59 protein-coding genes, 1 pseudogene and 1 riboswitch (1 of these 61 only partly in view) are annotated in these 57,671 nt (G+C 34.9%); of the genes and pseudogenes, 34 read left to right on the top strand and 26 right to left on the bottom strand.

The features are described from left to right. Positions 1–130 precede the first annotated feature (130 nt). The 3 genes from ACZLO7_RS21670 to ACZLO7_RS21660 all read right to left on the bottom strand — a co-directional run bounded on the left by ACZLO7_RS21670 (position 131) and on the right by ACZLO7_RS21660 (position 2,780). The gene (locus ACZLO7_RS21670; protein ID WP_464938501.1) at positions 131–1,588 is read right to left on the bottom strand and encodes a sensor histidine kinase; all 1,458 of its coding nucleotides are present in this window, start codon (positions 1,586–1,588) and stop codon (positions 131–133) included. Continuing rightward, positions 1,581–2,246 (bottom strand): response regulator transcription factor, encoded by a 666-nt coding sequence (locus ACZLO7_RS21665; RefSeq protein WP_464938502.1) that lies wholly within the window; start codon positions 2,244–2,246, stop codon positions 1,581–1,583. Before ACZLO7_RS21665 ends, ACZLO7_RS21670 begins: the two co-directional genes overlap by 8 nt. Positions 2,247–2,429: 183 nt before the next feature. Next, the gene (locus ACZLO7_RS21660) at positions 2,430–2,780 is read right to left on the bottom strand and encodes a YybH family protein (RefSeq protein ID WP_464938503.1); all 351 of its coding nucleotides are present in this window, start codon (positions 2,778–2,780) and stop codon (positions 2,430–2,432) included. A 228-nt stretch (positions 2,781–3,008) separates the two neighbouring features. Here ACZLO7_RS21660 and ACZLO7_RS21655 point away from each other — a divergent pair, with 228 nt between their 5' ends. The 9 genes from ACZLO7_RS21655 to ACZLO7_RS21615 all read left to right on the top strand — a co-directional run bounded on the left by ACZLO7_RS21655 (position 3,009) and on the right by ACZLO7_RS21615 (position 9,882). Further along, a complete protein-coding gene (locus ACZLO7_RS21655; protein ID WP_464938504.1) occupies positions 3,009–3,626 on the top strand; it encodes an NAD(P)-dependent oxidoreductase in 618 nt (205 codons plus the stop codon). 41 nt (positions 3,627–3,667) lie between these two features. Then, positions 3,668–4,342: an ankyrin repeat domain-containing protein gene (locus ACZLO7_RS21650; RefSeq protein WP_464938505.1), complete on the top strand. Its 675-nt coding sequence runs from the start codon at positions 3,668–3,670 to the stop codon at positions 4,340–4,342. A gap of 441 nt (positions 4,343–4,783) precedes the next feature. Further along, positions 4,784–5,164 (top strand): GntR family transcriptional regulator, encoded by a 381-nt coding sequence (locus ACZLO7_RS21645; RefSeq protein WP_464938506.1) that lies wholly within the window; start codon positions 4,784–4,786, stop codon positions 5,162–5,164. After that, a complete protein-coding gene (locus ACZLO7_RS21640; RefSeq protein ID WP_464938507.1) occupies positions 5,164–6,063 on the top strand; it encodes an ATP-binding cassette domain-containing protein in 900 nt (299 codons plus the stop codon). The genes ACZLO7_RS21645 and ACZLO7_RS21640 overlap by 1 nt, the downstream gene beginning before the upstream one ends. Then, positions 6,047–6,778 carry a hypothetical protein gene (locus ACZLO7_RS21635; RefSeq protein ID WP_464938508.1) on the top strand — a complete coding sequence of 244 codons (732 nt, stop codon included), beginning with the start codon at positions 6,047–6,049 and terminating at the stop codon, positions 6,776–6,778. The genes ACZLO7_RS21640 and ACZLO7_RS21635 overlap by 17 nt, the downstream gene beginning before the upstream one ends. Next, positions 6,778–7,500: a hypothetical protein gene (locus tag ACZLO7_RS21630; protein ID WP_464938510.1), complete on the top strand. Its 723-nt coding sequence runs from the start codon at positions 6,778–6,780 to the stop codon at positions 7,498–7,500. The genes ACZLO7_RS21635 and ACZLO7_RS21630 overlap by 1 nt, the downstream gene beginning before the upstream one ends. Positions 7,501–7,525: 25 nt before the next feature. Beyond that, a complete protein-coding gene (locus ACZLO7_RS21625) occupies positions 7,526–8,251 on the top strand; it encodes a hypothetical protein (protein WP_464938511.1) in 726 nt (241 codons plus the stop codon). Then, positions 8,248–8,982: a hypothetical protein gene (locus ACZLO7_RS21620; protein ID WP_464938512.1), complete on the top strand. Its 735-nt coding sequence runs from the start codon at positions 8,248–8,250 to the stop codon at positions 8,980–8,982. The genes ACZLO7_RS21625 and ACZLO7_RS21620 overlap by 4 nt, the downstream gene beginning before the upstream one ends. 27 nt (positions 8,983–9,009) lie before the next feature. Then, positions 9,010–9,882, top strand: a complete 873-nt coding sequence (locus ACZLO7_RS21615) for a metallophosphoesterase (protein ID WP_511261374.1) — start codon at positions 9,010–9,012, stop codon at positions 9,880–9,882. Positions 9,883–9,962: 80 nt separating this feature from the next. On the opposite strand, the gene ACZLO7_RS21610 is transcribed toward ACZLO7_RS21615, so the two are convergent. After that, positions 9,963–10,124: a hypothetical protein gene (locus ACZLO7_RS21610; protein WP_464938514.1), complete on the bottom strand. Its 162-nt coding sequence runs from the start codon at positions 10,122–10,124 to the stop codon at positions 9,963–9,965. Positions 10,125–10,397: 273 nt separating this feature from the next. Here ACZLO7_RS21610 and ACZLO7_RS21605 point away from each other — a divergent pair, with 273 nt between their 5' ends. Then, positions 10,398–11,708 carry a hypothetical protein gene (locus ACZLO7_RS21605; protein WP_464938515.1) on the top strand — a complete coding sequence of 437 codons (1,311 nt, stop codon included), beginning with the start codon at positions 10,398–10,400 and terminating at the stop codon, positions 11,706–11,708. A gap of 259 nt (positions 11,709–11,967) precedes the next feature. On the opposite strand, the pseudogene ACZLO7_RS21600 reads toward ACZLO7_RS21605, so the two are convergent. After that, positions 11,968–12,161: pseudogene (locus ACZLO7_RS21600) on the bottom strand (IS5/IS1182 family transposase); the annotation flags it as partial. Between the two features lie 340 nt (positions 12,162–12,501). Between ACZLO7_RS21600 and ACZLO7_RS21595 the strand changes: the two are divergent. Continuing rightward, positions 12,502–13,236 carry a sulfite exporter TauE/SafE family protein gene (locus ACZLO7_RS21595; RefSeq protein ID WP_464938516.1) on the top strand — a complete coding sequence of 245 codons (735 nt, stop codon included), beginning with the start codon at positions 12,502–12,504 and terminating at the stop codon, positions 13,234–13,236. A 543-nt stretch (positions 13,237–13,779) separates the two neighbouring features. Here ACZLO7_RS21595 and ACZLO7_RS21590 read toward each other — a convergent pair. Next, positions 13,780–14,553, bottom strand: a complete 774-nt coding sequence (locus ACZLO7_RS21590) for an SDR family oxidoreductase (protein WP_464938517.1) — start codon at positions 14,551–14,553, stop codon at positions 13,780–13,782. 214 nt (positions 14,554–14,767) lie between these two features. Here ACZLO7_RS21590 and ACZLO7_RS21585 point away from each other — a divergent pair, with 214 nt between their 5' ends. Together ACZLO7_RS21585 and ACZLO7_RS21580 are read left to right on the top strand one after the other, a co-directional pair. Continuing rightward, entirely contained in the window at positions 14,768–15,637 is an 870-nt protein-coding gene (locus ACZLO7_RS21585; RefSeq protein ID WP_464938518.1) for a polysaccharide deacetylase family protein, read from the top strand. Positions 15,638–16,060: 423 nt separating this feature from the next. Next, the gene (locus ACZLO7_RS21580; RefSeq protein WP_464938583.1) at positions 16,061–16,852 is read left to right on the top strand and encodes an alpha/beta fold hydrolase; all 792 of its coding nucleotides are present in this window, start codon (positions 16,061–16,063) and stop codon (positions 16,850–16,852) included. 414 nt (positions 16,853–17,266) lie between these two features. Here ACZLO7_RS21580 and ACZLO7_RS21575 read toward each other — a convergent pair whose 3' ends face one another. Next, positions 17,267–18,454: an alanyl-tRNA editing protein gene (locus tag ACZLO7_RS21575; protein WP_464938519.1), complete on the bottom strand. Its 1,188-nt coding sequence runs from the start codon at positions 18,452–18,454 to the stop codon at positions 17,267–17,269. Positions 18,455–18,572: 118 nt separating this feature from the next. On the opposite strand from ACZLO7_RS21575, the gene ACZLO7_RS21570 reads away from it, so the two are divergent. The 5 genes from ACZLO7_RS21570 (at position 18,573) to ACZLO7_RS21550 (ending at position 23,324) form a co-directional block, all read left to right on the top strand. Next, positions 18,573–18,863, top strand: a complete 291-nt coding sequence (locus ACZLO7_RS21570; RefSeq protein WP_464938520.1) for a DUF6509 family protein — start codon at positions 18,573–18,575, stop codon at positions 18,861–18,863. Positions 18,864–18,978: 115 nt separating this feature from the next. After that, positions 18,979–20,124: a VanZ family protein gene (locus ACZLO7_RS21565; RefSeq protein WP_464938521.1), complete on the top strand. Its 1,146-nt coding sequence runs from the start codon at positions 18,979–18,981 to the stop codon at positions 20,122–20,124. 170 nt (positions 20,125–20,294) lie between these two features. After that, positions 20,295–21,062: an ABC transporter ATP-binding protein gene (locus ACZLO7_RS21560; protein WP_464938522.1), complete on the top strand. Its 768-nt coding sequence runs from the start codon at positions 20,295–20,297 to the stop codon at positions 21,060–21,062. Continuing rightward, positions 21,049–22,959 (top strand): ABC transporter permease, encoded by a 1,911-nt coding sequence (locus ACZLO7_RS21555; protein WP_464938523.1) that lies wholly within the window; start codon positions 21,049–21,051, stop codon positions 22,957–22,959. The genes ACZLO7_RS21560 and ACZLO7_RS21555 overlap by 14 nt, the downstream gene beginning before the upstream one ends. Before the next feature lie 5 nt (positions 22,960–22,964). Then, positions 22,965–23,324 carry a YxeA family protein gene (locus tag ACZLO7_RS21550; protein ID WP_464938524.1) on the top strand — a complete coding sequence of 120 codons (360 nt, stop codon included), beginning with the start codon at positions 22,965–22,967 and terminating at the stop codon, positions 23,322–23,324. A 61-nt stretch (positions 23,325–23,385) separates the two neighbouring features. On the opposite strand, the gene ACZLO7_RS21545 is transcribed toward ACZLO7_RS21550, so the two are convergent. The 5 genes from ACZLO7_RS21545 to ACZLO7_RS21525 all read right to left on the bottom strand — a co-directional run bounded on the left by ACZLO7_RS21545 (position 23,386) and on the right by ACZLO7_RS21525 (position 29,152). Then, positions 23,386–24,042: an amino acid ABC transporter permease gene (locus tag ACZLO7_RS21545; protein ID WP_464938525.1), complete on the bottom strand. Its 657-nt coding sequence runs from the start codon at positions 24,040–24,042 to the stop codon at positions 23,386–23,388. Positions 24,043–24,057: 15 nt separating this feature from the next. Further along, a complete protein-coding gene (locus ACZLO7_RS21540; protein WP_464938526.1) occupies positions 24,058–24,711 on the bottom strand; it encodes an amino acid ABC transporter permease in 654 nt (217 codons plus the stop codon). Positions 24,712–24,909: 198 nt separating this feature from the next. After that, positions 24,910–25,731 carry a transporter substrate-binding domain-containing protein gene (locus ACZLO7_RS21535; protein WP_464938584.1) on the bottom strand — a complete coding sequence of 274 codons (822 nt, stop codon included), beginning with the start codon at positions 25,729–25,731 and terminating at the stop codon, positions 24,910–24,912. A gap of 22 nt (positions 25,732–25,753) precedes the next feature. Then, entirely contained in the window at positions 25,754–26,482 is a 729-nt protein-coding gene (locus ACZLO7_RS21530; protein WP_427753520.1) for an amino acid ABC transporter ATP-binding protein, read from the bottom strand. A 522-nt stretch (positions 26,483–27,004) separates the two neighbouring features. Further along, positions 27,005–29,152, bottom strand: coding sequence for a M28 family peptidase (locus tag ACZLO7_RS21525; RefSeq protein ID WP_464938527.1), 2,148 nt, complete (start codon positions 29,150–29,152; stop codon positions 27,005–27,007). A gap of 556 nt (positions 29,153–29,708) precedes the next feature. Between ACZLO7_RS21525 and ACZLO7_RS21520 the strand changes: the two genes are divergently transcribed. Then, positions 29,709–30,371, top strand: a complete 663-nt coding sequence (locus ACZLO7_RS21520; protein ID WP_464938528.1) for a DUF2306 domain-containing protein — start codon at positions 29,709–29,711, stop codon at positions 30,369–30,371. A 272-nt stretch (positions 30,372–30,643) separates the two neighbouring features. Here the strand turns inward: ACZLO7_RS21520 and ACZLO7_RS21515 are convergent, their stop codons facing one another. Both ACZLO7_RS21515 and ACZLO7_RS21510 read right to left on the bottom strand, forming a co-directional pair. Further along, positions 30,644–32,074, bottom strand: a complete 1,431-nt coding sequence (locus ACZLO7_RS21515) for a sensor histidine kinase (RefSeq protein WP_464938529.1) — start codon at positions 32,072–32,074, stop codon at positions 30,644–30,646. Positions 32,075–32,081: 7 nt separating this feature from the next. Next, positions 32,082–32,780, bottom strand: a complete 699-nt coding sequence (locus ACZLO7_RS21510) for a response regulator transcription factor (RefSeq protein WP_464938530.1) — start codon at positions 32,778–32,780, stop codon at positions 32,082–32,084. Positions 32,781–32,928: 148 nt separating this feature from the next. On the opposite strand from ACZLO7_RS21510, the gene ACZLO7_RS21505 reads away from it, so the two are divergent. The 3 genes from ACZLO7_RS21505 (at position 32,929) to ACZLO7_RS21495 (ending at position 35,617) form a co-directional block, all read left to right on the top strand. Then, positions 32,929–34,173 carry an RtcB family protein gene (locus tag ACZLO7_RS21505; protein ID WP_464938531.1) on the top strand — a complete coding sequence of 415 codons (1,245 nt, stop codon included), beginning with the start codon at positions 32,929–32,931 and terminating at the stop codon, positions 34,171–34,173. Between the two features lie 88 nt (positions 34,174–34,261). Continuing rightward, positions 34,262–34,876 (top strand): PH domain-containing protein, encoded by a 615-nt coding sequence (locus tag ACZLO7_RS21500; RefSeq protein WP_464938532.1) that lies wholly within the window; start codon positions 34,262–34,264, stop codon positions 34,874–34,876. Positions 34,877–35,074: 198 nt separating this feature from the next. After that, positions 35,075–35,617, top strand: coding sequence for an HPP family protein (locus tag ACZLO7_RS21495; protein ID WP_464938533.1), 543 nt, complete (start codon positions 35,075–35,077; stop codon positions 35,615–35,617). 353 nt (positions 35,618–35,970) lie between these two features. Here ACZLO7_RS21495 and ACZLO7_RS21490 read toward each other — a convergent pair whose 3' ends face one another. Further along, positions 35,971–36,453, bottom strand: coding sequence for a hypothetical protein (locus ACZLO7_RS21490; RefSeq protein WP_464938534.1), 483 nt, complete (start codon positions 36,451–36,453; stop codon positions 35,971–35,973). A 674-nt stretch (positions 36,454–37,127) separates the two neighbouring features. Here ACZLO7_RS21490 and ACZLO7_RS21485 point away from each other — a divergent pair. After that, positions 37,128–37,580 carry a helix-turn-helix domain-containing protein gene (locus ACZLO7_RS21485; RefSeq protein WP_464938535.1) on the top strand — a complete coding sequence of 151 codons (453 nt, stop codon included), beginning with the start codon at positions 37,128–37,130 and terminating at the stop codon, positions 37,578–37,580. A 1,034-nt stretch (positions 37,581–38,614) separates the two neighbouring features. Here the strand turns inward: ACZLO7_RS21485 and ACZLO7_RS21480 are convergent. Then, a complete protein-coding gene (locus ACZLO7_RS21480; protein WP_464938536.1) occupies positions 38,615–38,911 on the bottom strand; it encodes a hypothetical protein in 297 nt (98 codons plus the stop codon). Positions 38,912–39,120: 209 nt separating this feature from the next. Between ACZLO7_RS21480 and ACZLO7_RS21475 the strand changes: the two genes are divergently transcribed. The 4 genes from ACZLO7_RS21475 to ACZLO7_RS21460 are packed head-to-tail and all read left to right on the top strand — an operon-like array spanning position 39,121 to position 41,483. Continuing rightward, positions 39,121–39,534, top strand: coding sequence for a BlaI/MecI/CopY family transcriptional regulator (locus ACZLO7_RS21475; protein WP_464938537.1), 414 nt, complete (start codon positions 39,121–39,123; stop codon positions 39,532–39,534). A gap of 3 nt (positions 39,535–39,537) precedes the next feature. After that, complete coding sequence (locus ACZLO7_RS21470) at positions 39,538–40,386, top strand: M56 family metallopeptidase (RefSeq protein WP_464938538.1); 849 nt, start codon at positions 39,538–39,540, stop codon at positions 40,384–40,386. 52 nt (positions 40,387–40,438) lie between these two features. Next, entirely contained in the window at positions 40,439–41,089 is a 651-nt protein-coding gene (locus tag ACZLO7_RS21465) for a DsbA family protein (protein WP_464938539.1), read from the top strand. Then, positions 41,079–41,483: a disulfide oxidoreductase gene (locus tag ACZLO7_RS21460; RefSeq protein WP_464938540.1), complete on the top strand. Its 405-nt coding sequence runs from the start codon at positions 41,079–41,081 to the stop codon at positions 41,481–41,483. Before ACZLO7_RS21465 ends, ACZLO7_RS21460 begins: the two co-directional genes overlap by 11 nt. 748 nt (positions 41,484–42,231) lie before the next feature. On the opposite strand, the gene ACZLO7_RS21455 is transcribed toward ACZLO7_RS21460, so the two are convergent. From ACZLO7_RS21455 to ACZLO7_RS21435, 5 genes are all read right to left on the bottom strand, one after another. After that, complete coding sequence (locus tag ACZLO7_RS21455; protein ID WP_464938541.1) at positions 42,232–42,987, bottom strand: amino acid ABC transporter ATP-binding protein; 756 nt, start codon at positions 42,985–42,987, stop codon at positions 42,232–42,234. A 17-nt stretch (positions 42,988–43,004) separates the two neighbouring features. Then, complete coding sequence (locus ACZLO7_RS21450) at positions 43,005–43,718, bottom strand: amino acid ABC transporter permease (RefSeq protein ID WP_464938542.1); 714 nt, start codon at positions 43,716–43,718, stop codon at positions 43,005–43,007. Positions 43,719–43,730: 12 nt separating this feature from the next. Beyond that, entirely contained in the window at positions 43,731–44,438 is a 708-nt protein-coding gene (locus tag ACZLO7_RS21445; RefSeq protein WP_464938543.1) for an amino acid ABC transporter permease, read from the bottom strand. An 84-nt stretch (positions 44,439–44,522) separates the two neighbouring features. After that, the gene (locus tag ACZLO7_RS21440; protein ID WP_464938544.1) at positions 44,523–45,389 is read right to left on the bottom strand and encodes a transporter substrate-binding domain-containing protein; all 867 of its coding nucleotides are present in this window, start codon (positions 45,387–45,389) and stop codon (positions 44,523–44,525) included. 53 nt (positions 45,390–45,442) lie between these two features. Next, positions 45,443–46,600 (bottom strand): acyl-CoA dehydrogenase family protein, encoded by a 1,158-nt coding sequence (locus ACZLO7_RS21435; RefSeq protein ID WP_464938545.1) that lies wholly within the window; start codon positions 46,598–46,600, stop codon positions 45,443–45,445. A gap of 112 nt (positions 46,601–46,712) precedes the next feature. Beyond that, a riboswitch (SAM riboswitch) is annotated at positions 46,713–46,815 on the bottom strand. Positions 46,816–47,068: 253 nt separating this feature from the next. Here ACZLO7_RS21435 and ACZLO7_RS21430 point away from each other — a divergent pair. From ACZLO7_RS21430 to ACZLO7_RS21415, 4 genes are read left to right on the top strand one after another with little or no spacing between them, the layout of a single operon-like run. After that, entirely contained in the window at positions 47,069–48,223 is a 1,155-nt protein-coding gene (locus tag ACZLO7_RS21430; RefSeq protein ID WP_464938546.1) for a betaine/proline/choline family ABC transporter ATP-binding protein, read from the top strand. A gap of 60 nt (positions 48,224–48,283) precedes the next feature. Continuing rightward, positions 48,284–48,919, top strand: a complete 636-nt coding sequence (locus tag ACZLO7_RS21425) for an ABC transporter permease (RefSeq protein ID WP_464938547.1) — start codon at positions 48,284–48,286, stop codon at positions 48,917–48,919. Between the two features lie 15 nt (positions 48,920–48,934). Next, positions 48,935–49,867, top strand: a complete 933-nt coding sequence (locus ACZLO7_RS21420; protein ID WP_464938548.1) for an osmoprotectant ABC transporter substrate-binding protein — start codon at positions 48,935–48,937, stop codon at positions 49,865–49,867. Then, complete coding sequence (locus tag ACZLO7_RS21415) at positions 49,860–50,555, top strand: ABC transporter permease (protein WP_464938549.1); 696 nt, start codon at positions 49,860–49,862, stop codon at positions 50,553–50,555. The genes ACZLO7_RS21420 and ACZLO7_RS21415 overlap by 8 nt, the downstream gene beginning before the upstream one ends. Positions 50,556–50,603: 48 nt before the next feature. Here ACZLO7_RS21415 and ACZLO7_RS21410 read toward each other — a convergent pair whose 3' ends face one another. The 4 genes from ACZLO7_RS21410 to ACZLO7_RS21395 all read right to left on the bottom strand — a co-directional run bounded on the left by ACZLO7_RS21410 (position 50,604) and on the right by ACZLO7_RS21395 (position 53,728). After that, on the bottom strand, positions 50,604–51,335 hold the full coding sequence (locus ACZLO7_RS21410; protein ID WP_464938550.1) for a hypothetical protein: 732 nt from the start codon (positions 51,333–51,335) through the stop codon (positions 50,604–50,606). Beyond that, complete coding sequence (locus ACZLO7_RS21405) at positions 51,328–52,665, bottom strand: AAA family ATPase (RefSeq protein ID WP_464938551.1); 1,338 nt, start codon at positions 52,663–52,665, stop codon at positions 51,328–51,330. Before ACZLO7_RS21405 ends, ACZLO7_RS21410 begins: the two co-directional genes overlap by 8 nt. Positions 52,666–52,844: 179 nt before the next feature. After that, positions 52,845–53,360, bottom strand: coding sequence for a winged helix-turn-helix domain-containing protein (locus ACZLO7_RS21400; RefSeq protein WP_464938552.1), 516 nt, complete (start codon positions 53,358–53,360; stop codon positions 52,845–52,847). A gap of 35 nt (positions 53,361–53,395) precedes the next feature. Next, positions 53,396–53,728, bottom strand: coding sequence for a winged helix-turn-helix domain-containing protein (locus tag ACZLO7_RS21395; protein WP_464938553.1), 333 nt, complete (start codon positions 53,726–53,728; stop codon positions 53,396–53,398). Between the two features lie 205 nt (positions 53,729–53,933). Between ACZLO7_RS21395 and ACZLO7_RS21390 the strand changes: the two genes are divergently transcribed. Both ACZLO7_RS21390 and bioB read left to right on the top strand, forming a co-directional pair. Next, positions 53,934–54,530, top strand: coding sequence for a biotin transporter BioY (locus ACZLO7_RS21390; protein WP_464938554.1), 597 nt, complete (start codon positions 53,934–53,936; stop codon positions 54,528–54,530). Further along, a complete protein-coding gene (gene bioB / locus ACZLO7_RS21385) occupies positions 54,527–55,528 on the top strand; it encodes a biotin synthase BioB (protein WP_464938555.1) in 1,002 nt (333 codons plus the stop codon). Before ACZLO7_RS21390 ends, bioB begins: the two co-directional genes overlap by 4 nt. 73 nt (positions 55,529–55,601) lie before the next feature. On the opposite strand, the gene ACZLO7_RS21380 is transcribed toward bioB, so the two are convergent. After that, positions 55,602–56,687: a metallophosphoesterase gene (locus ACZLO7_RS21380; RefSeq protein WP_464938556.1), complete on the bottom strand. Its 1,086-nt coding sequence runs from the start codon at positions 56,685–56,687 to the stop codon at positions 55,602–55,604. A 369-nt stretch (positions 56,688–57,056) separates the two neighbouring features. On the opposite strand from ACZLO7_RS21380, the gene ACZLO7_RS21375 reads away from it, so the two are divergent. Next, positions 57,057–57,671 carry the 5' portion of an ABC transporter substrate-binding protein gene (locus tag ACZLO7_RS21375; protein ID WP_464938557.1) on the top strand. Its footprint extends 345 nt past the window's final position, so only the first 615 of its 960 coding nucleotides appear in the window; it begins with the start codon at positions 57,057–57,059; the stop codon falls past the right edge of the window.

Below are 57,671 nucleotides of genomic sequence, written 5' to 3'. Positions count from 1 at the left end.
ATTTTACATAGAAAAACCCATTTTGAAATCTTTTTCAAAATGGATTTTTTCTTCTTCTTAAAAATTACCTTTTGCAAAAATAAAATTATAGAAATTTCTTTCAAAACTAAAATCTAAACTATTTTGTTGTTCACTTTGTGGATAAAGGAATGGTAACTAAAAATTGCACTCCTTGTTCAGTGTTATTTAAAGAATAGGTAATAGAAAGGGTTTCAAAAACTTGCTTTACAATATATAGCCCTAAGCCACTTCCACCAGTATTTCGATTTCTTGATTTTTCGATTCTATAAAACGGTTCGAAAATCTGCTGTAAATCCTCTTCTTTAATTTTAACACCTGTATTAATGACTTTAATTTGAATGTGTTGTTGTGAGTCCGCAGTTAAAGTTATATGTACTTCCTCTCCATGAGGTGAATACATAATCGCATTATGAACAATATTTTTGCAGGCTTTTTCTAATAGAACCCGATCTGTATAAACAAGCTGGTGAGAACCAATTTGTTTTATTATTTGAATGTCTTTTTGAGAAGCAAAAAATTCAAGGTCTTTTGTGATTGTATTAATTAATTCCGAGAGATTTACTTCTTCCAATTGTAGTTTAAAAGTATGTTGCTCTAATTTTGACATGCTTAAAATCTCACGAACCAGTTGTTCCATACTTTCAATAATTTGGTGATTTTTCTTTAAGTATTGGTCACGATTTTGATACGGACCAATATTATAAATCATTCCTTCTAAGTATCCTTTCATGACGGTGAGAGGAGTTTTTAATTCATGTGCTACTATTGAGAAAAATTCCCTGCGTTTTTGTTCTATTTTTCTTTCTTTTTCAATATCGCTTTTTAACTGTTGATTTGCTTTCTTTAAATCATGCATAGTATGTTGTAAATTAACTGACATATCATTTAAGCTATTGGATAATTCCGCTAGTTCATCATTGGATCGAACCTCAATTTTTTCAGAGAAATCCAAGTTCGCCATCTTTTGTGCCCCTTGATTAATATAAATGAGAGGTTTTGTGATGAACCGTGAATACAAATAAGCACTACCTAAACCAATAACAATTACAATAATACTAATATAAGGAAGGAAAAGGGCCAACACCTGTGAAGCTTCATTAATAGGCTGAAATGTTGCGAACACCACGAGTGTTAAGTTAACGTTTAGAAATTGAATAGGTATGGTAGCATTATATGAATTGGAATGGTTATCTGAATTCTCCACTGGACCTTTAGTAGCAGGCGTTATAACTGCCATCCCTTGACTATTACTACCGGTAAAGGAAAAGGTAGGAGAATAAATAATTCTTCCTTCTTGATCTTGAAGGTAGATTATTGCGTTATTTTTTAGTGCATATTTATCAAAAAGCGGTATTGCATTTTGAAAAGTAAGATCCTTGGATTTATCAATTATTTCTTCTATTCCTGTTTGAAGTTGATCTGTTTTATACTGTTCATAAAATGTAGGTAGAAAGAAGTATAAAGTTAGATACATCACTAATGCAAAGGCTAACAAAATAAGTGAAGTAATCCAAAAGAGTTTATAAGTAATTCGATTCATCTTTGTGATTTTTAATATTTTATTCATCGATTTTGTAACCAATGCCTTTTACTGTTTTAATATAAGGTATATCTAATTTTTTTCGTATGTTTTTAATATGTGTATCGATAATGCGTGTTTCACTACAATATTCATAGCCCCAAGCCTTTTCTATAATTCTTTCTCTTGTAAGTACTTTTTTTTCATTTTGGAGCAGTAGTTGCAGAATTTCGAATTCTTTTGTCGTTAATAGTATTTCAACCTCATTTACATATACTTTATATGCATCACAATCAACATGGACTTCTTTAAATACTAAATTGTTATCTGTACTTTGATCATAGCTTCTTCTCAGTACTGCTTCGACTCGTTTAATTAGAACAAGGAAAGAAAAAGGTTTAGTAATATAATCATCGATTCCAAGATCAAAGCCTTTCATTTGATCTTGTTCTTCTTCTAATGCGGTTAGCATAATAATTGGTACATTAGACTGTTTTCGAATCATTTGCACCATTTCAAATCCTCTAAGGTTTGGCATCATCACATCCAAAAGAATTAAATCATAGGATTGCTTATTAAATTGTTTCATTCCTTCTAATCCATCTGATGCAGTTTCAACGATATAGTTTTGTGTCATTAAAATTTGTTTTATTAACTCTTGAATTTCTTTGTCATCCTCTACCACAAGAATTTGATAGTTTCTCATTATATCACCTCTTATAGCATTATAACCGTGTTATCTGGAGTTTATGTGAAGATGCATTCGGAATAATAATTAGATAAATAAAGAAAATTTATATAAAAACTATGTTTATTTCCATACTAACACCATTTCAAAGCCCGTATACGAATGTATGAAAATCTTCGTATATCATGTTGAGTATTACTTTTAAGAGCTTAAATGTTCATGAATTAGAAGCCATTTATCGGACTCTTTTACAAAAATATTTGTAGCTCTGCCTTTCCCACTAGTATATTCGCCATTAATATATCCCTCATAGAAATATGTATAAATACAAGTTGCAGAGTTCTCTTTTTTATCTAACCATACAACATCATGTGCTTCGTAATTCTCATTTTTTACTATTGACCAGGCACTTTCAAAGTATTTTTGGATTTCTTTGAGACATGTACAAGTCTGATCTGAGAAAAAATAAACAGCATTAGGATGTAACAATTTTATTACTTGATTAAAATCATGAGTATTTGTTGCTTTAATATAACTATCTAAAATTTTCATTGTATCCTCCTTTGGATTGTATACCCTTATATAGTTTTAAAATTAGTATACTAACCCTTTTAATTGTCTGTCTGATTTTCCTTAAACTAGCCAAATATAATTCCTCATTCCATAGGGCTCTCTATTATTTCCAATAAAACAAACAATGCTAAAATATATATAAGACGATAAAAAAATAAATACCTTCATAAATCACCAATAATTTAAACAATAAAGGAGCATCACCAAATGAAAATCACAATCTTCGGTGCAACCGGACGAGTAGGAAACGAAGTATTACAATATGCCTTAGCTGATGGGCACGAAATTAAGGTACTTGTACGTTCAATAGAGAAATTGCCGGAACACCCAAATCTTCAAAAGGTTAAAGGTGATGTCAAAAGTTACGAAGATGTTGTCCTAGCTATTGAGCAGGCAGATGTAGTCATAAGTGCAGTTGGTACAGATAAAACGATAACATTATCAGAAGGTGTCCCAAATATTATTAGAGCTATGAAGCAACTAAATATTAAAAGAATCGTCACAATCGGTACAGCAGGTATTTTAGATAGTCGTGCTGAAAGCGGAAAACTACGCTACGAATCATCTGAGTCTAAACGAAAGCTAACTTTTGCGGCAGAAGAACATGCGAAAGCATTTCGTGCATTAGAAGCATCAGATTTAAATTGGACGATTGCTTGTCCTACCTATTTACCTGATGGCCCAGCTATTGGGGTATATCGAACAGAAAAAAATAGGTTACCATTAGACGGTGAGAAAATTACAGTAGGTGACACCGCTCACTTCGTTTATCAGGAATTATTCCAAAATGAATTTAATCACTCACGTGTCGGTTTGGCATACTAACTTAGAAAATGTAATTTCACAAAGAGGAATGGTGAGATCATATGGGAATGCGAAATAAAGCAATCTTTGCAGCTGTATCATTAGGTGTAGCTTTTGCAGGCTATATGACAATGAAGAAAGCAGGGGTGCAGATGTCATTATTTGAAGCCGTTGAGAAGCAAAATGTCAATGCTGTGAAAAAAGCGCTGAAATCTGAACAAAGTATTAATACACAAGATAGCAAAGGCCGCACAGCGCTTATGCTGGCGACATATAATAATGACGTGAAATCGGCAAAAGTGTTAATTGAAGCAGGAGCCGATGTAAATATTCAAGATGATATGCAAAACTCGCCCTTTTTATATGCTGGAGCAGAGGGCTATTTGGATATAGTGAAGCTGACTACAAAGGCAGGAGCAGATCCAAAACTGACAAATCGCTATGGTGGCATTGCTCTAATTCCAGCATCTGAGCATGGGTATGTTGATGTTGTAAAATTTTTATTAACTGAAACAAATAGTGATGTGAATCATATTAATAATCTGGGATGGACGGCGTTATTAGAAGCCATCATTTTAGGGGATGGCGGTAAAAAGCAGCAAGAAACAGTACGTGTTTTGTTAGAGTACGGGGCTAATCCAAATCTTGCGGATAGAGACGGTGTGACACCACTTGAGCACGCAGAAAAGCTTGATTTCAAGGAGATTGAAAACCTTTTAAGAAAATCTAGATATTAATTTTGATGATAAACTTGTTTGGTGGAATAGTTTTTTTATGATGAATTCGATCTTCATTTAATTCAGCTCGAAGCCCTTTATACGCACGATATTCACACCTTTACATGTGTAGTTAATTGGAGCGAAGGTGGCGACTTCTGAGGGAAAAGCGGGACAGTCCATGACCGTGCAGGAGCATAGCGACGAAGTGGCTTTGCACCCGCCCGCGGAAAGCATCCACCGTAACGGAGATCAACGGTCTTAACTATTTATAAATTTGTTAAAATAAAAATACTGTAGATAAACCCAAATTTCTGTGAGTTTGTCTACAGTCTGAGACTCGTCATAATGACGAGTCTTTTTCTATTTATACAAAAAACTGTTTACACTACTAAAATAATCCAGTATAGTACATTACAACAGTAATGTACTAATGACCAGTAAAGAAAGGAGGGCTTCAAATTGCAATTAAATAGTGATGGTACAAAGCCGATTTATGTTCAAATTGCTGAGTGGCTTGAAAATGAAATCATTGCAGAACATTTAAAGACGGACGATAAAGTGTACTCGCAATACCAGTTGGCAGAACTATTCAACATTAATCCAGCAACGGCTGGTAAAGGCTTAACCTTACTTTTGGAAGAACAAATAGTGTACAAGAAGAGGGGGCTTGGCATGTTTGTAACAGCAGAAGCGAAGAAAATGATTTTAGAGAAACGACGTAATGATCGACTAACCTTAATGATTCAGGAAATTGTGTTAGAAGCGAAGCGCCTCATGGTATCAGAGGATGAGTTGATCACTTTAATAAAACGGGCGAGTAGTAAAGAGGAGGGGAAATAATGTCGGTTATCCAATGCGAAAATATAGAAAAGAAATTCCGTAAAAAGAAGGCCTTACAAAATATTACTTTCCAAATTGAAGGAGAGAAGATCACCGGACTAATTGGTCGCAATGGGACGGGGAAAACAACATTATTACGTATTTTAGCTGGCTTTACGAAGCAAACTTCGGGCACAGTTACAATCTTTGATAAAACACCATTCAATAACCTCTTTGTATCAGCAAATAGCATTCTCATCAATGATCAAATGCAATTCCCTGGTTCATTTAATCTACGAGACATTCTGAACTTTGCACCCGAGTTTTACGGGAAATGGGATGCAGAGTTAGCAGCACGTTTACTACAATACTTCCGTTTAAACCCACAATCCTACCATTCTGATTTATCAAAAGGGATGAAAAACACCTTCAATTTTATATTCGGTTTAGCAACACGGTGTGATGTGACGATGTTCGATGAACCTATTAATGGTATGGATGAAGCGGTACGTAAGGATGTTTATCGAGCGTTATTAAAAGATTATTTGGCATATCCAAGAACAATAATCATTTCAAGTCACTTCCTTGATGAAATGGAACATTTACTTGAAGATATTTTACTTCTTGATGAAGGGAAAGTGGCTTTGCATAAATCTTTAGATGAACTGCGTGAGTATGCAATAGGTTTGCTAGGACCAACAGATGCAATAAAGAAGTGGACAGCTGGACTTGAGGTGTTACATGAAAAGCAAGTAGCTGGTAATCAGATGTACACCGTTCTAAAAGCACAGGATTGCACGTTCAATAAACAGCAATTACTGCTAGAAGGTATTTCATTTACACCTGTATCAGCAAATGACCTTTGCCAGTATTTGACGAACACAAGAACGGGGGGCATTGACGATGTCTTTAACGAATAAAACGTTTGTAGAAACCCTACAGGTTCAAGTGAAATTTAAATTTCATGCTTATTTAGGGATGGTCGTATACTTAATCATTTTACAAATTGTTGGCATGCTGTTGTCTCTTATAGGTTCTTCCAATGGGTTGTTAGATATAGATATAGCAGTAATTAATTTTTACGATTTTAGACCAACGGGGGTCCTCGTTTTAACATGTTTCTGGGCATTTTATATAGGTATGCTCATGATGAGACATGATCAGCGTGCAGATATTATGCCATTTGTTACGAACCGAACAATGAGTAGTATAGCGGATTCGGTCGTACTAGCAATAATAGCTATTTTTGCAGGCTTCACTACAATGTTATCTAATTATGTGGTACGAATTATAGTCACACTGAGATCAAATCACAATATTATTGTCAGGGAAGATATGTTTAGTGCACCAGGAGTATTTGTAGAGAATATTGCTGCTTTTATTGTAGTCATTTTATACGTGGCCGCAGTTGGATACTTTTTCGGCATGATTGCTCAGAAATCGAAGGTAGTATTTTGTATTATCATTGCAGTATGTTTCTCCATATTGTTTACTGAATTTGGTCAAGGGATTGCCCAAGCAATCATAGGACTAGGAACGCAGCCAATCTTATTTTTTATCGTAAGCATAATCGCAAGTGTTATTTTCTTCGTTTTAACAGCAATGATGGCAAATAATTTGGAGGTAAGGGGATAATGAACTTCGATTTTTTATTACTATTACCGTGTTTATTAATTCTTCTATTTATATTTTTCATTGTGATCTTCATACGTTCAAAGTCCAAGACCTTACGCACAAATCAACAACCATTAAAATTTTTCATTGGTATATATGTAACAATTCTTGTGGTGGCACCAATAATTTATGTCGTCATTCCTAAAAATGAAATGCAATACTTAACTAATACTGAACGAGAAAGACTAAGTGCTGAAAACAAGGCGCTTCATAAAGCCTTACTAAAAAGTAAAGCAGAAGGTAACATCGACCAGTTTTTAGTTGATGAATGGATTCAGTCTTTTAAAGGAAATTCACTACATCTAAAAATGGAGAATCCAAATAAAAGTACTTATCTAAGAGTAGTTGAAAGAAAGTCGGATTCAATAAACCATCAAATTATAGGGCAGTTATATCGTTCAAATTTTGTAGAGCAGAATCTAGAGATTACGAATAAATTAAATGTACCAACAATTACTTGGAGAGATTCAAAAACAATGACGGTTAGAAATCCAAAAGTTGTGAAATTATCTTATGTCCTAATGAGTGATAACGGTATTTTAAAAAGTAAAGATTCGATAGGGGGTAATTCATTACTAGAGTGGGAAGGAGATCGGTATTTTGAGAGTCCATACTATTTATTGCTTACTGTACCAAAAAACGTAAAGGTAACGATTGATGAAGGTTTAAGGATTTTTGATTAACGAATAATACAAGGGAGATGGAATAATGTCTTTGACATCTAAGGCTATAAAGAATCAATTAAAGTTGAAGTTAAATGTCCATGCTGACATGCTTGTCCACCTAATTGTATTACAGATAATAGGTATGATAATTTTCGCATTTAGTGGTTCAGGCCAGATGGGAAGGGGCTCAGAAAACTTCTCGTTAAAATTTATCATTTATTCACCTGCTGGAATTTTCATGCTTTCTGCACTCTGGATATTCTATGTAGCAATCACATTAACACGAAAGGAAACACGTCGTGAAATATTGCCTTATATACGAACTCCGAAGATCAATAGCATAACGGATATAATTATTTTAATATATATGAGCGCATTTTTAACTTTTACAATTATGTTATCAAATTATCTCTTATATGCCATATTAATTTTATTTACTAAGAAAGAATTTGTTGAAGGTATGGCCATCTTTAATGAGCCGAAAGTGTTCTTTATCAATACGGTTGCTGTTTTTATAGTGAGTATGGTTATTGCTGCTATCGGATATTTAATCGGAACACTGATACAAATTTCGAAGCTCTTTGTCTTAGTATTTATTGTGCTTTTTATTGGTTATATTAATTCGAAACTTAGCATGTTCATCGTTAATTATCTTTACGAGCAAAATCCAAACTTTTTATCATTTGCCATTTTTAATGTTGTTATCATCACTTTTTGCTTATTCGTAGCAAATATCATCGGTTCTCGTATGGAGGTGAAGGGAACATGAGTAGTTTATGGTTTATAACAATTATGCCGTTTATTATCTATTTACTAATTACGATTATAGTAGTTCGTTTTATTTTCAAAAAAGCGAAACATTTCCAGTTAACCAAACGTCCTACGAAAATAATCATAGGCATATATATTGTATTACTCGTTGCATCCGTAGCTTTATATCCAGCTCTTACATCATCAGATTCTTTATATTTAACAGATGAAAAGGTGCAAAAGCAGTTCAAGGCAAATAAGATTTTCGAAAAAAATGCTTTAGCAAATAAGCTAACAGAGGAAGACGAAAAGTATTTAGTAGATAAATGGACATATACTTTAAAGGGGAAAGAACTGTACTTAAAACAGGTATCTCTTGATGAATATATCAATAAACAAGTAATTGTTCATTGGACTGATGAAAGAAAGCAGCAAATTGAGGGTAAAGTTTATAAAACGCGTAATATCCTGTACAATTTGGATTTTTCAGAGAAAGTTAAGCCGACTGTGATTAGCTGGTCAGATCAGCATACATTAAATTTTAAAAAACCTGATCCATATACACTCGAAGGTAATATTTTCACAGATGAAATTGGTCTTTTCCCATTTGCTAACAGAGGTTTTGACGCATTTGATTTTGATCAAAAGATCGGAGTTGATGGTTCTACTTATGTCATTCTGAAAGTGCCAAAACATATTAATGTATTAGATGAAAATGGTTTGAGAATGTATCCAGAAGTTGAATATTGATACCTAATGAATATAGTTGATAGTAATATGTCAATGATTGTAATGAAGCAAAGAAGAGACGAAAGAAACGAGCGATGCCCATTGAAGAAGATTTTACGAATAATGATCGGCTTAGTACTAGTTGTGATCTTTTGTATAGGAAACAACAAAGGGCTAGTCACAACGACGTATAAAATAGAGTCTAAGAAATTACCAAAATCTTTCGATGGAATGCGCATCGTTCAAGTTTCTGATTTACATGATGCTACATTTGGCGATGAACAGGAGCGCCTTTTAAAAGAGGTATTAGAAGCAAAACCTGACGCTATTTTCCTAACGGGAGATATTATTGATCGTAACCGTTATGATTTAGAAAGTAGTATGCAGGCTGTGGCTGGTTTTGTGAAAATTGCACCTGTTTATTATGTTACAGGTAACCATGAAATAGCGGTAAATAGAGTTCCTGAAATTAAAGGGGCACTTATTGAACTGGGCGTTAAAGTATTATCAAACAGTACCATTCCTTTTGAAAAGGGTGGAGAGACGATTCAAATTGTAGGTATTGAAGACCCACTTGCAGGAACAGACACACAAGCAATGTTAGATACTGCTCTTCTCCACCAATCAAATGATACTTTTAAGCTTTTATTAGCTCATCGTCCTGAAAATATGAAAATATATGCTGAAAATAAAATTGATATAGCGTTTTCTGGTCATGCGCATGGGGGCCAATTCCGTTTACCAGGTGTTGGTGGTCTTATCGCACCAGGACAAGGATTTTTCCCGAAATATACGTCTGGTACAGTTGAAATCGATAATATGACTCAAGTTATAAGTAGGGGGCTAGGCAATAGCCTAATGCCTGTTCGATTATTTAATTTACCTGAAGTCGTTGTAGTGGAATTACATTCTATAAAATAATAATAGGTCGCTAAGTACTGATAAATATTTCAGTACTTAGCGACCTTTTTAATATTAAAAATTCGCATCAAAAAGAAATTTTAATCTCCACAGTAAAGTCTTTGAAACACTTGTGTTGTCAAAGACGTCCCATCTCTATAGATCTTTTCACCAACGGCCATTTTCATAAGTGCCTGCATGGCATTTGAGCCAATGCCAGCACCAACGGGTTGGAAAAAAGGTGTAGCTTCGAACTTCAACATCTAATTGTCTTTTTTGAAGGGCAATTGCAGCACATAAGTCGCCTATGCCGCAACCAATAATTGCAATTTTCAATTATAATCAAACCTTTCAGAAACAGATTATTCGTTTTAAGTATAGGTTATAACGTAGGTGTTTGTGTCTATTACACTTATGTTTCATAAATAGGACTAGTCTCGTTTACATTAAGTTGTTAAAATATTCATACAGATATCATTGGTCGTTATAAGTTCACATAATCGATAATTATTAATAAAAGGAGGGTGACATATAAGGTGAACAATTATTATTTACAAAATAGAGTGTCACTACCTGAACAACAACCAGCTCAAGCCGGTGAAAATAATAATGTGTTAAAGCCCTATTTAGATGTACAAACAGTTAGACGATTGAAAGAAAAGTATATTGCTCAAGCACAGGAACGTTTACCGATATATTTTTCTGCAAATAAGCGAGTTAAAATGCAATCGCTTACAGAAGAGGAATTTCAACAACAAGGATTACCAAAGGAAATATTCTGGAAGATGGTTGAATTTAATGTGAGTACAAAAGGTGGGATTTCTTTTGATCGACTTCCTGCTATTGGCGAGCATATCGATTATTTAGCTTCCGAATTTATCACATATAAAATGCGTATCGAACGTGATTTTGAAAGTGAAGAACAAGTGGCGCAGCTTGCTAAACTAGATGAAATTTTTGGTCGTGGGTTAACAAGAATATCGAATGCTTATATTGATTCCGTAGGTGCATTTTTTGAAAGAAATGAAGTAATAGGAGAAGCAGCTTTAATGGAGCAATCGATTAAAGGAATTTATCAATATAAGCTTGCTAAATACGGGGATTTTGTTGAAGCAAACCCCGATTACACTTTTATTAAAGGTACATCGGATGCATGGTTGGAACGAGATTCGTATTTTATGGGGGATATTCTACGCTTAGTTATTGCTAAAATAGATGAGAACCGTATTAAGATTAAAGAAAATCCGTATACAACATTGGAATTAAATGCGGTGGCAAATTTTTATCAAGCGGTACAACGTCGATTAACTAACCAAAAATCAACTTCCGTAAGCGAGGAACAGCTGGGAATAGAGCTTGGATTTTTAGGTATGAAGTTAGAATTGCTGATTCAAAAAGACGGCGTATCACCAGAACTAGCTAGCAAGATGGAGACTGCGTATTTATCATTCTTTAACTATAAAATAGAAGATATAAATCAACGTCAAGAAGAGACAAAAAATAATCCGTATACTAGGAATCGCGAAGCATATGGCGAATTGAATTGTGAAATGGTTGAAGATTGGGCGAAACGGTTGCGTAATAGCCTACAGGATAAAGAACCTCAACATGGATTCGATACAACTATCTCTGCAGCTTACGATTCATTCCAAAATAAAGTGCAACAAGAAAGTAGATTGGAACGCTACCAAGAGCCGAATGATTGGGATGTGTTTTACGAGAAATCGCCAATGAATAATTACCAAGTTGAACGCCCAGATGCATTCAGTCATAACACGTTAGTATCAGATTGGAATGACTTTATAGCTGATATAATAGGCGATAATAAAATTCTTTTTCATAAATAAGAGGAAATTTACATTGTGTTTTATTTCTATAAATTTTATATGTAAAAGGTTTAAGAACTTGGGTGAAGGGTTATTTGTTATTCCCCATTAAAAATACTCAATTTAGTTAATATTTAGGTTCACTGATGCTGATTTTTCATACAAGATTATACTCCTTTACTGGTCATTAAGTTTTTAAAGTGTAATGTTCTTCAATAGTAAACACCGGCACTTTTGTTCGATTTTGAACAGAAAGTGCCGGTGTTTTTTTGTATTTTCCTTATTCTTCATTTAATAGCTTAAAGAAACATTTTAAATTCACCGCAAATATTGTTGTAGCTCCTTGGACTTCTGGCCAAATAAACCCGCCGATTTTGCCGTATTGTAGCCATGCGGATTTTTTAACACACTATTCTTCGCTTCAATTCTATAGCGCTTTTTCGCTAAGTCTTTGAATCTTTCCGTTTCTTGAAAAGTTCTTGCTCTTCATGTTCGGTTTATTTTATGGAAACTGAATCCGTTTTGTTTTTGGCACATAGTTTATTGGAGTGCAGGCGGCGACTCCTTGGGGAACTAGCGAACATCTTGAGACCCCGCAGGAGCGTTAGTGACGAGGAGGCTCAAGGTTCGTCCCCAGGAAAGCGTCCGCCGGAACGGAAATTAACGGCATCGAAGAAAAAGCCATGGCTAAAATTCATTTTATGGACTTTTTCAGTGCCCTCTATTTCACCGCGGGCATTTTATATTTACATTTATTGTTATGGTGACTTCATATAAAATGAATGTAGATTGATTAGATGGGAGAAGGGGTCTCGTGTCATTTTTTATCTTTATTGTAATTGGTTTTGCAGGAAACTTCATTGGCACACTGAGTGGCGGTGGTGGATTGATTTCTTTACCGACAATGCTGCTTTATGGTTTGCCCGTGCATTCTGCTATTGGAGCAAATAAAGTAGCGAATACAGTTAGTTCATTTACTAGCTTTCTAGTAATCTTTAAAGAAAAAGAAATCACGTTAAAGGAATCAGGTATAGTATTAGTTACTTGTTTATTAGGCGGAGCAACGGGAGGAATGGTTGCCTCGTTAATGAGCGGAGATACATTGACACTAGTAGCAATTTTTTTATTAGGCTTTGCTTTTATAACATCATTATTAAAGAAAAGTAATTTTGAAGGGGAAGAACAATTTAAGCTGAATATTAAAACCGGTTCATCGTTATTTGGAATTGGTATGTATGATGGGATGTTTGGACCTGGCAGTGGTACGTTACAGATGTATTTATATGCAAGTCAGAAAATCGCTTATATCCGTGCAGTAGGCTTAAATAGGGTAGGTGTTTTTGCAGGGTGCTTTGGTAGTTCTATCACATACATTTCGACAGGGAAAATCGAATGGCCGCTGACAATTGCTTTAATGTTTGGCGGTATAATTGGCGCACAAGTAGGCATTAAAGTGGCGCGTAAAATGAATGTTAAATATGTTAATCCTCTATTACGGGGTATTACGCTCTTATTAATCATACAAATTATTATTAATTATTATAAGTAATTGATTAAATAATAGGCTTTTTCAAATTTTCAAACAAGAAAAGGGGATTCCAGACTGTAGATAAACTTGAAGAAATTCAAGTTTATCTACTTCTATTTTAAAAGGAAGTATAGCTTTAAAATAAAGATTGATTAAAGCGATCTTTAGTCTTTATACAACAGCATATATATATAAACCAACATTTTGAAAAAAGATTGGTCGAAATGTTATTTTTTTTATAAAATTTAATCATTTTAATGAGCCTTATAGCACTAAAGCACCCCGTTAGCCATCCATGCAGCACAAAATAGTACTGCACCACAGAGAATGAAAATGGTTTGTGGAGTCAATACTAATAGTCTACCGAAAACAATAGTCTTATTAATGTCCGCTCTCCTCTTTTTTTAACGATTAGGCAAGGGTCTTCTTAAGTATTGTCATTTTTCTTTTCTTGAAGAAATTAATTTTCATGGTAGTTTAAGTACAATGTTTCACAAATTGATAACTTCCTTGGAATTTAATACAACAAAAAGGTTCTAAAACCCAAAGCCTTTTTAGTTAAATTTACCTTTTAAATCCACCTTCTGAATGAATAATCTGACCTGTAATCCAATCTGCTTCATCGCTCACTAGAAATTTAATAGTTTTTGCAACATCTCTCGGTTTTCCTATTCTACCGAAAGGAAACATCGGTTTTAATTCATTTTTTATTTCTTCTGTCATCAAACCTGTATCAGTTGGGCCTGGATTTAATGCATTAACCGTTATTCCTAAAGGGGCTAGTTCAGCCGACAACGTAATAGTTAAAGCATCAACTGCTCCTTTTGTTGTTGCATATGCTAATTCGCCAGGCATTGGTCCTTGAAACTGACCTGAAGTAATATTGACTATTCTTCCACCTGATTTCTTATCAAACCTCTGAGCAAATCTAATACTTAATAGTGTCGTAGCACGCACATTTACCATGTAATGTTTATCTAATTCTTCGGCAGTTAAATTAGAAAAATCGTTGTTGATTGAGTATGCTGCGTTATTAATCAAGATATCAGGACTACCAAGTTGTTCAGAAACTTTATTTATAAGTTGTTCAGATGCATCATGTTGAATTAAATCCAACTCCATAAATGATACCTTAATACCTTTTTTTATTAATTCTTCTTTTAATTTAACGGGTTCATCTAATTCAATGCTCCAAGGCATTTTTTTATCATATTCCGTCCAATAAGTAAAAAATATATGATAACCCGAATCAGCTAACTCCTTACAAATAGCAGCTCCTATCCCTTTCAGACGGCTTACACCCGTAACAATCGCAACTTTCCCTTTTAATTGGTCCATTATCATCTCTCCCATACCTAATATTACTTTACCATGATTGACCAAATTACTTATATAACTAAACTGCCACTTTAGTTATATAAGTTCAACAAAACCGTTAGTTGAACAAAAAATGAAATTTTTATTATGCTAAACAACTATGAGAAATAAAAACACATTCAGGTTAGAATAGCCATCGCTAAAACGGGTATCAATATAAAAAGGAGATGAATGGATGAAAGAACGAATATTCAAGTGGTTGTTGGTTACGGGGTTTTTATTTTGTTTGCATATAACAGATATCATGACTGTTTATGCGAATGAGGGAACCTTGGCAGATGTATCGAGGCAATGGTTGAAAGCGGACTTACGAGATGATCCGGAAGAAGATTTACCTGACCTTAAAGGAGGGTCTGAAAATTCCGGGCGGGATCCTCTGCAGCCTGTTGACCTAAGAATTTTACAACAACGGTATCCAGAAATATTTTTCTTACAAGGTCCTACTGATCAAAAACGAGTTGCTTTAACTTTTGATGATGGTCCTGATCCACGTTTTTCAAATGATGTATTAGATGTATTAAAACAGTACAATGTACCAGCAACATTCTTCGTGTTAGGTTCAAAAGCCGTTGCTAACCCTGAAATTGTCAAGCGAATGCAAAACGAGGGTCATGTAATCGGAAACCATACCTACACCCATCCTAACCTTGTCAAAGAATCCGACCTCGGAACCCTAGAGAGGGAAGTAACTAAAACGGAAGATGCTCTTAACGACATTATTGGTTACCGGACAAAATTATTTAGACCACCATATGGCTTCTTATACAATGAATTAGTCGAGAAGCTTAGGGAAATGAACTATTACGTGATTGCCTGGTCGGTTGATTCGTTGGATTGGCAGGAAGACCCGCCGGAAGTTATTGCTTCGAATGTAGTAGACAACATTCATCCAGGCGCGATTATTCTCATGCACGATGGGGCAGAATCGGGTGGAGATCGAACGAATACGATCGAATCACTTCACCGAATTATCCCAAAACTGCAAGATAAAGGATATGAATTTGTCACAGTTACAGAATTGTTGAATATTCCATTTAAGAAATAGAATGTGTCCTTACATTTACCTTTAATATTTTTTCTTGAAGGCTTTTTTTGTATTACTATATGGGGTACCACCAACATGTTTACAAAAAGTACATCTATTGCATTAAAAAAGACAAAGAAGACATATTCCCCGCGCTAAAGGGAATATGTCTTCTTTTTTAAGACACTCAAACTCGCATTAATTAATAACCATATTTTCTTCCTCATATCACTACCCAATATCCTGCTTCAATGAAAAAGTCTCTCCGCCTGTGCATCAAAAATCGAAAAATCCCCTTACCTTCCGTTTAGGCGTTTCCTAAGCATGTATTCATCAGAAACCTCTTCGCACTATTTCAACAATATTCGCCGAAATTAGGCATACACTCTGTCTTGGGTGAATATCTTAATGGGAAATTACTTTTTAATAATTGGGGTGATACATCTGGGATACTTTGTAACTGTCGAACCAGGGGTCAACGTATTTATAGAGGACATCAATCCGAAGGGAAATAAAACGATACTTTTTATTCATGGATGGCCGCTAAACCATAACCAGTTCGAATATCAGTTCAACTACCTTCCAACGCTTGGATATCGTTGTATCGGAATGGATTGGAGGGGATATGGCAATTCGGATAAACCTTTTAGCGGGTACAGTTTCGATAGATTAGCAGATGATGTCCGCATGGTCATCGAGGCGTTACAGTTAAAAAACATAACACTGGCAGGACACTCTACAGGAGGCGCGATCTCGATTCGTTATATGGCTCGTTATAAAGGGTATGGGGTATCTAAACTCGTCCTGATCGACGCTGCCTCTCCATCTAGCGTTCCAAAAGAATTTACAAATAAAATCATCGAAGATACAAATCATGACCGACCGCAAATGCTGCAAGACCAAACGGGAATTTTTTTCTTTCAGTATATTTCCGAACCGAAATCCGATTGGTTCGTTTTAATGGGATTACAAGCGGCGAATTGGGCGACTTCCGCCATTATGGTCACGCTTAGAGATGAAAATGTTTACAACGATCTCGGTCAGATCGATGTACCCACATTAATTATTCACGGGATTCATGATAAAGTCGTTCCGTTTACCCAAGCTGAGGAAACAAATAAGCTGATCAAAAATTCGAAGCTAGTTCCGTTCCAATACAGCGGCCATTGCGCTTTTTTAGAGGAGCGCGATAGATTCAACCAAATATTATCTTCTTTTGCATACGACTCGGAATAGCAACACCGTCGCCAATTAATTCATAAGCGTTAAAAAGCCCCCACCTTAAATAGATGAGGGCTAATTTATGCTGATTTATGATACGCGGCAGGTCAACGGCAACGACAACGACCTCGGCAGACCCGAAAGATCCAGTTCTTCAGGATCTTTCGGGTCTGCTTTTTACTATTTTGTTATCGGAGAGATAAATTTTCGCAGTATTTCCTCTTGCTATTGGATTACCTAAAATCATTGGGTTCTCTCCCTACATTTTTAATTAATCTGTTCCGTTAGCTCAATAACTCCAACAAAAAAGAACGTTAATCCTTCTTAGATCAACGCCTTCGTTAGTTTAACAATTTTAAATGGAAGTCTTCTTAGATTTTCGTCTGGATATACTAGTACCTCAAGAATATCAGAAAACTGGTCGTTTTTTTATAGAACACTTCTCATCTTCTCTAGCAATTCAGCACTCGTCATCGTATGTTCGCCACCACCCTGTACAAAGGCATCGCTACCGCCACCTTTACCGTTTAATAATGGTAGCACTACTGTAGATATATCTTTCATACTCATATCAACTGCATTTGTACCGCGAGCAGCGACAAACTGTAATTTATCTCCTTGGTCTGCTACAAGATGCACTACGACATTTTCATTTTTTGCTATTACAAGTCGAGCTAGTTTTTGCAAATCTTGAATAGAGCGTTCTGCATAAACGGCACCAGTAACACCGTCTTTTGCTGCTTTTGCAAGTTCTACTGCTTCATAAGATAGTAACTGATCTTTTGCTGCATCTAAAGCTTTCTCTAATCCTTTTTGCACAGTAAACAGTTTAGAAACTGAATCGGCCACTTCATTCTCAGGAGTACTTGCCAGTTTAGCCACTTTACTTAGTTCATTTTTGCGCCAATGTAGCTCACTTAATACGCGCCCACCGCATACGAAATGCACGCGCACTTTCCTTTTTTGCTTTTCAATATGCATAATTTTAATAGCGCTCACTTGTCCAGTAGAAGTGGGATGAGTACCACCACAGCCGTTATAATCGTAATCTGGTATGATAACTAGGCGAATTTCTTCTGTAACACTCAGCGCTTTACGTAGGTTATAATGCTCTAATTCATCTTCTGTCACCCATTTTGTTTCAATTGGTCGATTTTCTAAAATGATTTTGTTAGCAAGTGCCTCTGCTGCAATAAGCTCATCTTGAGTAATATTCTCAACATCTAAATCAATGCTCACAGTGCCTCTCCCTAAATGGAAACTAACAGTTTGGTAACCGAATAATTCAATAAAGGCCGCTGTTAAAATATGCTGTCCCGCATGTTGTTGCATATGATCAAAACGTCTTTCCCAATTTAGTACGCCCTCTATCATTTCAACGTCAATAGGCAAAGTTTCTGCAATATAGTGGCGAATTTCGTCGTCAATTTTCTCGACATCGACTACTTCAATCCCATTTAGTGTACCTGTATCATGAGGCTGACCACCACCAGTAGGATAAAATGCTGTATTATCAAGCACGACAAATATGCGCCCATCCTCTTCAATACCTCTTCTTAAAACATTTGCCGAAAACTCTTTCATCATTGCATTTTGATAGTAAAATAACGTCTGCATCGTCATAACTCCTTCAATTTTTATCGAAAAGTACAGGTAAATCGTCTAAAAACTTTACTAATCGCATTTTTGCTTTAATATTAATGATTGATACATGCAAAAAGAGGAGCGATTCTTTATGGACATTTTAGCATATACAATGGATGAAATTTTAGATCCCACAAATATTATTGAGGGACAACGCTTTGAATTCTTATTAGATATCGAAGTAGATGAAGAAGACGAGTTATTTGTAGAAGGTGGTCTTGAAATCCGCGCAATCGTTGGGAAAAAAGAGGACGACTTTAAGCTTGCGAATTACTTCATCATCGATAAAGGTACTGAAAAAATGCTAGAATTTGGTCTAGAAGAAGATGAAGAAGAAATTATATTGAGCTTTTGTAAAGAGCGCATTATAGCAGGCGAATAACAAATTGATTATGTAACTAAAGGCATTCGATTATAGTTTAAATACTTTTAATCTGAATGCCTTTTTTGATATGATGAGAATTATTTTATGATTAAATGACGAAAGAGGTAAGAGTATGTCAGCTTATACACAACCAATTTACGTCGCAATGATTGTATTTATCCTATTGGCCTTTGTTATTTTTGTACCGTGGCTTATTTACACATATCGTAAATATGGATACTTGCCATTATCAACGACGCTAATCGTATTTTCATTTATTTTTTATTTTATCAGCGCTTTATTTTTAGTCCTACTACCATTACCAGAATCACGTAATACTTGTATTACACAACAGCCAGGCACACAGCATTATTCATTGATGCCGTTTATTTTTATTTCAGACATGTTTGAAAATAGTGGAGTGGTTTTATCTCAGCCAAGTACATATGCATTATTAGTCAAACAGCCGGCCTTTTATCAAGCTTTTTTCAACTTCTTATTACTATTACCGTTGGGCGTTTACTTACGTTATTTCTTTCAAAAGAGAAAATGTTGGAAAAGAGCGCTGGGCTTAACTTTTGGATTGACATTATTTTACGAAATTACCCAAGTAACAGGCATCTACGGTATTTATAATTGTGCGTATCGTATTTTTGACGTCGATGATTTGATGCTTAATACGCTAGGTGGGATAGTTGGTTTCTTCATCGCACCCGCTATTTTAGCATTGTTCCCATCAAAGGAAAGCATTAATGAGAAAGCGGAAAGACTGACTGCTCTAGATGATGTTCGTGCGATACCTGTATTAATTGCATTACTTATTGATATTTTCATTATTGATATACTTGGACAACTAGGCACCGCATTTATTGAATCAAATTTAATTATAAATTTTTTAATTAAATCTATTTTCATTTTCATTGTATTTTTTGTCATTCCAATCTTGTGGAATGGACATACAATTGGTTCGAAAATTATGCGTTTCCGCTATGATAGCAAAGTAAGCACTATAGATACAAATAAACGTTTGTTTAAACGCTTTGGTGCTATTTATCTTACTTACTTTTCATTCTTTGTACTAAGCATTTTCAATCAAATGAATTTACAGATTGGTTCACCGTATTATAAATTAAAAGTATTTTTAGTACTGGGTACTAGCTTACTTGGAATAGTATTAATAGTTGTTTTGTTCTTCCATGCTTTGCTTGTTGCATTTGGAAAAGGCAAACGACGCTTCTATTTTGATGAAGCATCAGATTTACACACAACGAGAAAATAAAGCTGTAAAAGGACTTCCCTTAATTTTTGGAAGTCCTTTTTTAATTAGTGTAAATAACAGTTAACGGCACCCTAACAAGATTTAAGGTTCCTGTAAGGTTGCGACAATTATGTTGTAAGGATGGGGCGATATAGTGTGTATATCAACAAATGACAACAGAGGTGACTCAAATGGAAGCATTATTAAAAATAGAAAATGTTAAAAAAACATATGGCAAAACACCGAATGCGTACACAGCATTAGAAAATATTTCATTTCAAATTGAGCATGGTGAATTCGTTGGGATTATGGGTCCATCAGGTGCAGGTAAATCAACATTACTAAATCTCCTTGCAACAATCGATTCGCCTACAGAAGGTGAAATTTTCATGAACGATAAGGGGCTTCATGATATGAAAGAAGCCGAGCTCTCAGATTTCAGACGCGACAATCTAGGCTTTATCTTCCAAGACTACAACTTGCTAGATTCTCTTACTGTGAAAGAAAATATTTTATTACCTCTAGCAATTGCAAAAGTACCTGCAAAAGAAATTGAAGAACGTGTACAAAAAATCGCAAAAGTTTTTGGAATTGAAGTGTTGCTTAGTCAATATCCATATCAAATTTCAGGTGGTCAAAAGCAACGTACAGCTGCTGCAAGAGCAATTGTTACAGAGCCTGCACTTATTTTAGCTGATGAACCAACTGGTGCACTAGATTCAAAATCTGCAACCGATTTACTAGAAAGCTTAAGTTCACTTAATCAGAACAATGAATCGACGATCATGATGGTAACGCATGATGCTTTCGCCGCAAGTTTTTGTCGTCGCATTATATTCATTAAGGATGGACAGCTCTCAACGGAAATCTACCGCCGCGATCAAACGCGTAAAGAATTTTTCCAAGAAATATTAGATACTTTATCTGCAATTGGGGGTGAGGTTGATGACATTATTTAGTTTAGCAAGAAAAAATATTGCACGAAACTTCTCTCAATATTTTTTATATATCGCATCGATGGTATTTAGTATTGTCATTTACTTTACTTTCGTTACTTTAAAATATAGCGATATCGTCTCTGAGATGACGAAGACTTCACAGAAAATGGGGTCACTGATGAGCGGAGCCGCCGTTGTATTAATTTTCTTTGTGGCCATTTTCATCGCATATTCAAATTCATTTTTTATGAAAAAAAGAAAAAAGGAAGTAGCACTTTATGCTTTATTAGGTGTTAGAAAACGTCAAATTGGTTTCATGTTATTCTTTGAAAATTTATTGCTTGGTATTTTTTCATTAGTTATAGGTGTTTTCCTTGGCTTTCTTAGCTCAAAATTATTCGTTACGGTTTTAATCCGTTTAATGGGTTACGATGTCGTCGCACCATTTACTTTATCTACGGAAGCCATGATAAATACAGCAGCCGTATTTTTGATCATTTTCTTTATTACTTCATTTCAAGGTTATCGTTTAATATATCAATTTAAATTAATCGATTTATTCCATGCATCGAAAAAAGGAGAAGTAACACCAAAGCCTTCTTGGGTTGTTGCTATTTTAGGTTTAGGGAGTATCGGAATTGGCTACTGGTTAGCTTTACAAAACTTATTAACTTCCGAAGTATGGCGTATTTTAGGAATGCTTACACCACTCGTAATTTTAGCAACAGTTATCGTAGGAACATTCTTGCTATTCCATAGCGTTACAGGTTTTGTTTTAACATTATTCAAGCGCCGTGAAAAGTGGCTTTGGAAAGGTCTACACTTAATGACTATTTCTCAGTTGCTTTACCGTGTTCGTGGTAATGCCCGCACACTAACAGTAATAGCAATTTTGAGTGCAACAACAGTAACAGCTGGAGGCGCAGTTTACAGTCTTTATTACAATATTAATGACAATGTAAAGCTTGCTGATCCAAACACTTTTATGTACGAGCAAACTAAGAATGTTGATAACGACAAAGTAACATCATTATTACCTGCGACAATATACGATGAAAACGTCTCTGCATTGTTCGTCACATTTGAAGCGAAACAACTTGAATCTGCAATGGGCATCGACGAAGACAAACGCATTTACACAGTGATTGATGAAACAACATATAACAATTTAGCGAAACTTCAAGATAAAGAAGAACTCCAATTAATAGGCAATAAAGCGACTATTATCGATGCTGATTATCATGAAAATCTATCGCCTAAATATGCGGGTAAGACTATTACAGCAGAAAAGGGAACAGAGATTACATTGAAAGGGTATCATGATGTCCCTGTCCTAAACTTTAAGGCAGGTATGACACTTGTAGTCACAAATGAGCAATATAAAGAACTCGAAAAGCAGGGCAAGCCTGTGCAATTCCGTGCTATTGGAGTAGATGATGCAACAACCAATTTATCGAAAGAAATTGCTAGTTCATTACCTGATGAAGCACAATTTTCAAGCGCACCGGAAGATTATCAAAGCAGTATTGAAGGAATGGGTTCACTATTATTTATTGGTAGCTTCCTAGGCCTCGTATTCTTAGCAGCGACAGGCAGTATTATCTACTTCAAAGTGCTAACAGAAGCAGAAGAAGATAAATCGCAATACAATATGCTTTATAAAATGGGCGTTAGTGCAAGGGAAATGAAAAAAACAGTGGCATCACAAGTGCTCGTAATTTTTGCTGTCCCACTTATAGTTGGTCTTGCGCATAGTGCTGTAGCATTAACAGCATTTTCAAACCTATTTTCAATGGATTTCACTAAGCCTGTCATCATATGGATGGTCGCTTACACAGCTATTTATGGAATCTATTATGTATTAACCGTTTATTCATATAACCGAATTATTACCCAAAATAATAAAAACGAAGGATGATAATAATGAAAAAATTTCTAATTGCAGTTGCATCACTTTTTCTAATTGGTGTTATTGGTCTTGTAGTGTTAATGAATGTGGATTTTAACCGTATGAACGCAGATAACTATTATGTGCATATTACAGAAGATGGCGTGAAAGAAGTAGGTAAGGCTTCTGATGGTAAAGTATATGAAACTTACCATTACAATTTAGAAAGTGTAAATGCTAAAGGTGAAGCAAAAACAGTTGAATTCACTGCAAGCAAAAACTTACGTAAAGACGCATATTTAATGCTATATGTAAAAGAGGAGAAGGGCGTTTCGTCATATGATGAAGTACAACTTTCAGACATTCCAAAAGAAGCACAAGCAAAAATAAAATAATAATAAAAAAGGGTTATCGCCAATGTCGAAGAAAATTCGAAAAGGTGATAACCCTTTTTTATTACGTCGTTTTTAATTCTAAACGGCGTGCAATTATTGATAGAGCATAATTCACAACGAAATACATTCCTGCAATAATGATAAAAATAGGCATGATATATTTGTCTCCGCCTGGCTGTGCATAAATCACGCCACCATTATGCATAAGTTCTGATAATGAGATAACTACCGCAAGAGACGTATCTTTTAATAATGATATGAATTGACTCACGATAGGTGGTACCATTCTCCGTAAAGCCTGTGGTAAAACGATATGCCACAAAGTTTGGACATAAGAAAGACCAGAAGAACGACCTGCTTCAATTTGTCCATTATGAATGGAGTTTAACCCACTTCGGATAACTTCAGATAACATAGCGGATTCAAAAATCGTTAATGCTGTAATTGCTGCCATAGTAGGAGTCATTTTTATACCTACTTCAGGTAGGGCGAAATAAGTGAAGAAAATGATTAGCAGTAGCGGTAAATTACGAATAAGCTCTACTAAAATAGCTAATATTTGCGAAAGTACAGGAATTTTCGCATAGCGAATTGTACCAATTAAGCCACCAATAATGAAGCTGAGTACGATTGCAATACCTGCAACTTTTAATGTAACTAAAAATCCTTCTAACAAAAATTTCAAATGATCTGGAGTATACGCACCTGCAAAATCCATGCACCCGACCTCCTTCTAATTGCTCTTCGCCAGACGTTTTTCTAAGTAGTTAACGCCATAACTAAGAGGAAGAGTAATAACTAAGTAAAGTAAAGCAACGATAATATATACGTCAAAAACAACGTATGTACGAGCCGAAATTAGATCAGCTTGATACATTAATTCACCAGCAGCGATAACACTTAATATAGAAGAGTTTTTGACGAGATTTATAAATTGGTTACCTAATGGTGGAATTACAATTTTAAATGCCTGAGGCAGAATAACATAGCGCATCGTTTCAATATAAGTTAAACCTGATGAACGAGCGGCTTCATTTTGACCTTTATGTACCGCCAAAATACCTGCTCGGATAGCTTCGGCGATAAAGGCAGAGGTATAAATGATCAGTGCGATTGTACCTGCCTGAAATCCGTTTAGTGAAATACCTAGAGTAGGTAATCCAACAAATATGGTGAATGCAATAATCAGTAGCGGAATATTACGGAAAAACTCAACATAGATGGTACCAATCCAATTCAGTAGTTTAATCGGAGCAATTCGGAATACCGCTAATATAGTCCCCAATAAAAAACTACCAATAAGCGCTAGTAAACTACATAGCAGTGTTACTTTAAAGCCTTCAGCAAACATATCCCAGTTTTCTGTTAATATCGTAAAATCTAGCATAATGAATCACTCCTTTAATTACGTGAGTGTGTTTTCGTAAAATCTGTGCTTCTTTAAAAGATGGAGAAAAACAGACAGTACATACCTAATGTCTAACAGGAATCCGTTAGAGTAGGTTTACTGCCTGTTAAAGTCTATTAAGTTTCTTTTTTTATTTTTTAACAAGTAGCGGTTATGTGATGAACAGTGAACGGAGGATTAGTCCTTTTTAATCCATTTTTGGTGGATCTCATCGTAACGGCCACTGTCTTTCATTTCTGTTAACGCTTTATTGATAGCAGCTACTAATTCAGTATTACCTTTTTTAGCTGCGATTCCATAAGGCTCTTCAGTGAATTGCCCACCTACTAATTCATATTTGTTGTCTTGGTCAGCCATACCGTAAAGGATTGCGTCGTCAGTTGTTAAAGTATCACCTTTACCAGCTTTTAAAGCCGAAAAAGCTTGAGCGTAGTCTTCAAATTCTAAAACTTGTGCTTTAGGCGTTTTTTCACGGATATTTTGAGCTGACGTAGAGCCTTTTACTGCTATTACTTTTGTTGAATTATCTATATCGTTGATTGATTTAATTTTGCTACCTTTTTTAACAAGTAGAGATTGACCTGCTTCAAAATAAACGTCAGAGAAGTCTACTTCTTTTTTACGCTCTTCAGAAATTGTCATAGTTGCAATGATTGCATTAATATCACCGTTTTGTAACATTGGAATACGCGTTTTAGACGTTACTTCTTTAAATTCAACTTTTGATGCATCACCTAAAATACTTTTTGCAATTTCTTTTGCGATATCGATATCAAAGCCTTCAATTTCACCTGTGCTTGGATTTTTCAAACCAAATAGATTTGAATCGTTTTTTACACCAAAAACGATTTTGTCGTTATCTTTAATAGTTTGTAATGCATCTTTATCTTTGCCGCCAGTTGTCTTATCCTTATCTTTGTCCCCACAAGCAGCTAACATGAATACAGCCATGATTGCTAAAAGTAAGATTGAAAATAACCCCTTTTTACGTTTGAACATCATAAAGTCCCCCTATTTTGTATTAGTGATTTAATATCCGACTGAGGAATAATTTTGCCCGTTCTTCTTTAGGCTCTTTATAGAACTCAGTTGGATCTGCATCCTCAAGTATTTGCCCCTTATCGATGAAAATAATTCGATCGGCCACTTCTCTAGCGAAGCCCATTTCATGTGTTACGACAACCATTGTCATACCTTCTTTTGCTAATGATTTCATAACATCTAAAACTTCCCCAATCATTTCAGGATCAAGTGCAGATGTTGGTTCATCAAATAACATAATTTCTGGGTGCATTGCTAACCCCCTAGCAATTGCTACACGCTGTTGCTGACCACCTGAAAGCTGTGATGGGAAAGAATCTGCTTTATCAGGAATGCCTACTTTTTTTAGATAAGCATGCGCTGTTTTTTTTGCCTCTTCCTTTGATTGCCCCAATGCTTTAATTGGTGCTAGAGTAATATTGTCTAAAACCGTCTTATGCGGATATAGATAAAAGTGTTGGAAAACCATCCCAATCTCTCTACGTAGCTTATTAATATCCGTTTTTTTATCATTCACTTCAATACCGTTAACAGTAAGTGAACCTTCAGAAATGGTCTCTAATCGATTAATACAGCGCAATAATGTACTTTTACCAGAACCAGATGGACCGATAATAACCACTACTTCACCTTTGTTAATCGTCAAATTAATGTCTTTTAAGACATGAAAATCACCATAGTACTTGTTTGCATTTTTGAACTCTATCATTTGATTCCCCCCAAATCCCCAAAAAACTTCAATATTCGCTTTTTAAAACTATATTAACCGTCTAGAACAATAGTAATTAGATATATCATAACGTAATGTATATTTATTTAGCAACAAGTTATCAGAAAATACTGCTTAATCAGAAAAAATAAAAATGAAAAATAACTATGTTTATATAATTTAATTGCTAATGAAATAGCTTACAATAACTTATTAATACTTAGTTTATATGAAATTCCCACTTCTATTAAAATATATTAATATAATTATTTTTATGCAAAAAATAATTTGTTATATAACAGAAAATTGTCACTTGAGTGCGAAATATAGGTGTTGTAAAGTAAGATTTGAATCTATTATTCAAATGTAAGCGCTATTTATACATTGTGTGTATAAATAGAAATTTAATAGTAATGTTTGAAAAGCTACTGTGATTTGTACTTAAAAACTTCGGAAGAGAACAATACAAAAAGGCTGAGAGTATAATTCTACTCTCAGCCTTTTTGGTAGTTCGTTTAAATGTTATTTCATTTTTTCTAGTTGTGCATGTAACTCATGAATGCTCTTCACTTCATCTTCAACAGAAGTTTTTAGTAATTTCTCTTGTCTTTCAAGTGCTGCATTTAGAGTTGATAGTTCTTTAGAAACATCTGCATTCTTTTGGTCACGTTTCTTTTTCAGTGAAGCTACTGTGTCATATAAGTTTTCGTGGCCCATTATACGACCTGCACCCCACATTAAACGATCTGCAGGTTGCTCTAGTACATAATTTGTGAAGTATTCGAATACTTCTTTGTCAAAGCTATATCCATACCAGTTGTTGTCAATTGCCAATAAATAATCATCTAGTGCTTTACCAGCATTACCTTTTTCAAGAGCTTTGATTGCACCTTGTAAGTTAGAGATGTTATTTTGTGCGTGTTCATGAGGGAAAATTGGTTCGTCTTCCCAAGTTAAACGTACGAATTGATCTTGAGCATATTTGTAAGTAGCTAATAAGCTACTATTTAATGAGCGACTGTCAGCATAGAGCTTTTTCACTTCTTTTTCATTACCAGAGACTAAAGCTTTTGTATAGTTAGCATTAATTTTTTCTACTTGAGCATTAATCTCTTTAGCCGCTTTAGCAGCTTTATCAATAGCAGCTGTTAACTCTTTTGAAGAAACTTTAGCAGCCTTAAAGACATCAGACTTAACAGATTTCTCCAAAGCATCTAATCTCGTTGTAAAGTCAAGTGGTGTTACTGCTGTTTGGTCATAATGCATAGCTAGTAGACCATATAAATTCAGATTGAATTCTAAAGCTTGTCCATTATACGTATCTTCATTGTCGTACTGTGTATGATAATGAGAATGCATGAATTCACTATCTTGGAAGTCATTTCGTAATGATGGAACACCTGCAATAGAGAATGAGAAATCATCTGACCAAGTACGTAATGGTGATACCACAGAAATGCCGTCTTTATATACGCCGTCTACTGATGGTACAGACTTCGTAAACTTAGTTAAGAAGTTTTTCAACTCGTAATCTGCACGAATTTCATTTGTCGTTGTATGTTCATAAGCAGGAAGCTCGAAGTTCATGTCGGCAAATGCTTTCCCAACCCATTCAGGATGGATGCGGAAAATCTGATTGTATGCACCAGTAGACCAGTCATAACGCGTATTTGAAACGCCCCATTCTTCAGCGGCTAATGCATTAAAGATAATTGTTTTCTCAGGTTTATAGCCACTGTCTACTAAACCTTTTGCTACACCCATCATTAGGGCAATCGCTGCATTGTCATCTTGGAAGCCATTGAAGTAAGAATCGTAATGTGCTGAAAGAATGATATATGATTCTGGATCTTTACCTTCAATTTTCCCATAGTAATTATACGTTGGTTGATCGAATTTGACTGTAGATTTTGCATCAAAGTGGACCTTAAGTTTATTGTTATTTGCTTTTAGTGATTTCTTTAATTCTTTGGCATTATTTTGGGACATAGAGAATGCAGGGGCATCATCAGGCCCACAAATATCTTGTGCATTCAAAGCATCGCCATCTACTTCACTATAACCTTCGCTTTGCACTGTTATAACTGCAGCGGCGCCTTTCAAATGAGCTTGATAGGCAGGGTAGCTAACCCACCAATCTTCTCGTTGGTTTACATCTATAAGCACTAGCTTGCCTTTAATATCAAGGTTCTTCAAATCCTCTGCTGTTCCACGATTTGCATAAACAACATCAAATTCTTTTGTTCCCTTTGTATCAAAATTAGTTTGATATGCACCTAAAACTGCTGATTTTTCTTTACCATCAACGGTATTGAAGGTCATATCTGCTTTTTCAAATGTCCAGCTATCGACTGTAAATTCATCTTTTGATACGTCGGTAAGCCCAATTTTCTTCATTTCATCTGCAATTTTTTCGCCAGTTTTTAGTTCTGCTTCAGATCCTGCTGGACGATATCCTAGCTTTTCATTTGTTTTAAATTCTTCAAGACCTTTGGCAAATTTAAATGAATAATTAGCATCTACTTTTGATAAATAATTATCGGAGTATTGTTTTACCGCCGCTAAATCGTCTTTTTCTTGTACCTTTGTCTTTTTGTCTGCGGGTGTACAAGCCACAAGTGTTGATGCAATTAGAGCTGCTGCTAGTGTACCACGGAAAAATTTGTTCAATTGACAACATTCCTTTACAATAATTTTTTTCAAGCAGAACTAATTAAACGATAGTTTTAATAAAATAGCAATATTTTTTTAAATTGTTAGATAGGATATTTTCATGCAAATAGTGGAAATAAAGTGATTCTAATTTGATAGTTTATATTTACATTTCAAAAAGGTGATGCATAAAGCATAAAACTCCCATACTACTATCCATTTTTTGTTATAATTAATAAAAAAGTTAGATATTATATTGAATTAACCATTTTAGTAGATAATAATACTCTAATTGATTGATATTTTTCAGGAGAAACTGGGCTTTCTTTTTATTGAAGAAGATGATAAATGAAGTTTTAAAAAAATAACTGTTTATTTAAAACAAAGTTCGATTAGGGGATAAGAAAATGGGGAAATTTAGTAAGGTTGTTATGTATGGTGTACTAAGTACGGGATTACTACTGTTCAGACGGCTCTTTTTTCTTATTCAACTAAAGGGGCAGTTTACTTTAACAACAAATTGAAAAATAATGATGCAATCTAACTATGATTAATACTGGAAGGAAGTGGGATTATGAATAAAAACACTTGGTATACATTTACTATTTCTGCTATTTTAGTAGCGGGTTATGCCATTGTTCAATATTTCATTATGGATGGATATCAAGCAGGGTTTGTTCAAATGAAGCTTATGTTTCTTTCTAAATTGAGTGCGTTTTGGTACATTATGCTTTTTATACATATTGCAACTAGTGTAGTAGTATTAGTAATTGGTCCTTTTACATTATCCACAAACTTTAGAAAAAAGAATATCAAGCGTCACCGAAGGATAGGGAAAATATATATGGCTGGCATTTTATTAGGAGGGATCTCAGGACTTTATTTAGCATTTCACGCTACAGGGGGATTTGCGGGAAAGCTTGGGTTTGGTTTTTTATCCGTATTATGGTTATTTTCTGCGTTTCAAGCGCTTGTAAAAGTTAAAGGAAAGAAAATTCATGATCATCAAAAGTGGATGATAAGAAACTATTCCTTAACCTTTGCAGCTGTCACGTTGAGAATTTGGCTACCTTTGTTTGTCTTACTATTTGGATTAGAAAGTTTCGAATTAAGCTATGCTATTATCGCTTGGTTAGCTTGGGTGCCAAATTTAATTATTGCAGAAGTATTTATACAACGAAATCTTAATGTGAGGCAACACCAGGAAAACGAGGATTTACAACTTCGCGAACTTTGATACAAGTCTTATGCTTCCGTGAAGGTTATTTAGGTATGGAAGATGACACTTTTTTTATAAAATCTGTATACTAAATCACAACGAAAGAATCCATTTTGTTCAATCTCTTTTTCAAAATGGATTCTTTTATTTTCACAGTAAAATCATATGGAGAATATCCACCAGTTAGTCGTTTCACTTCTAATATTTCTGTATACCCACTCTTAACTCCATCTCCATCATTTCGTAGCCTGCGTAAGCAGGAAGCACAAACCAACATACACCTGCTGGCTCTAAAGTAATATTATAATTGTTGTACCTTCTTCTACTACACTAGATAATTGAAGATCACCTTTATGAGCGAGAATAATATCACGAGCTATTGCCATTCCAAGTCCAGTACCAAGTGTGTTTTTCGTATTTGATCCACGATAATAGCGTTCAAATACTTGTGTAATATCTTCAGGTGGAATGCCTCGACCATTATCAGAAATTGTTATGCGTGTTTTATAATATGAAGGTTGTCCACTTTCAACTTGTTCGCATTGTGGATAAGCGTTATCAATTGTTATTGTTACACACACATTTTCATCGTTATGCACAAGTGCGTTGTAGATAAAGTTCAAAATGGCCCTTTTCAATAATTTTTTATCCACTTTATGCACGGTTTTATTCACATTATTAACAAACTCGACACGACGTTCTCCAAATTGAGGGTCATTCAATAATTCAATCGTCAGTTCACGCATAAAACTCACGATATTAATATCTTCAAAATGCATAGGTAGTTGTTGGTTACGTAAACGAGTAGTTAAGTTTAAGTCATGGAGTAAATCTTTCATATAGATAGATTTTTTCTCAATAATTGTTGTATATTCTTGTACTTCGTTAGTTGTGAGATTTTCAGCATCATCTTTCATCAATTCAGCATATCCTTGAATTGACGCAAGGGGAGTTTTCATATCATGGGATACATTACTAATCCATTCTTCACGCATTTGATCTAAGCGATTTCGTTCTTTTTCATGTTCACTTAATTTTTTGGAAAGCTCATTTACATTAATAAAAACGTCTTTATAAACACCTTTTGGCACGTTTATATTATTGAATTGTCGGTTACGTAGCTGTCCGATGAAATCGATCAGAGTGTAAAGTGGTTTTGTCAAATAGCGAGAAAATAATAACCCAATGATCAAAGCGATTAGTACATCTACTATTAAAAATGCTATTAAAAGTAGGTTAGCAAATTTAAAAAATTGCATATAATCATAGGTCAAAACATAACGTCCAACACTGGAATTTTCCACACCGATAAAATAATCCAAATCCTCCATTGTACTAATATAAACAGTAGTATCTCCATCAACTTCTTTAAATTTATACATTTGTACTATTTCCATAGGGGAGTAGCTCGTAGCTAGATTATCTGGCGTTTCAAAAGCACCAACTTGATGCCCATTAGAATCTAAAAATTGCACCCAAGCATGTTTGTCCTTTAAAGCCTTTACACCTTCGTCATTCACAACAGGTAAGCCATTTTTTATCTCAACATATTGAGAGAAGGAACGTGTGAATTCTTCAGCAGATGTATCAGAAGGGCTTATAGCTGAATAATTAGCTTGATTAAAGAGGAGTCCTATTAATAGCACAGTATTGATGATGCCAACAATAATAACAATCATTACAACTGACCATAAAAAACGCCCAGTTATTCTCCATTTCATTTTAGCATCACCCCTTACTATTTAATTTATAGCCAAGACCTTTAATCGTGATCAAGAATGTTGGATTCGATGGGATATCCTCAATTTTTTCACGCAATCGGCGTATATGCACCATAACGGTATTATCCGAACCAAAAAAGTCTTCTCCCCAAACACGTTCAAATAACGTTTCTTTACTCAAAATTTGATTTGGGTTATGGATAAAACAATTCATTAAACCAATTTCCTTAGCTGTTAACTCAATTATTGTTCCATTTTTCTTTAATTCAGTACCATCAGTATTCAATTCAAAAGGTCCCACAATAATATTTTTTGAAGCTGGTTTTTCCTCAGAAAAACTTGCGCGTCTTAGTTGCGCCTTTACCCGATAAGCTACTTCCTTAGGGCTAAATGGTTTTGTAATATAGTCATCCCCACCAATTGCAAGTCCTAAGAGCTTATCAATCTCTTCATCCTTCGCAGACATAAATAAAATTGGGACATTTGATACTTCACGAATTTGTTTGCACAAATCATAGCCTTCACCATCAGGGAGCATAATATCTAGTAGCACTAAATCAGGTTTTATTTCCTGAAATTTGGCCCAACCATCGCGAATCGTTCCGGCTGTTATAACATTTGTGAAACCTTCTTTATGTAACACTGTTTGTAGCAAACTTGCCAAATCCTCTTCATCATCTATTAATAAAATACATTGTGTGTTCATTACAAAACCTCCTGGCATAAAATTTTAATAATGTAAGTATAGTATACACATCCATTTTTCACTGCATATCATAATTCCAATCATTCACCTTCTATGTTAAACTAACCCAAACTACAAAAACGGAAAAAATTACAAGGAGATGACCCAATTGATTGAAGTACAGGGACTGCATACAAATGCGAAAATATTCTCTCATATTAGGCAGGATAAAGCAGTAGAACAAGTTCAAGAATTATGTGACCAACCATTTTTACACGGTGCGAAAATCCGCATTATGCCGGATTATCATGCTGGAAAGGGTTGTGTTATTGGTACAACTATTGCTCTGAAAGATAAGGTGGTACCAAATTTAGTAGGAGTCGACGTGGGATGTGGTGTACACGTTACAAAAATCGCACCTATCGACATTGATTTCCAAAAGCTTGATGATACCATAAAACAATACGTTCCATCTGGTACTAATTTACATGACAACGACAGTATTCGATACGTCACAAATAATTTTCCAAAGGCAAAGCAATTTGTAGCTTCTCATATTCTAAATGATGAAAGAAGTAAACTTAGCCTCGGTACATTAGGCGGTGGCAATCATTTTATAGAAGTGTCTCAAGATGAGGAAGGCTATCTTTATCTATGCATTCACACTGGGAGCCGCTCAGTAGGTGCGAAAATCGCAACATACTATCAAAAGTTAGCATATGAAAAAATACAACACCGTGACGTTTCAGAAATAGTCGCTACTTTGAAGGAACAAGGGCGCTTTCAAGAAATTCAAGAAGCCCTTAAGCAATATCAAAAAGAAACACCAATTATCCCAAAGGATCTTGCGTATGTGCAAGGTGAGGATTTCCAAAATTACATCCATGATATGAAGCTTGCACAGCAATTTGCGAAAGGGAATCGTCGTCAAATCGCGCTATCTATTATCGAGCATTTAGATTTTGAAAAGCATATCGTTGAAGAATTTGATTCGATTCACAACTATATCGATACCGATAACATGATTTTACGAAAAGGTGCTATTTCTGCGCAAAAAGGGGAACAACTCATTATTCCGATCAATATACGTGATGGCTCCATTATTGCCTATGGAAAAGGAAATGAAGATTGGAACAATTCAGCCCCACATGGAGCAGGGCGCATTATGAGTCGTACTCAAGCAAATAGAAACTTAAATCTTGAGGATTATCAAAAAACAATGACTGGCATTTGGACATCATCAGTTAATAGGGAAACACTTGATGAAGCACCTATGGCTTATAAACCAATGGAAGAAATAATTGAAAATGTCCAAAATACTGTAGATATTAAAACAATTATCAAACCTGTTTATAACTTTAAAGCAAGTGAAAGAGAGTGGCCATCATATCGTCGTAAGAAACGTTCTAAGTAAATTTCAATAAGAAATGGAACCTGTGCTAATGTTAGTTCGTATAAAGAGAAGATAGAATAAAATCTAACCATTAGTGGAGGAATAACTTATGCTTAAAAAATTTGCCTCAGACGCACTAGGTCTTTCTGATATTGGGATTGTCGTACCAAAAGAAAACTTCGACAAAACAGAAGCCGACGATTTCGTTCTACACGAATCAGGAGAAGTTGTATACTTTCTAATAAAAACAAAAGCAGACGAATACTGCTTTACAAATAAAGCACTACTTCACGTAGACGGCGAAAATGCGATTAGTAAAAAACGTCTTCTAAAGCGCTATGACTATCAGCACAGCACAATTACAGATGTAATGTTAGAAACAGCAGGCACAATTGATTTAGATATCGAAATTAAATTTACTATTAACAATATACCGATGTCTATCGACATTCACAAAAAATTCGACACAGAAATTAAAGATCTATATAAAGCACTCCATGCGATTTCTGTCGAGATGAAAAACAACACACAATACTTTGAAATCGCTCAAAACAGCCTAACATATGCTACAGAGTCAATTGGCAAAGTAGAGAGCAATGTAGTAACACCAGCCCAATCATTCGAACAAATTGCTCGCTTCGCTAACGACTGGGTGTTACAAAATAAAAAGCGATATGTTAAAGAAGATTTCAGAGAAGTATTTGAGTTATATATTAATCATTAATAAAAAAGAAGATATCCCTTGTGGATATCTTTTTTTTTAAATTAGATGGATGATAAGATTATTTGTATGAGTAAAAAAGATAATCTAATATACCATTTATGCTAGTAATGAACCTTCTAGCAATATAATTGAAAATATTAAAACTCCTTTATTATTCAATTAGTTGTAGTAAAGTGATAAATGCAGGAGGTAAACAACTTGACACAAATTACATCACTAAAAAAATCAAAAACACTATCGTACATCACAAAAATGAAAGGTAAAGGCCATTCTCCGCTAAAAGTAAATTGGAAAGACATAATGACGGCATTAATTTGTTGCTATATCACAATTTTTGTACTCCTTGAACTTACTCAAATGACTAATACACTTTGGTTTATGGCACCATTTGGCTCGAGCTGCATACTAGCCTTTGCTCTTTGGAATGGACCACTATCACAGCCACGTAATATTATTGGTAGTCATGTATTATCAAGTGCAGTTGGTATCATCATGCTGAATCTTTTTGGTAACGAGCCATGGGCCATCGCTCTTGCAGTTGCTATCGCTATAGCACTTGTCATGATTACTAAAACAACACATCCACCAGCAGGAGCAGACCCCGTTATTATTATGTTGGGAAACTACAGTTGGCATTATATTATTACTCCCGTATTAATAGGTTCACTAATAATTGTTGCTTTTGCACTTATTATAAATAACATGCGAAGCACAAGAAAATATCCAACTTTTTGGTGGTGATAAATTCTACCTTTAGAGGGTTGATAATCTCCAGAGGGAAATTTTTTAGTAGGAAGTATTTATAGAATAAATAATAATAAAATATTCATAGAAAAGTCCGACATTGCTGATTGATTGGCAAAATGTCGGATTTTTATTTAAATAATCGAAAAAAAAAGAGCAGCTAACCGAGTGTTAGAAGCTCAAAAACAAGTTTATACTCACATGAAGTTCGAAATCTACCAAATAAAAAAATTCGATATAATTACCGAACGATTGAAATCTTATCAAATTTTAGTGGTTGAGTCAACCCTTGGAAAGGTTGTTTTCCATAAAAAATAAAGGAGCTTCTATAAAAGAAACTCCTACTACATTCAATCATTTTTATTAGATGGTTCTGGTTTTTCATAACTAAAAACGGCCACAATAATATATAAAAGTATAAATAAAATAATAGAACCCGTCCATGTTACATCAATACGACTAAAGCTCATTACTAATAAACTTTTAAAGAAGATAGCACAAACAGCAGTTTGTACGGTGTAACTAATAATTGCCACCGGTTTAGACCAAAGTAGATTGAAGCTCGCAACGACAAATAAATTTATGAAGTCCACTAAGAACATCATTGCGGCAATCAGTAATAAAAACCAACCGAAATAGAAACCATTTCTATACCAATGCTCGAAGATTTGTATAGTTGCTAAATCATACTTAGCAAATAAATTATACAAACCATAAAATCCAAATAGTGGCACAGTCACCACTAAAAAAAGTGCAAGCAATAATATCATTGTCAAAATCAGAAGTGCTGACCATCCAGATACACGGATTTTTATTTTCCTATTTTTAAACATAAAACCCTTTTTCACCTACTCATGACGCAATATATGCGCCTCTCTTTAACCCGAAACTTATATTATCTATTCATTTCTTATCTATTATTATAAATCAGGAATGCTCACATTGCACCTGAATGCTTTTATAAGAAGCAATAGAGGATAATAGAGTGCCTGTGAATAATGATAGAACAATGTGGTAGATGTACTATATTAAAGTATTCGTTTCTTCTTCCCTTAGACCATGATGAAAAGTAGTAACCTCAACTAAAGATTCATTATGATAAAATAGCGCCATGAATGAACCATCGCCTTTATTATATGTAAAAACCTTTTTTGTTAAAATGCTTTTGAAAGCCTACGTAGAGCCACTCTCGGCTTATTTCCCGGGAAATAATTAAATCACATCCCAACTATGAATTATCAGACTAGATTATATACAAGGCATAAAATTATATTCAATTTTTCTTCTAACTCTCTCTATTTGTATGCTAAAAACCTTGATAGCCTCCCTCATTTATGTGCAAATAATGTCGACTCATTTTCATGAAAGCTGTATTATATTTTTTTGAGTATTAAAGAATATAAAATATATAATGTTTTACTTTGTTGCGCAGTATTTTTACTTTGTTTACTTTCATTTCTAGCATGTTTTTAAAATCTTTTTTACATTAAACTCAAGGAGGTTTCATATGGATATTAGAAATGTCATAAAAGAAAAACGTTTAGAAAAGAAAATGACTCAAGAGGATTTAGCAAAACATTTTCATGTCACCAGACAATTAATTTCAAAATGGGAAAACGGAAAAAGTTTCCCTGATTTGGATCAAATTGTGGTTATAAGTGATCTATTCAACATTCCTCTCGACGAATTATTACGAGGAGATAAAGAAGTGGTAAAACAAATTAGTCTAACAGCAAAAACAAAAAAGAAACTCTATATAACTATCTTTTCCTTATTAGGGTTATCAGTAACTTTGGGGTTATTTTTATTGAACATTTGGTTGAAAGAACCTGTAATTATTTCATCCGACGATGTCAAAATTACAAACATAAAAAAAGTTAAACTACCTGCAAAACAAGAATTAAACGAAGATGTTGAATATACTTTTGATATAGAAATTACTAATCCTTTTATCCATTAGCAATACTACAAAATCTACTCAGAACAACTATAACGAGAATGACAAAGTTATCATTTCTATACAAGGGCAACATTCTTTATTCAGGTCAAAAAAGAAAAGTAAAGTAACTGTATCAAGCTTTAGATTTAAGAATCACACCAATAAAAATAAAGATTTATATATAAAAGGAGATAAAGAAACTGATATAAAGTTAATTGCGAATAAGCGAATTCTGAATGCACTACCCACAAATTGAACAACTAAAATAGAAAAATCTACTACAAGATTGCTATCAGATTGGAGATAAACTGAAAAAAACGATTTTTCTACAGTCTTTTTATTTTTATACGGGATAGATCCGGTTTTCCGAAGCTTACCGCTCGCTTACCGCGGGCGAGAGCCGAGCCGCTTCGTCCCTACGCTCCTGCAGGGTCTCGTCTGTCTCGCTTTCCCGCAGGAGTCGAGCGGACGCTTCTCCAAACAATAAAGTGCTACCTTCTGTTTTCTATGCTATACAGGATAGATCCGGTTTTCCGAAGCTTACCGCTCGCTTACCGCGGGCGAGCGCCGAGCCGCTTCGTCGCTATGCTCCTGCAGGGTCTCTTCTGTCTCGCTTTCCCGCAGGAGTCGAGCGGACGCTTCTCCAAACCAACAAAATGCTACCTTCTATTTTTATATAATTCAAAAAAACGAGTTTTCTACAGTCTTTTTATTTGTATATAGGCTAGATCAGGTTTTCCGAAGCTTACCGCTCGCTTACCGCGGGCGAGCGCCGAGCCGCTTCGTCGCTGCGCTCCTGCAGGGTCTCGTCTGCCTCGCTTTCCCGCAGGAGTCGAGCGGGCGCTTCTCCAAACCAACAAAATGCTACCTTATACATTTTTATCGATTTATTAATTTTAATAATTGAAATTTAGGAAAAATAAGGGGGTTTTCAAAAGTAGTTGGAATGAGCTCAATCAACAGTCTTTTGTCTTCAATCTGAGAGCAAAAGGCTGCTCCTCCATATTTAATTATGGAAGCATCACTATCTATAATAGAAATGAATTTTTAGCTTTTTAGCTACGTATTTTTTTATACGTTTGAATAAAATGAGTAGGATCCACTTCGATTTCAAACATAAATACACCTTGGTTCGTATGCAAATAAAATAATCCAGAGCCACTAGAGAAAGGTTTATATGACATGTCATGAATATGTTCTAATTTAAATACGTTTTTAGCAGTTGAAACTGAATCGGCGTATAAATGAATGTGATGAGTAGTTCGTTTTGTTGTTTGTTCAAACCAACCTGTAATTCGTTCTACTATATGATATGTGATTGCGCAGATAGATGAGTTATTTGGTTCAATCATGACGATACCTCCAATCTTAAGCTGTCCATGATAGAAAATGTATACGCATATCTTAACAGTTTTTTTCTAAAAAATACTTTCTGAACTCGGAAAAGTAATAAAGTTTAAATATGTTTTTATAACTTTAAGATGATATATGATTTTCAGAGAACAATTCTTGACTGGATATGAACGTAACACTACAATGGGTAATGTGAGGTGATTACATCGTGAGGATTCGAAAATTTAAAATGAACGAAAGTGGGTTAAATCGCTTTTTTGGCCCCCTAGAAGCAAAGATTATGGATATCCTATGGAACGATGTAGAAATGACTATCAAAGATGTACAACACGTACTCGATCAAGAAAAATTGACGAATTTCAACACAGTCATGACAGTGATGAATCGATTAGTTGACAAGGGAATTCTCCAAAAAAAAACAAAAGGTAGATCTTCTTTGTATAAGCCAGTTCTCTCAAGAGAAGACTTTTTGAATACACAATCAAAGGAAATGACCAATGAGCTAATGGACGAGTTTGGTAATGTAGTAGTTAGCCATATGTTAAATGCCTTAGAAGATGTCGATGATGATCTTGTAGCTATGCTCGAGGAAAAAATCAAAGAACTGAAAAAGGATCTGTAAAGTATGCACAAACGTCATTCGTCTATCATGCTCATAGCTTCACTGGTTATTTCGGGAACGATTTTTTTGCAAATGGTTTTGTATTTCATCGCAAAGCTTGCTGGTTGGAACGTTCAATATAATATCGTTGTTACTTGTCATAGCTGGCTGAAAATAATTGGATTATCCTCACTCGACTATATACTTGATGTGCTCGTCATCTATACGTTAATTTTGATGTTGTGGAAAATAGGGTCTCAATTCTATCATGCTATTCGTATGAAGAAGAGATTTAAGCAATATAAAGAGAAAATGCTTACAATTGATATGAATCGTACTTATTGCAAAGGAAAAGATGTATTTATCGTCATCTCGCATCCCACACCAATAGCAATTACGATGGGATTCATACATCCTAAGATCATTCTTTCAACAGGATTGATGAAGCTATTAACTGAAGATGAATTAACTGCTGTCATTTCACATGAGATGTATCATAAGGAACACCGTGATCCTCTTAAAATTTTTTTAATGGCACTTTGTTCATCCACGATGTGGTATATTCCGATATTAGACTGGTGTAATCAGAATTATAAAATCGTGAAGGAATTACTAGCGGATGAATATGCGATTGAAGAACAACAGACATCTGTAAACTTAGGGAGCGCCTTGTTGAAAATGCTGAAAGTTAGCAAACTTGGCAAAATGCCGTTTACTTATGCATCATTTGCAGATACCTCTGTCAATTATCGGATTGGCCATATAATAGACCCGTTAAGGGAAATTCATTGGAACCTTCCAGTGAAGATGCTATTCATATCTTTAACAATATTTAGTTGCATCTGTGCATTATTTATTTACGCCTTGGCGTAAATTTTTTACCCCATTACACTACGTTATGTAGTATGAATTAGGAGTGTTTTAATTGTCTAAGAAAATATTTTGGTTTGTAGGTGTCATAGCAGTTTGTATCGTAGGTATCATTTTTTTAACGAAATCATCGGAAAAGTCGGTGGAAATCGATTATAAAGAGCAACCGTTTTTAGGTGAAGAATCAGCACCAGTTAGTATTGTTGAATTTGGCGATTATAAATGTCCAAACTGTAAAGATTTTAATGATCAAATGGTCCCTGCTATTTACAAAGATTTTGTTGAAACAGGGAAAGCTAAGTTTTACTTTATGAATTATTCTTTTATTAATATCGATTCAAATCGATCTGCTCAATTTGCAGAAACGGTCTATAAAGAACTAGGAAATGAGAAGTTTTGGTCTTTCCACGAGTTACTGTTCAGTAAACAACCAGCGGATTTAAAGTATGAAAAGGTAGATTTATATACAGAGGATTTCTTGAAAAAGGCGTTAGCTGAAGTGGCTACTGAAAAAGAAACGAAAAAAGTAGTGAAAGCTTTTGAAGAAAATAAGGGACAAGAAGCTTGGGATAAGGATATGAGTATAGCAAAAAAACTTGGTGTTCAATCAACTCCAAGCGTCTATGTTAATGGTAAGCAATTCACTGGTAAAACATACGATGATTTTGCGAAAATGGTGGAAGAGGAGGCCGCTAATGGTAAATAAATCACTTCTCTTTGCTTGGGTAACCTCAATTATAGCTATGATGGGAAGTTTGTTTTTTAGCGAGAAAATGGGCTTTATACCGTGTACTCTTTGTTGGTATCAGCGTATATTAATGTATCCGCTTGTCTTTTTCTTAGGGATGGCATTTTACCGAAATGATAAAGAGATTTATAAGTATGTACTTCCGATGTCAATCATTGGGATGTTGCTTTCTGGATATCATTATACGTTACAAAAAATACCTGCAATGCAGGATTTCAGTACGTGTACAAATGGCGTACCTTGCTCAGGGCAATATATTAACTGGCTAGGATTTATAACGATTCCGTTTTTAGCATTTATAGGTTTTACATTTATCACAATATCGATGTTAGTACTATGGAAGCGAAAATAAATGAAATAAATTACGCCCGCCTCCAATTAGAGATGGGCACAGACTGTAGACAAACTCAAAGAAATTCGAGTTTATCTACGGTCTTTTTATTTTAAAATATATATAAATAGTTAAGACCCGTTGATTTCCTCTACGGTGGACGCTTTCCGCGGGCGGGCGCCAAGCCGCTTTGTCGCTACGCTCCTGCAGGGTCTTGGACTGTCCCGCTTTTCCCGCAGGAGTCACCACCTCCGCTCCAATCAACTACACATACAATATAAACAAATTATTAATGTTATGAAAAATAATAATAAATACTGAAAGAGATCAAATTGAAATGAGCCAAATAAACCGGCCGATTTTGCCGTATTGTAGCCATGCGGATTTTTTAACTCTTCTTCGCCTCAATTTTATTGCGCTTTTCCGCTAAGTCTTTGAATCTCTCCGTTTCTTGAAAAGCTGCTTACTCTTAATGTTCGGTTGAACTTATGGAAACTGAACACGTTTTGCTTTTGGCACATAGTTGATTGGAGTGCAGGCGGCGACTCCTTGGGGAATTAGCGAACATCTTGAGACCCCGCAGGAGCGTTAGCGACGAGGAGGCTCAAGGTTCGCCCCCAGGAAAGCGTCCGCCGGAACGGAAATTAACGGCATCGAAGAAAAAAAGCCATGGCAGAAACGGTTAATCGTTTCCACCATGGATAAAATTCATTTTATGGACTTTTTCAGTGCCCACCTCCAAGTAGAGGTAGGCGTTTTTTGTGATGTATTAAATATAGAAAGTATAATCCTCAGGCAGAACACGTTTTAAAAACTTTTTCGTCCGCTCTTCTTTTGGTTTGACGAAAATTTCGTGAGGATTACCTTCCTCAACGACAACGCCCCCATCCATGAAGATGACGCGATTAGCTACATCCTTAGCAAAGGACATTTCATGAGTTACTACAAGCATAGTAGTTCCTTCATTGGCGATATTCTTCATAACAGTTAGTACTTCACCAACAAGCTCCGGATCTAGGGCGGATGTAGGCTCATCAAAAAGAATGATATCAGGATTCAAAGCCACTGCGCGTGCAATACCAACACGTTGTTGTTGACCACCTGACAGTTCGCTTGGGTAAGCATCATATTTGTCGGTAAGGCCCACTTTACTTAAAGCTTTTTTACCAATTTCTATGGCTTCGTTTTTTGGCACTTTACGTCCAATGATAAGACCCTCTATGACGTTTTCAAGCGCTGTTTTATTGTTAAATAAATTGTAGTTTTGGAAGACGAAAGCAATTTTTTGGCGAATAGCATGAATATCTTTTTTCTTTGCATCATGTAAATCGACATCAATTTCTCCAAATGTGGCATGACCTTGATCAGCTTTTTCTAAAAAGTTAAGGCAACGTAGCAATGTTGTCTTACCAGATCCACTAGGACCCAAAATAACTACAACATCGCCTTTATCAATGGATAAATCGACACCTTTTAATATTTCATTTTCACCAAACGATTTATGCACATTTTTAATATTTAACATATCATCACACCCCAGTTTTAAGCATTAGCCATTTTATATTTGCGTAAATGTTTTTCATATAATTTGAAGCTGTATTCAACAGCACTACATAAGATTAAGTACACGATGAATATATCTAAATAGGCTTCAACATAGTTATAGCCTACGTTTGCAGCGACCTTAGCTTTCAATGTAATTTCTTGTAAAGACATTGCGTAACCAAGGGAAGTGGCCTTGATGAGGTTGACGGTTGCTGTACAAATATTTGGTAGTGCTACGACAAGTGCTTGTGGAATGATAATGCGACGATATGCTTGAAAAGTCGTTAAACCTACCGAGTGTGCAGCTTCTAATTGACCTTTGTTGACCGTACTAAGTGCAGAACGGAAAACCTCGATTAAAATAGCAGTAGTACTAAATGAAAAAACGATAAAAGCGTACCAAATTGGATGGATTTTATAAACATCAATAGCAATATCATATTTTTTAAATAGTGCTGTTAAAATCAATGGAACACTACTATAAACGATGAATATTTGAATGATAATAGGTGTTCCTCGCACAAAGGATACATAGATCTGAGCAAGACGTTGTATGAAAGGTATTCGATAAATTCGTGTTAAAGCGAGTGAAAATGCTAGTGGTATAGCAATCAGTAAAGAAACAATAGTCACAAGTAGCGCAACAGGTACGCCAGACAATGCGACGAAAAATGTATCAATCAAAAATTTATAATTTAATCCTTCAGACATGTGCGTACCTCCTTATGTTGTTTCTAATGTTTTTTTACCTTTACTAAAGAATTTTTCAAGTATCGAGAAGACTTTCTCGATGATTAATGACAATACCCAATAGATGATTGCTAAAGCGATAAAAATTTCTAGAGCATGTGCATTTATATTGCTGGCGATAATGAGATTGGCTTTTCCAACGACATCGATTAGCCCAATTGTATACGCAAGTGCACCTTCTTGTAGTAAGGCGATCATTCCGTTACCGAGATTTGGTAGTGCTACAACCAAAGCTTGTGGAAAAATAATACGACGATACGCTTGAAAAGGTGTTAGACCGACACTGACGGCAGCCTCATATTGTCCATTATCAATTGATCCATAAGATGAACGAATTACTTCGGATATAATTGCTGCAAATTGTAGTGTGAAAGTTACAATAACGAATATTGCTGTATCAATATCATGCAGATTAATGCCGAAATTTTCAGCTAGGGCAGGTACACCATAGTAAACGAGAAATAGTAACACAATTGAAGGTGTACAACGCATAATAGTTGTATAACCGTTTGCAAGTTTTTGAGCAATTTTACTATTGCTCAGCTTGGCTATCGCAAGCAATAAACCAAAAAAAGAACCTAGTAAAATGGACAGACCTGCTATCATAAATGTTACCTTTAGAAAAGGGAGTAAAATAGGGAGTGACTCCCAAATATAAGATGAATCAAAATATTTTTCCATATGCTCACCATTTTCGTTTTGTATTGGAAAGGCTGTTGAGTTTAATGACTCAACAGCCTAAGGAAGTTACGTATGCATAAGCAATTAACGTTCCGCTTGCTCAAGTACTTCAAATAAATCGCGATTGTAGAATTTTTTGCTCAGTTCATTTGTTTTTTGTTTTTCTTTAATTTGTTTTATAGCTTTGTCATATGCGTCTGCAAATTTCTGTTCTTTTTTATTGTACAGTGGCCATGTTTTAATAACAGCAAATTCGTTATACACAATATCATCTGCTAATTTGTGATAAGCACCGTCTTTTGCAGAAACTTGTTGATCGAACATACCTTCAATCATTACACCGCCGTCTACTCGGCCTTCATTGACCCATTGAACAATATCAATAGAGAAAGCATCTCCAGCTTTTAGTTTCACTTTGTTACCTGGATTTTTTTGATTGTATTCATCAATGACTGTATATTGAGCATTATTTGCAGCAATTGGTGCTAGAGAGAATCCTGCTGATGCAAAGTCTTTTAGCGATTTAATATTTTCATCCTCTTTACGTAAGACTAACCCCGCACTACTTAAGCCAAGGAACTCTTTAGGATAGATGAATTTTTCTGTACGCTCTTCTGTGAAAAAGGCATTTTTGACCCCGACTTGGTATTTTCCTTGTTCGACACCAATTAATAAGTCGTCACTAGTTGTGCCTACATATTCAAATTTATAATCTGGTAATAATTCATCCACTAGTTTCATTACTTCTACATCGTATCCAGTTGGATTACCTTGGTCGTCAATATATGAGATGGGCTTACTAGCTTGGTCAAAGGCAACTTTCACCGTACGTACTTTTGATGAATCTTCCTTACCTTTGGAATCAGATGCCTCACTTGTTGAGCAACCGGCTAAAATTGCTATTGACGTAATACCGACTGCTGCAAATTTTAATAATTTTTTACTGATCATATCTTAAATCTCCTTTTTAATTTTATTTTTAATTATTAATAGACAATCGAATTCTATTGTTTCTGTTCTGCAATAGCTGTTAATGCCAATTTTGTAATGGTCATATCATCCATTGGAGGATTGTGTAGACCAGCACGTACATTGCGGTAATATCGTTGCAATGGATTAGAGTTTTGTAAACTTTTTGCACCTACTACGCGCATTGCTTTGTCGACGATATCAATAGCTGTATTAGTCACTGTATGTTTGGCAACAGCAATTTCATTTGTCAATGAATCTCTTCGCTGTGGGTCATCATAAGCTTCAGCTGTACCGTATAGGACAAATCTAGATTGCTGTAACTTTAGCTCAATTTCACCTAATAAATGCTGTACATTAGGTAATGAACTTATAGGTGCATTTAAGCTATTTGGTTGATGGTGATTTGCGAAGTGAACTGCATAATCACGGGCTGCTTGTGCTATGCCCAAATAAGTTGCAGGAATATGCAATAACCAGCCATTGATTTTACCACCGCTCGGATGGTTTGGTAATTCGACTAAATCCGAGTCACTTACTTTAACATCTTGTAAGATTAGGTCATGACTAGAAGTGCCACGCATCGACATTACATCCCATGTTTCTTCAATAGATAGTCCAGCGGTATCTTTGTGAATTAAGAAGAACCCAACTTGTTGTTTATCCTCAATCCAAGCAGAAGTTAAAAAATAATCTAAAACAGGGGAAGCCGTAGTGAAAATTTTGCGTCCATTTATAAGCCATCCATTGTCAGATCGTACTGCATTTGTTCCAGGACGTCCGCCACGAGTGGGGCTTCCAGTGCGCGCTTCACTTACAGAACGATTCACAATAGCACCGTTTTGTACTTCATTTGCAAAGAAATTAAGCCTGTCAGCTGTCCATAATTTCTGCTCATACAATTCACCTACAACACCTAGAGTCCAGCCCATTGAAAGTGAAGTGTTTTCATCGTAGCTAGCAAGTGTTTCTTGCAAAAGAACCATATCGTAAACTGAAAATCCTTCGCCACCAAATTCTTTTGGTAAAGTAATTGCGGGGTAACCAATTTCACGAAGTTGGCTAAAGCTCTCTTTTGGAAAAATAGATAATTCATCTACAGTCGCAGCACTTTTTGCGATTTGAACTTTTAGTAACGCTAATTTATCTAACCATTGACGTTGTAGCTCTGTTTTTATAAATATCTCTTTCATAATAAATCACCCTCAAATCCTCTAAGTTTATAATTCTTATAGAATTACTATGTATTGGAGCTGTAAAAAATCTCCCATTTATAAAAGAGGGAGCTTTAATGTTGTATATGCACCCTTATCTGCCAAGATTTCTCTTGCTGGAAGTAGCACCAATCTGTTAGACAGTGGTTGCTGAAGCTTCATCGGACCAGTCCCTTAGCTTCTCGTGATAAGTAATATTTTATTGTTTCAATTATTTTACTTTTTATAAAAGTGAAAGTCAATATGAAAAACAAAGTATTTTTGTAGGGATTAAGAATCGTAGTAAATGAGCCTAAGATTAATTAAAAATGATATAGGACTCTAGTTAAATGTTGTAATGATTATACATTTTAGTGAATATTTTTTAAATTATTCTACTTTTTAGGTTTACCACTTATCAAAAGAGGGTAAATAATCTTTGGTTATTAAATTTGAGGGGGGATACTTATGCTAAAGATAGAGAATTTATCGAAAGTGTATAGGGGTGGAAAGAAAGCCGTTGACGATATGAATATTGAAATTGAACGCGGTGAATTTGTCGCCTTTATCGGTACGAGTGGCAGTGGGAAAACGACTGCCATGCGTATGATTAATAGAATGATAGAACCGACCAAAGGTACCATCTATTTGGAAGGGGAAGATTTATCGAAAAAGAATCCAGTAGCATTACGTAGGAGTATTGGATATGTTATTCAACAAATTGGTCTCATGCCACATATGACCATTAGTGAAAATATTACACTTGTACCTAAATTGTTAAAATGGTCAAAAGAAAAGAAAAATCAAACAGCAGAACGCCTCATAGAACTCGTTAATTTACCCCAAAGCTATCTTGATTTATATCCCGCGCAATTATCTGGTGGTCAACAACAGCGTATCGGGGTGCTCCGAGCATTAGCCGCAGACCAAGACATTATTCTAATGGACGAACCATTCGGCGCACTAGATCCTATTACGCGTGACACGTTACAAGACTTGATGAAAGATTTACAGCAACGTCTTGGTAAAACTGTTATTTTCGTCACGCATGATATGGATGAAGCAATTAAGTTGGCAGATCGAATTTGTATTATGCATAGTGGCCAAGTTATCCAATTTGATACTCCTGACAATATCCTATCTAACCCAGCTAATGAATTTGTGCGTGAATTTATTGGCTCTCATCGTTTAATGCAAGAAAAACCAAGTGCGAAAATTGTTGATGATGTAATGATCAAACCAATTTCTATTACATTAGAGAAAAGTATTAATGATGCTTTTCGTTTAATGGTGACAAAACGCGTTGACACATTGTTTGTCGTTGATGGACAAAATCATCTAAAAGGCTATATCGATGTTGAAGGCTTAACCACAGCACGACATACTACTTCTAGCATTTCTGAAGCAGTAGAAAAAGACGTTTTTTATGTGCGGAATGGTACAAAATTACAAGATTCAGTGCGTCGTATTTTAAAACGAAACTTAAAACATATTCCCGTTGTAGATGAAGAACACCATTTAATCGGTCTTGTTACACGTGCCAATATTGTGGACATGGTATATGACACTATTTGGGGTGATGAAGAAATAGAAGAGGATACAAATGTTATTGATCTAGAATAACAAAGAGAAACTGATACTCAACAAAACTAAACACTAACTAATAAGAAAGGATGTGAGTTGATGATTGATTTTATAACACAAAATGGCGGAGATATTGTGCAAAAAACATGGGAACATTTTTATATATCTGCTATAGCTTTAATTTTAGGTGTTGTCGTTGCAGTTCCTTTGGGTATTTTATTATCAAAACTACAGAGAACCGCTAAAATCGTTTTAGGTATTACTAGTGTTTTACAAACGCTACCTTCATTAGCTATTTTAGCAATTATGATACCGTTTTTGGGAGTTGGGAAAGTACCTGCGATTATTGCTCTATTTATCTACACACTGTTACCTATTTTAAATAATACTTATATTGGTATGAAATCCGTTAATCAAGGACTTAAAGCAGCAGGAATAAGTATGGGAATGACAAAAATACAATCCATCGGGATGGTTGAACTTCCATTGGCAATACCTGTTATTATGTCAGGTATCCGATTATCTGCAGTATATGCCATCTCATGGGCAACTTTAGCATCTTACATAGGAGCAGGTGGCTTAGGAGATTTTATTTTTAATGGGCTTAATCTTTATCAACCTGAATTTATTATTGGTGGTGCTGTGCTAGTAACTATTTTGGCTCTAATTACGGACTTCATATTATTTAAAGTGGAAAAGTGGGCTACACCAAGAGGGTTAAAAATTGAACGTTAGGAGAGGAACATGCTTATGAAATATAAACAAATAATTACCATTGGCTTGATTATGACAGTTATATTTTTATCTGCTTGTTCGCTAACGGGTTCAAGTGATGAAAATGACGTGAAAATTGCTTCAATGACAACGACAGAAAGTAAGATCATGGCTAATATATTGAAATTAATGATTGAACATGAAACGGATGAAAAGGTAGAACTGATTAATAATCTAGGATCAAGTGTCGTTCTGCACCAAGCAATGATTAACGGCGATGCAAATATTTCTTCAACACGTTATACAGGAACAGACCTTACTGGAGCATTAAAAGAAGAACCTGTTAAAGATCCTAAAAAAGCGATGGATACTGTACAAAAAATATTCCAAGAGCGATACAACCAAACATTCTTCGACACGTATGGATTTGCAAATACTTATGCATTCATGGTCACACGTGAAATGGCTGAAAAGCATCATTTGAAAAAAGTGAGTGACCTTAAAAACATCGCTAAAGACTTACAAGCAGGTGTCGATAACTCATGGGTCAATCGAGTAGGAGACGGGTATAAAGACTTTGTGAAAATGTATGGATTTGATTTTAAAGACGTTTATCCAATGCAGATTGGGCTTGTCTATGATGCAGTAGAAGCTGGTAAAATGGACGTAATTCTTGGTTATACAACAGATGGCCGTATTGCAAGTTATGATCTCATTGTATTAAAGGATGATCGACAATTCTTCCCACCTTATGATGCTAGTCCTCTTGCAAAAAATGAATTACTAGGAGCAAAACCAAAAGTAAAAGCGGCAATTGAAAAATTAATCGGTAAAATTTCAACAGAGCAGATGCAAAAGCTCAATTACGAAGCTGACAATAATCTGATTGAACCAGCTATCGTAGCCGAAAAATTTCTAGAAGAGCATAATTATTTTGAAGTTGAAGAAGGAGGGGAAAAGAATGACTGATTTAAATACGTTTCAACAGTTCTTTTACTACTTCTCTGAAAATGGTTCGTATGTATTTGAGCAGTTTATCACACATTTTCTTATCTCTATTTACGGTGTGATTTTAGCAGCTATCGTCGGGATTCCTCTGGGTATACTTATTTCAAAATACGCTAAATTATCAGGGTTTATCATTACGATAGCTAATATTATACAAACTGTACCGGCGCTAGCATTACTAGCGATTCTTATGTTAGGAATGGGACTTGGAAAAACAACGGTCATTATTACTGTGTTCTTGTATTCACTCCTACCGATTATTAAAAACACATATACGGGAATTAATAATATTAATAAGGATCTTACAGATTCCGGTAAAGGTATGGGCATGACGCGCATTCAAGTGTTGTATATGATTGAGTTACCACTATCACTATCCGTTATTATAGCGGGTATTCGTATTGCACTTGTTGTTGCAATTGGTATTACAGCAATTGGAGCTTTCGTCGGAGCCGGAGGACTGGGTGATATTATCATCCGCGGTACAAATGCTACCGATGGTACAGCGATTATTCTAGCAGGTGCTATTCCTACAGCACTTATGGCTATCATTACGGATGTGATACTTGGTTTTGTTGAGCGTAGATTGGACCCTGTAAAACGTCATAAAAATTTGACGACACCGACAGTGCAAAGCTTGAATGAATAAAGTAAAAAGCCTTGAAATCGAAATGACTTGGTTTCAAGGCTTCTATTATTATTCGTTAATCATCTTCAAATAATCGAACATTAGAGAAACATTTGTATATCTCTCCAAAGAGGCAAGGTCAGCAGAAATGTTCTTCCAACTTTCCGTATACTTTTCATCTAATGTAATATCAGTAGAAGAAGTGGGTAAGAAATTAGAAAGAAACTCTTCTATAGGTTTTTGCTCATTATCTAAAAAGTCCTCAACCTCACGTACTTTATAACGTGTTTCTGGATTAGCTTCGTTAAATAGAACATGTTCAAGTGCTCTTGAAAAATAATAAATTTGATAATGTACTTTGCCAGATATAATGGTATTAAGCGTTCGCATAGTATGGATGTTTTTGCTTTTTAATTTGTTTCTTTCAATAATTTTAATTTGTTGATTACTACTAGGAACACTTATATTTAAGGAATTATAAAGTGTTAGTCTAATCTGCTTTTCATTAATAATAACCGCAGATTCGTCGATGAAGCAGCCATCTGTATCGGCAATTTGAATTATGGCCAATAAATCAGAAGTACCTAATTTCATTTTGTTAATATAATTTTTTACTCGGCCACCAATTAAGTTTTTTATATTAGTATTTTTCTGATTTAAATCGCCTAAAATATCCCCTTTAATAATATCGAATCTGATTTCATTATTAGTAAATAATGTTCGTATTCGATCGTATAATAATGCTTCTTCACAGGCACCTTCTACAAGCAACAGAACAACTTTTTTTGCTTGTTTACTCATTTATAATACCCGCTTTTCTAAATGCTCTTTTCATGTCATAGGCATTCGTTTCTTTATAAATTGCTTCATCTTGACCGCCTAACTGAATCGCTCGCAAATAGACATCTCGTGGATTATTAAGCTTTTTAACACCCTTCAACTGCATATAACGATTCTCTTCATTCGCAGTAGTGAACCATAAATCATGAATAGGCAGTACCTCTAAAATGCGTAAGTTATGAGAAGTGAAAATCAATTGGCCAGCTCCATTGTCATGGATAATTTCGAGTAGTTCACCTAATAAGTACTCAAATACGCCAGCGTCTAATTCATCAATAACAACGCATGCATTTGGATTGTTGTAAACAGCAATGAGTGTACTTAAGATAGAAATTATCTTTAATGTACCCTCAGATTCACATTTCAAAGGTAGCTCAATGTCGCCTTTTCGCGAGAGAAACTCAACAAGCACACCATCTGATCCATTGGTCATTTTCTGCGTATGAAGAACGTGGATTTTAATTTGTAATCCAGGAATAAGCATTTTGAGGACAATATTCGTTTGTTCTATTAATTCCTTCATTGCATCGAACATGTCTTTTGGTAACAAGGTGGTATCTTCTAATTTAGAAGGGATGACGCCACGTTTATTTTCGAGATGAACATTAAAAGGCATTGTAATATTGGAGATTAAGTTACCAAATTGCGTATTATCAATGATATGCAAATCTCTCTTGAAGTCATAAATAATATTTTGAATGAGCGCCATTTCTACCTCATTTAAATAATTAGGAAGAATATTTCTAACTTCTTTTCTAAAAATGAAAGAAGAATGATTTTCTTTAGAAAGATGATTAGCTACTAATACTTTAACTCGGCCATTTTCGTTTAATGAGGTGAGATTAGTAGTGCGGATAGTAACTTCCTCTTCGTTTTTTGAGAGTATATTTTTAAAGCGTTTACCACGTTTATTTTCTCGATAACTTAAACTTTCCGCCAGTACATTTAGTCTTTGATCACCATTTATGAGAGAAACATCATATTTTAAGAAAAACTCACCAAACTCATTTTTGATGATAAATTGGAAATTTAGTTTTAAAGACGATTCTCCGTAGTAAATATGCAAATGATGAACATGAGGAAGTTTTTTATATTTCCCACCATCTAAGAGTGCCGATAAAATTTGAAATGCTTGTACAACGGCAGTTTTGCCTGAACCATTTTGACCATAGAATCCAATAACATTAGCTTCTTCTAATTTGTTGAAATTGGTATCGACATGAAATTTTCCGTATTTTACGTTTTTAAGGTTGTTTAATGTGACATCTAGAACTTTTATAATCGGTTTCATGTACTTCCTCCTAAAAACGGACTGTCTATATTATTTAGATAAAAGATAAAAAATATACTAATTTTAATTATAAATTAGAAAATATAGGATGTCATTTTTGCGTGTGAAAGAAGATTCAGTTAGCATTTGAATCTGCTGAAATTAACATTTTTATAAAAAAAAGAGGTACTCATAGCCAACTATATTGGCTTATGAGCAACCTCTTTTTGCATGGTGATGTTGTATTTAGCTTTTTCATAATATACTTTTCCATCTTCAGAGATTTCCCAATAACCATACTGGGAATCTTTGCGGATAAAGTTTTTAATATTCAGCTGTTGACTAGCCCATCGAACATTGTTTTTCCATTGAGGTTTTTGACCATCACGTACAGTAATACGTGCTTCATCCTCAGTAATTTCGAATAACTCACGCATTTCCTCATAAGCATCACTAATTGCTACAGGTTCGTTGCAATTGTATAAATAAGCTAGTAAATTTGGCTCTATGTCTGTAGAGGTAGGAAGGATAGGACGTTTGTTTTTAATCTCCAAAGACAAATCCTTATACCCGTTTCTTTGTATCTCTTGCTCGATCAAGAACCGTATAGAATCTCCGATTTCAGATTGAGCACCGGCCCATCTCATAATGCCCTCATCACTTTTTCTTAATCTTAAAGTTAATGAGTTTCCGGCATGATATTGCTCCTTTGACATATGTTATCCCCCTGGAAGCCGATTATATCGATTTATTAATTGAATTTTTTTAGACGAGAATGGAGATAAACTTTTTTACCTTTTTCGCTAATGCTCCAAAATCCTCGTTTTGCATTATTAGCAGTATATTCTTTTTTCTTTAAATCCGTATGTGCACTTCTTACTTCATTTTCGAAAAGGCTTGCCCCGCTTTTTAGGGTTAATTTTTGTTGTTCAATAGTCAGTTGAAAAACATTGGCCATGGCTTTATAAACATCTTGAATAGGTACCTGTCTTTCTTTTAAATAAAGAAATTCAAAAAGACGATTTGTGATAATTTTGCGCTCCGGTAAGCCGACCTCTGGAGTTACAACATTGACATTTGACATAATGTAAAGCCCCCTTAGTTAGTAGAAGCAATAGTAAGTAGCTGCTAATATATCCATTGTAACACAATGGAATACATTAGTCGACAATGCAATGCATTGTAATATGTTTACGTAGGTTACGTTAACCTGGATTGAAAATAAGGTTGACACAACTTATATATTTTTTTACTATATTTATAAGTACATAAATATACAGGGGTGTAATATGACAACGAGTACAATGAACTCTAAAAGTAGATTGAGAACAGTCGATTTAGTATATTGTGCATTATTTGCAACACTAATGATGATTGGAACGAATATTACTTCTTTCGCACCGTTTATGGTAGTTGGTGGCGTACCAATTACATTGCAAGCATTCTTTGCTATATTGGCTGGTCTTGTATTAGGAAGTAGATTAGGTGCGATATCGATCACAGTGTATATGTTAATTGGTTTAGCAGGGGCACCTGTTTTTGCAGGTTTTAGGGGAGGTTTTGCACAAATTCTATCTCCGACGTTTGGCTTTATCGTGATGTTCATTTTAGGCGCTTATATTGCAGGAAAGATGGTTGAAAAAAACCATTCGAAAAAAATGTATATTGTAGCGTCAATAGTCGGGACATTAATAATATATTTAATTGGTACAAATTGGATGTACGCTGCGTATGTGCTCTGGGCAGAAGTACCAGAAGTATTTTCATATAAAGTTGCATGGCTTTGGATGATGGCACCGTTACCAAAAGATTTAATCTTAGCTGTTTTTGCAGGTATATTTGGACATCGATTACAAAAAGTTTTGAAAGTGGGGCAATCACGATGAATTATCAAGTACTAGCACAGCAAGTTCTAGAAGGGTATCAACTGACAGATAATGAAGCATTAGCAATATTGAAAAGCCCAGATGAAGATTTATTGCCTTTATTACATGCGTCTTATAAAATTCGTAATCATTATTATGGTAATAAAGTGAAATTAAATATGATTATTAATACAAAGTCAGGTCTATGCCCAGAAAATTGCGGATACTGCTCACAATCAATTATTTCAAAAGCACCAATAGAAAAATATGCGATGATGAAGCAAGACGAAATCGTCGCAGGAGCAGAGCGTGCAGCATCACTAAATGTAGGAACATATTGTATCGTTGCGAGCGGACGTGGTCCCGTAAATCGAGAAATTGATATTGTCGTAGATTCTGTAAAGGCAATAAAAGAAAAACATAGTGATATGACTATTTGTGCATGCTTAGGTATTTTGAAGCCAGAGCAAGCCCAAAAATTAAAAGAAGCTGGTGTGGATCGCTATAATCATAATATCAATACTTCTGCCAACCACCATGAGAACATTACGACATCACATACGTATGATGATCGTGTAAGAACAGTTGAATTAGCAAAAGAAGCGGGGATTTCACCTTGCTCAGGCGTTATTGTCGGTATGCGAGAGACAAAACAAGATGTGATTGCCATGGCGCGCAGCCTACACGCATTGGATGCAGATTCTATTCCAGTAAACTTTCTAAATGCAGTAGATGGTACACCTCTAGAGGGGACGCATGAACTAAACCCTCGTTATTGCCTGAAAGTATTATGCCTATTCCGTTTTATCAACCCATCTAAAGAAATTCGAGTATCTGGTGGCCGTGAAGTGAATCTTGGTACGCTTCAACCACTGAGCTTATATCCAGCAAACTCTATTTTCTTAGGTGACTACTTAACAACGGAAGGACAAGCAGGTGAAAAAGACCGTCAAATGTTAGAAGATTTAGGTTTTGAGATAGATTTAGAGCCTTTTCAAAGTGAATTACTAGTTAAATAGCAAAATACCCTCTACGTAGGTTAATACGAGAGGGTATTTTTTGTTTAATGTATTTCTAACGCTTTAGTTCAGCTTAGAATACACAATCTCTAGGGATCCAACCAATCTCACCAATTGAATTTTTAATAAGGATATAGCCATCCGTAGAATGATCTAAGAGCCATACTTTCTCTGATTTTTGTACTGAAAGAAATGTTGTACTGATTCCGTGGGTGCATATTGATTTTCCATCAACGTTTTGTAAATATTCGTTTTTAATCCATTGTTGTTGCTGGAGATTGATGTTATCACAAAGTGTAAAATACTGTTCTTGTTGAATGGTTTCCATTTCATAGTATGGATAAGTAACAGTACCTACTCGGAAAGTTGTATCGAAATGATCTTTTTGGATAATGACCTCATCGGTTAAATCGTCAACATAATATGAAGTGTATGTATTACCTTGAATAATTAAAGCATTTAATTGTCCATCTTCTTTTATTCGATTTCCACCATCTATTGCAGTTATTTTCTTGTCCCAATCGATTAATGGTAAATGTGAAGTTCTTTGTTTAGCTTTATAATTTACTACTGGCCAATGACCGACAATCACCATTTTGTCAGCTTGATGATTTTTTTCAAAAAAGGCTTTAGCTTGCAAAGCAAATGTTTCATCAGTTTGCTGCCAATCTTCTTTATTTTCAATTCCTGCGTGAACAACTATAAATTGATCTGTTTCAATTGCATGAGGTAATTGTTCAAGCCATGTTAACGTTTCTTTAAAGTGTTGACGGTAATATTGGGCTAATAGTCCTAAATTCTCGAAATCATTTAATGATTTATGATGGACAGCTAACATGTCGTTTAAAATGGATTTCTTTCTTTTTTCTATGTAAGGAAGAATACTTTGGTCACCATTTTCTACATAACGGAACAATACATCGCAGTTGCCTTTTGTGACATGTACGTTAGTTGAGTAATTACATAGCGTTCGTACATACTCTACGACTTCTAAACTATCGTCACCTTTCTCACACATATCACCATTGATAATTAAATAGTCATTTGGTGTGTAATTAACTTTATTAAGTAATCTTTTAAATAAATCTAAACTTGCGTGAATATCCGAAATAATAATAACTCTTTTTTCTTTTTCTATATGAATCTTTTCTATTTTCATCGTGGTTAATCCCTCTTTTATGTAAAAGTAATAGTAGTGTCTAGTAATTCAATGACATAAGTCGAAAATCCTGCGTAAATTAAAATAAATTCTCTCCTCACTAAACAAAAATAACATCAAAAATATACTGATTATCAAGATTAAATAAGTGAAGAAGATTTATAAATAGGGCAAATCCACTTAGAAATACAGCGATTTTCTGGATTTGAGCGTGTAATATGAAATTTAATAGAACTTACAATTGCTGTTGACACTTTTATTATTAAGGTTTATATTGGTAAAAGTAACTGATACTGATAATCATTATCAATGATACACTAAATAAGTAGGCCTACTTATATAAACTACTACATAAAGGAGATTTAACAGATGAAAATGAATAAGTTTTGGATATTTGGATTAGCGGTATTTCTAGTAGCCTGTGGAGGAAAAGAGACAACACCGAAAAAAGAGGAAAATAAAGCGGTAGAAACAGAAGAAACAGCTTCAAAAGAGCAAACAATCCAATATCTAGATAAATCATATACTTTACCATCTAAAGTAACTAATATTATCGCTGCAAGTTTAGAATCTATGGAAGATGCGGCAATACTTGGTGTAAAACCACTTGGAGCGGTAACAACTGCTGGAAAATTGCCAGAATATCTTGCTAGTGATTTAGAAGGTGCAACTTCAATTGGTGAAAAAATGCAACCAAACTATGAAACGATTTTAAAATTAAAGCCAGATGTTATTTTAGGTTCTTCAAAGTATCCAGATGAAGTGGTAGAGCAATTAAATAAAATTGGAACGATGATCCCTGTATCACATATTTCTACGGATTGGGAAGCTAATCTACTATTAATGGGTAAGTTGACAGGTAAAGAATCTGAAGCAGAAAAAATTATTAACGATTACAAAACAGAGGCAGAAGCTGCAAAAACTAAAGTAGCTGAAAAAGTTAAAGACCAGAATGTGTTTGTAATACGTATCCGTGCCAATAGC

The organism is Viridibacillus sp. d25.2 (genome assembly GCF_055456015.2).
The sequence above is the reverse complement of the archived record's forward strand: the minus strand, read 5'-3'. Positions and strand labels throughout refer to the sequence as shown.

Excerpts from the sequence above, each read along its gene's own strand:
- ACZLO7_RS21670 (WP_464938501.1), bottom strand. The coding sequence starts at position 1,588 with ATGAATAAAATATTAAAAATCACAAAGATGAATCGAATTACTTATAAA.
- ACZLO7_RS21665 (WP_464938502.1), bottom strand. The coding sequence starts at position 2,246 with ATGAGAAACTATCAAATTCTTGTGGTAGAGGATGACAAAGAAATTCAA.
- ACZLO7_RS21660 (WP_464938503.1), bottom strand. The coding sequence starts at position 2,780 with ATGAAAATTTTAGATAGTTATATTAAAGCAACAAATACTCATGATTTT.
- ACZLO7_RS21655 (WP_464938504.1), top strand. The coding sequence starts at position 3,009 with ATGAAAATCACAATCTTCGGTGCAACCGGACGAGTAGGAAACGAAGTA.
- ACZLO7_RS21650 (WP_464938505.1), top strand. The coding sequence starts at position 3,668 with ATGGGAATGCGAAATAAAGCAATCTTTGCAGCTGTATCATTAGGTGTA.
- ACZLO7_RS21640 (WP_464938507.1), top strand. The coding sequence starts at position 5,164 with ATGTCGGTTATCCAATGCGAAAATATAGAAAAGAAATTCCGTAAAAAG.
- ACZLO7_RS21635 (WP_464938508.1), top strand. The coding sequence starts at position 6,047 with ATGTCTTTAACGAATAAAACGTTTGTAGAAACCCTACAGGTTCAAGTG.
- ACZLO7_RS21630 (WP_464938510.1), top strand. The coding sequence starts at position 6,778 with ATGAACTTCGATTTTTTATTACTATTACCGTGTTTATTAATTCTTCTA.
- ACZLO7_RS21625 (WP_464938511.1), top strand. The coding sequence starts at position 7,526 with ATGTCTTTGACATCTAAGGCTATAAAGAATCAATTAAAGTTGAAGTTA.
- ACZLO7_RS21620 (WP_464938512.1), top strand. The coding sequence starts at position 8,248 with ATGAGTAGTTTATGGTTTATAACAATTATGCCGTTTATTATCTATTTA.
- ACZLO7_RS21615 (WP_511261374.1), top strand. The coding sequence starts at position 9,010 with ATGTCAATGATTGTAATGAAGCAAAGAAGAGACGAAAGAAACGAGCGA.
- ACZLO7_RS21610 (WP_464938514.1), bottom strand. The coding sequence starts at position 10,124 with ATGTTGAAGTTCGAAGCTACACCTTTTTTCCAACCCGTTGGTGCTGGC.
- ACZLO7_RS21590 (WP_464938517.1), bottom strand. The coding sequence starts at position 14,553 with ATGGACCAATTAAAAGGGAAAGTTGCGATTGTTACGGGTGTAAGCCGT.
- ACZLO7_RS21585 (WP_464938518.1), top strand. The coding sequence starts at position 14,768 with ATGAAAGAACGAATATTCAAGTGGTTGTTGGTTACGGGGTTTTTATTT.
- ACZLO7_RS21575 (WP_464938519.1), bottom strand. The coding sequence starts at position 18,454 with ATGCAGACGTTATTTTACTATCAAAATGCAATGATGAAAGAGTTTTCG.
- ACZLO7_RS21570 (WP_464938520.1), top strand. The coding sequence starts at position 18,573 with ATGGACATTTTAGCATATACAATGGATGAAATTTTAGATCCCACAAAT.
- ACZLO7_RS21565 (WP_464938521.1), top strand. The coding sequence starts at position 18,979 with ATGTCAGCTTATACACAACCAATTTACGTCGCAATGATTGTATTTATC.
- ACZLO7_RS21560 (WP_464938522.1), top strand. The coding sequence starts at position 20,295 with ATGGAAGCATTATTAAAAATAGAAAATGTTAAAAAAACATATGGCAAA.
- ACZLO7_RS21555 (WP_464938523.1), top strand. The coding sequence starts at position 21,049 with ATGACATTATTTAGTTTAGCAAGAAAAAATATTGCACGAAACTTCTCT.
- ACZLO7_RS21550 (WP_464938524.1), top strand. The coding sequence starts at position 22,965 with ATGAAAAAATTTCTAATTGCAGTTGCATCACTTTTTCTAATTGGTGTT.
- ACZLO7_RS21545 (WP_464938525.1), bottom strand. The coding sequence starts at position 24,042 with ATGGATTTTGCAGGTGCGTATACTCCAGATCATTTGAAATTTTTGTTA.
- ACZLO7_RS21540 (WP_464938526.1), bottom strand. The coding sequence starts at position 24,711 with ATGCTAGATTTTACGATATTAACAGAAAACTGGGATATGTTTGCTGAA.
- ACZLO7_RS21535 (WP_464938584.1), bottom strand. The coding sequence starts at position 25,731 with ATGTTCAAACGTAAAAAGGGGTTATTTTCAATCTTACTTTTAGCAATC.
- ACZLO7_RS21530 (WP_427753520.1), bottom strand. The coding sequence starts at position 26,482 with ATGATAGAGTTCAAAAATGCAAACAAGTACTATGGTGATTTTCATGTC.
- ACZLO7_RS21520 (WP_464938528.1), top strand. The coding sequence starts at position 29,709 with ATGAATAAAAACACTTGGTATACATTTACTATTTCTGCTATTTTAGTA.
- ACZLO7_RS21515 (WP_464938529.1), bottom strand. The coding sequence starts at position 32,074 with ATGAAATGGAGAATAACTGGGCGTTTTTTATGGTCAGTTGTAATGATT.
- ACZLO7_RS21510 (WP_464938530.1), bottom strand. The coding sequence starts at position 32,780 with ATGAACACACAATGTATTTTATTAATAGATGATGAAGAGGATTTGGCA.
- ACZLO7_RS21500 (WP_464938532.1), top strand. The coding sequence starts at position 34,262 with ATGCTTAAAAAATTTGCCTCAGACGCACTAGGTCTTTCTGATATTGGG.
- ACZLO7_RS21490 (WP_464938534.1), bottom strand. The coding sequence starts at position 36,453 with ATGTTTAAAAATAGGAAAATAAAAATCCGTGTATCTGGATGGTCAGCA.
- ACZLO7_RS21485 (WP_464938535.1), top strand. The coding sequence starts at position 37,128 with ATGGATATTAGAAATGTCATAAAAGAAAAACGTTTAGAAAAGAAAATG.
- ACZLO7_RS21480 (WP_464938536.1), bottom strand. The coding sequence starts at position 38,911 with ATGATTGAACCAAATAACTCATCTATCTGCGCAATCACATATCATATA.
- ACZLO7_RS21470 (WP_464938538.1), top strand. The coding sequence starts at position 39,538 with ATGCACAAACGTCATTCGTCTATCATGCTCATAGCTTCACTGGTTATT.
- ACZLO7_RS21460 (WP_464938540.1), top strand. The coding sequence starts at position 41,079 with ATGGTAAATAAATCACTTCTCTTTGCTTGGGTAACCTCAATTATAGCT.
- ACZLO7_RS21455 (WP_464938541.1), bottom strand. The coding sequence starts at position 42,987 with ATGTTAAATATTAAAAATGTGCATAAATCGTTTGGTGAAAATGAAATA.
- ACZLO7_RS21450 (WP_464938542.1), bottom strand. The coding sequence starts at position 43,718 with ATGTCTGAAGGATTAAATTATAAATTTTTGATTGATACATTTTTCGTC.
- ACZLO7_RS21445 (WP_464938543.1), bottom strand. The coding sequence starts at position 44,438 with ATGGAAAAATATTTTGATTCATCTTATATTTGGGAGTCACTCCCTATT.
- ACZLO7_RS21440 (WP_464938544.1), bottom strand. The coding sequence starts at position 45,389 with ATGATCAGTAAAAAATTATTAAAATTTGCAGCAGTCGGTATTACGTCA.
- ACZLO7_RS21435 (WP_464938545.1), bottom strand. The coding sequence starts at position 46,600 with ATGAAAGAGATATTTATAAAAACAGAGCTACAACGTCAATGGTTAGAT.
- ACZLO7_RS21430 (WP_464938546.1), top strand. The coding sequence starts at position 47,069 with ATGCTAAAGATAGAGAATTTATCGAAAGTGTATAGGGGTGGAAAGAAA.
- ACZLO7_RS21425 (WP_464938547.1), top strand. The coding sequence starts at position 48,284 with ATGATTGATTTTATAACACAAAATGGCGGAGATATTGTGCAAAAAACA.
- ACZLO7_RS21420 (WP_464938548.1), top strand. The coding sequence starts at position 48,935 with ATGAAATATAAACAAATAATTACCATTGGCTTGATTATGACAGTTATA.
- ACZLO7_RS21415 (WP_464938549.1), top strand. The coding sequence starts at position 49,860 with ATGACTGATTTAAATACGTTTCAACAGTTCTTTTACTACTTCTCTGAA.
- ACZLO7_RS21410 (WP_464938550.1), bottom strand. The coding sequence starts at position 51,335 with ATGAGTAAACAAGCAAAAAAAGTTGTTCTGTTGCTTGTAGAAGGTGCC.
- ACZLO7_RS21405 (WP_464938551.1), bottom strand. The coding sequence starts at position 52,665 with ATGAAACCGATTATAAAAGTTCTAGATGTCACATTAAACAACCTTAAA.
- ACZLO7_RS21400 (WP_464938552.1), bottom strand. The coding sequence starts at position 53,360 with ATGTCAAAGGAGCAATATCATGCCGGAAACTCATTAACTTTAAGATTA.
- ACZLO7_RS21395 (WP_464938553.1), bottom strand. The coding sequence starts at position 53,728 with ATGTCAAATGTCAATGTTGTAACTCCAGAGGTCGGCTTACCGGAGCGC.
- ACZLO7_RS21390 (WP_464938554.1), top strand. The coding sequence starts at position 53,934 with ATGACAACGAGTACAATGAACTCTAAAAGTAGATTGAGAACAGTCGAT.
- bioB (WP_464938555.1), top strand. The coding sequence starts at position 54,527 with ATGAATTATCAAGTACTAGCACAGCAAGTTCTAGAAGGGTATCAACTG.
- ACZLO7_RS21380 (WP_464938556.1), bottom strand. The coding sequence starts at position 56,687 with ATGAAAATAGAAAAGATTCATATAGAAAAAGAAAAAAGAGTTATTATT.